Annotated in this window: 41 protein-coding genes (1 of these 41 running past the window's edge); 19 read left to right on the forward strand and 22 right to left on the reverse strand. The window is 67.9% G+C overall.

Annotation, left to right across the window (positions count from 1 at the left end):
• Positions 1–163 precede the first annotated feature (163 nt).
• Positions 164–1,249, reverse strand: coding sequence for a PQQ-dependent sugar dehydrogenase (locus tag ACJMKX_RS17065; protein ID WP_405228081.1), 1,086 nt, complete (start codon positions 1,247–1,249; stop codon positions 164–166).
• Between the two features lie 82 nt (positions 1,250–1,331).
• On the opposite strand from ACJMKX_RS17065, the gene ACJMKX_RS17070 reads away from it, so the two are divergent.
• The 5 genes from ACJMKX_RS17070 (at position 1,332) to ACJMKX_RS17090 (ending at position 22,403) form a co-directional block, all read left to right on the forward strand.
• Positions 1,332–1,760, forward strand: coding sequence for a hypothetical protein (locus ACJMKX_RS17070; protein WP_405228083.1), 429 nt, complete (start codon positions 1,332–1,334; stop codon positions 1,758–1,760).
• Between the two features lie 312 nt (positions 1,761–2,072).
• On the forward strand, positions 2,073–8,729 hold the full coding sequence (locus ACJMKX_RS17075) for a Calx-beta domain-containing protein (protein WP_405228085.1): 6,657 nt from the start codon (positions 2,073–2,075) through the stop codon (positions 8,727–8,729).
• A complete protein-coding gene (locus tag ACJMKX_RS17080) occupies positions 8,729–12,259 on the forward strand; it encodes a hypothetical protein (protein ID WP_405228087.1) in 3,531 nt (1,176 codons plus the stop codon). Before ACJMKX_RS17075 ends, ACJMKX_RS17080 begins: the two co-directional genes overlap by 1 nt.
• Positions 12,259–18,738: a PKD domain-containing protein gene (locus ACJMKX_RS17085; RefSeq protein WP_405228089.1), complete on the forward strand. Its 6,480-nt coding sequence runs from the start codon at positions 12,259–12,261 to the stop codon at positions 18,736–18,738. Before ACJMKX_RS17080 ends, ACJMKX_RS17085 begins: the two co-directional genes overlap by 1 nt.
• Positions 18,738–22,403: a hypothetical protein gene (locus ACJMKX_RS17090; RefSeq protein WP_405228091.1), complete on the forward strand. Its 3,666-nt coding sequence runs from the start codon at positions 18,738–18,740 to the stop codon at positions 22,401–22,403. Before ACJMKX_RS17085 ends, ACJMKX_RS17090 begins: the two co-directional genes overlap by 1 nt.
• A gap of 30 nt (positions 22,404–22,433) precedes the next feature.
• On the opposite strand, the gene ACJMKX_RS17095 is transcribed toward ACJMKX_RS17090, so the two are convergent.
• The 3 genes from ACJMKX_RS17095 to ACJMKX_RS17105 all read right to left on the reverse strand — a co-directional run bounded on the left by ACJMKX_RS17095 (position 22,434) and on the right by ACJMKX_RS17105 (position 24,172).
• Entirely contained in the window at positions 22,434–22,904 is a 471-nt protein-coding gene (locus ACJMKX_RS17095) for an LEA type 2 family protein (RefSeq protein WP_405228093.1), read from the reverse strand.
• 44 nt (positions 22,905–22,948) lie between these two features.
• A complete protein-coding gene (locus tag ACJMKX_RS17100; RefSeq protein ID WP_405228094.1) occupies positions 22,949–23,542 on the reverse strand; it encodes a class I SAM-dependent methyltransferase in 594 nt (197 codons plus the stop codon).
• Positions 23,543–23,674: 132 nt separating this feature from the next.
• On the reverse strand, positions 23,675–24,172 hold the full coding sequence (locus tag ACJMKX_RS17105; RefSeq protein ID WP_405228096.1) for a beta-class carbonic anhydrase: 498 nt from the start codon (positions 24,170–24,172) through the stop codon (positions 23,675–23,677).
• Between the two features lie 211 nt (positions 24,173–24,383).
• Here ACJMKX_RS17105 and ACJMKX_RS17110 point away from each other — a divergent pair, with 211 nt between their 5' ends.
• The gene (locus tag ACJMKX_RS17110) at positions 24,384–25,109 is read left to right on the forward strand and encodes an oxygen-binding di-iron domain-containing protein (protein ID WP_405228098.1); all 726 of its coding nucleotides are present in this window, start codon (positions 24,384–24,386) and stop codon (positions 25,107–25,109) included.
• Between the two features lie 14 nt (positions 25,110–25,123).
• On the opposite strand, the gene ACJMKX_RS17115 is transcribed toward ACJMKX_RS17110, so the two are convergent.
• On the reverse strand, positions 25,124–25,477 hold the full coding sequence (locus ACJMKX_RS17115) for a hypothetical protein (RefSeq protein WP_405228100.1): 354 nt from the start codon (positions 25,475–25,477) through the stop codon (positions 25,124–25,126).
• Positions 25,478–25,730: 253 nt separating this feature from the next.
• Between ACJMKX_RS17115 and ACJMKX_RS17120 the strand changes: the two genes are divergently transcribed.
• Entirely contained in the window at positions 25,731–25,868 is a 138-nt protein-coding gene (locus ACJMKX_RS17120) for a DUF3096 domain-containing protein (RefSeq protein ID WP_405228102.1), read from the forward strand.
• 149 nt (positions 25,869–26,017) lie between these two features.
• On the opposite strand, the gene ACJMKX_RS17125 is transcribed toward ACJMKX_RS17120, so the two are convergent.
• Positions 26,018–26,521 (reverse strand): hypothetical protein, encoded by a 504-nt coding sequence (locus ACJMKX_RS17125; protein WP_405228104.1) that lies wholly within the window; start codon positions 26,519–26,521, stop codon positions 26,018–26,020.
• A 229-nt stretch (positions 26,522–26,750) separates the two neighbouring features.
• Complete coding sequence (locus tag ACJMKX_RS17130; RefSeq protein WP_405228106.1) at positions 26,751–27,233, reverse strand: hypothetical protein; 483 nt, start codon at positions 27,231–27,233, stop codon at positions 26,751–26,753.
• 206 nt (positions 27,234–27,439) lie between these two features.
• Here ACJMKX_RS17130 and ACJMKX_RS17135 point away from each other — a divergent pair, with 206 nt between their 5' ends.
• The 3 genes from ACJMKX_RS17135 to ACJMKX_RS17145 are packed head-to-tail and all read left to right on the forward strand — an operon-like array spanning position 27,440 to position 29,903.
• Entirely contained in the window at positions 27,440–27,898 is a 459-nt protein-coding gene (locus tag ACJMKX_RS17135; protein WP_405228108.1) for a hypothetical protein, read from the forward strand.
• Positions 27,895–29,358, forward strand: coding sequence for a serine hydrolase domain-containing protein (locus tag ACJMKX_RS17140; protein WP_405228110.1), 1,464 nt, complete (start codon positions 27,895–27,897; stop codon positions 29,356–29,358). The genes ACJMKX_RS17135 and ACJMKX_RS17140 overlap by 4 nt, the downstream gene beginning before the upstream one ends.
• Positions 29,355–29,903, forward strand: coding sequence for a GNAT family N-acetyltransferase (locus ACJMKX_RS17145; protein ID WP_405228112.1), 549 nt, complete (start codon positions 29,355–29,357; stop codon positions 29,901–29,903). The genes ACJMKX_RS17140 and ACJMKX_RS17145 overlap by 4 nt, the downstream gene beginning before the upstream one ends.
• 38 nt (positions 29,904–29,941) lie before the next feature.
• On the opposite strand, the gene ACJMKX_RS17150 is transcribed toward ACJMKX_RS17145, so the two are convergent.
• From ACJMKX_RS17150 to ACJMKX_RS17160, 3 genes are read right to left on the reverse strand one after another with little or no spacing between them, the layout of a single operon-like run.
• Positions 29,942–30,325, reverse strand: coding sequence for a thiol-disulfide oxidoreductase DCC family protein (locus ACJMKX_RS17150; protein WP_405228114.1), 384 nt, complete (start codon positions 30,323–30,325; stop codon positions 29,942–29,944).
• Positions 30,326–30,369: 44 nt separating this feature from the next.
• Positions 30,370–31,242, reverse strand: a complete 873-nt coding sequence (locus tag ACJMKX_RS17155) for a class I SAM-dependent methyltransferase (protein ID WP_405228116.1) — start codon at positions 31,240–31,242, stop codon at positions 30,370–30,372.
• Between the two features lie 3 nt (positions 31,243–31,245).
• Positions 31,246–31,734: a DUF2165 family protein gene (locus ACJMKX_RS17160; protein WP_405228118.1), complete on the reverse strand. Its 489-nt coding sequence runs from the start codon at positions 31,732–31,734 to the stop codon at positions 31,246–31,248.
• Between the two features lie 131 nt (positions 31,735–31,865).
• Between ACJMKX_RS17160 and ACJMKX_RS17165 the strand changes: the two genes are divergently transcribed.
• Positions 31,866–33,536 carry a di-heme oxidoredictase family protein gene (locus ACJMKX_RS17165; protein ID WP_405228120.1) on the forward strand — a complete coding sequence of 557 codons (1,671 nt, stop codon included), beginning with the start codon at positions 31,866–31,868 and terminating at the stop codon, positions 33,534–33,536.
• Between the two features lie 63 nt (positions 33,537–33,599).
• Positions 33,600–34,979, forward strand: coding sequence for a GntP family permease (locus tag ACJMKX_RS17170; protein WP_405228122.1), 1,380 nt, complete (start codon positions 33,600–33,602; stop codon positions 34,977–34,979).
• Between the two features lie 82 nt (positions 34,980–35,061).
• Here the strand turns inward: ACJMKX_RS17170 and ACJMKX_RS17175 are convergent, their stop codons facing one another.
• The 3 genes from ACJMKX_RS17175 to ACJMKX_RS17185 all read right to left on the reverse strand — a co-directional run bounded on the left by ACJMKX_RS17175 (position 35,062) and on the right by ACJMKX_RS17185 (position 37,382).
• Positions 35,062–36,165: a phytase gene (locus tag ACJMKX_RS17175; protein WP_405228123.1), complete on the reverse strand. Its 1,104-nt coding sequence runs from the start codon at positions 36,163–36,165 to the stop codon at positions 35,062–35,064.
• A gap of 79 nt (positions 36,166–36,244) precedes the next feature.
• Positions 36,245–36,853 (reverse strand): hypothetical protein, encoded by a 609-nt coding sequence (locus ACJMKX_RS17180; protein ID WP_405228125.1) that lies wholly within the window; start codon positions 36,851–36,853, stop codon positions 36,245–36,247.
• A gap of 1 nt (position 36,854) precedes the next feature.
• Entirely contained in the window at positions 36,855–37,382 is a 528-nt protein-coding gene (locus ACJMKX_RS17185) for a bactofilin family protein (protein ID WP_405228127.1), read from the reverse strand.
• A 184-nt stretch (positions 37,383–37,566) separates the two neighbouring features.
• Here ACJMKX_RS17185 and ACJMKX_RS17190 point away from each other — a divergent pair, with 184 nt between their 5' ends.
• Positions 37,567–39,126 carry an amidase gene (locus tag ACJMKX_RS17190; RefSeq protein WP_405228129.1) on the forward strand — a complete coding sequence of 520 codons (1,560 nt, stop codon included), beginning with the start codon at positions 37,567–37,569 and terminating at the stop codon, positions 39,124–39,126.
• A gap of 31 nt (positions 39,127–39,157) precedes the next feature.
• Here the strand turns inward: ACJMKX_RS17190 and fusA are convergent, their stop codons facing one another.
• Positions 39,158–41,194, reverse strand: a complete 2,037-nt coding sequence (gene fusA / locus ACJMKX_RS17195) for an elongation factor G (RefSeq protein WP_405228131.1) — start codon at positions 41,192–41,194, stop codon at positions 39,158–39,160.
• 211 nt (positions 41,195–41,405) lie between these two features.
• On the opposite strand from fusA, the gene ACJMKX_RS17200 reads away from it, so the two are divergent.
• Positions 41,406–41,678 (forward strand): hypothetical protein, encoded by a 273-nt coding sequence (locus ACJMKX_RS17200; RefSeq protein ID WP_405228132.1) that lies wholly within the window; start codon positions 41,406–41,408, stop codon positions 41,676–41,678.
• Positions 41,679–41,849: 171 nt separating this feature from the next.
• On the forward strand, positions 41,850–42,536 hold the full coding sequence (locus tag ACJMKX_RS17205; RefSeq protein ID WP_405228134.1) for a hypothetical protein: 687 nt from the start codon (positions 41,850–41,852) through the stop codon (positions 42,534–42,536).
• Between the two features lie 27 nt (positions 42,537–42,563).
• Here ACJMKX_RS17205 and ACJMKX_RS17210 read toward each other — a convergent pair whose 3' ends face one another.
• From ACJMKX_RS17210 to ACJMKX_RS17225, 4 genes are all read right to left on the reverse strand, one after another.
• Positions 42,564–42,953 carry a hypothetical protein gene (locus ACJMKX_RS17210; RefSeq protein ID WP_405228136.1) on the reverse strand — a complete coding sequence of 130 codons (390 nt, stop codon included), beginning with the start codon at positions 42,951–42,953 and terminating at the stop codon, positions 42,564–42,566.
• Positions 42,954–43,012: 59 nt separating this feature from the next.
• Positions 43,013–44,191 (reverse strand): saccharopine dehydrogenase family protein, encoded by a 1,179-nt coding sequence (locus ACJMKX_RS17215; protein WP_405228138.1) that lies wholly within the window; start codon positions 44,189–44,191, stop codon positions 43,013–43,015.
• Between the two features lie 160 nt (positions 44,192–44,351).
• Positions 44,352–45,581 (reverse strand): nitrilase-related carbon-nitrogen hydrolase, encoded by a 1,230-nt coding sequence (locus tag ACJMKX_RS17220; protein WP_405228140.1) that lies wholly within the window; start codon positions 45,579–45,581, stop codon positions 44,352–44,354.
• Positions 45,578–47,494, reverse strand: a complete 1,917-nt coding sequence (locus tag ACJMKX_RS17225) for an ATP-binding cassette domain-containing protein (RefSeq protein WP_405228142.1) — start codon at positions 47,492–47,494, stop codon at positions 45,578–45,580. The genes ACJMKX_RS17220 and ACJMKX_RS17225 overlap by 4 nt, the downstream gene beginning before the upstream one ends.
• An 82-nt stretch (positions 47,495–47,576) precedes the next feature.
• Between ACJMKX_RS17225 and ACJMKX_RS17230 the strand changes: the two genes are divergently transcribed.
• Positions 47,577–48,350 carry an alpha/beta fold hydrolase gene (locus tag ACJMKX_RS17230; protein ID WP_405228144.1) on the forward strand — a complete coding sequence of 258 codons (774 nt, stop codon included), beginning with the start codon at positions 47,577–47,579 and terminating at the stop codon, positions 48,348–48,350.
• A gap of 97 nt (positions 48,351–48,447) precedes the next feature.
• Positions 48,448–49,599, forward strand: a complete 1,152-nt coding sequence (locus tag ACJMKX_RS17235; protein WP_405228146.1) for a fatty acid desaturase — start codon at positions 48,448–48,450, stop codon at positions 49,597–49,599.
• 73 nt (positions 49,600–49,672) lie between these two features.
• Here the strand turns inward: ACJMKX_RS17235 and ACJMKX_RS17240 are convergent, their stop codons facing one another.
• The 4 genes from ACJMKX_RS17240 to ACJMKX_RS17255 form a co-directional block, all read right to left on the reverse strand.
• On the reverse strand, positions 49,673–50,446 hold the full coding sequence (locus ACJMKX_RS17240; protein WP_405228148.1) for an alpha/beta fold hydrolase: 774 nt from the start codon (positions 50,444–50,446) through the stop codon (positions 49,673–49,675).
• Entirely contained in the window at positions 50,446–51,636 is a 1,191-nt protein-coding gene (locus tag ACJMKX_RS17245; protein WP_405228150.1) for an endonuclease/exonuclease/phosphatase family protein, read from the reverse strand. The genes ACJMKX_RS17240 and ACJMKX_RS17245 overlap by 1 nt, the downstream gene beginning before the upstream one ends.
• Before the next feature lie 123 nt (positions 51,637–51,759).
• Positions 51,760–52,845: a hypothetical protein gene (locus tag ACJMKX_RS17250; RefSeq protein WP_405228152.1), complete on the reverse strand. Its 1,086-nt coding sequence runs from the start codon at positions 52,843–52,845 to the stop codon at positions 51,760–51,762.
• 92 nt (positions 52,846–52,937) lie between these two features.
• Positions 52,938–55,130 carry a DUF4382 domain-containing protein gene (locus ACJMKX_RS17255; protein WP_405228154.1) on the reverse strand — a complete coding sequence of 731 codons (2,193 nt, stop codon included), beginning with the start codon at positions 55,128–55,130 and terminating at the stop codon, positions 52,938–52,940.
• 305 nt (positions 55,131–55,435) lie between these two features.
• On the opposite strand from ACJMKX_RS17255, the gene ACJMKX_RS17260 reads away from it, so the two are divergent.
• Both ACJMKX_RS17260 and ACJMKX_RS17265 read left to right on the forward strand, forming a co-directional pair.
• Complete coding sequence (locus tag ACJMKX_RS17260) at positions 55,436–56,266, forward strand: DUF6502 family protein (RefSeq protein WP_405228156.1); 831 nt, start codon at positions 55,436–55,438, stop codon at positions 56,264–56,266.
• A 25-nt stretch (positions 56,267–56,291) separates the two neighbouring features.
• Positions 56,292–57,671 carry the 5' portion of a DUF5666 domain-containing protein gene (locus ACJMKX_RS17265; protein ID WP_405228158.1) on the forward strand. It continues 87 nt past the right edge of the window, so the window shows 1,380 of its 1,467 coding nt (coding positions 1–1,380); it begins with the start codon at positions 56,292–56,294; its stop codon lies beyond the right edge, outside the window.

Below are 57,671 nucleotides of genomic sequence, written 5' to 3' on the forward strand. Positions count from 1 at the left end.
TCCAGCAGCGCGTAGCGATCTTCCAAATCGAAAAAACCCGGCTGCATCCCCGTCACCTCGCGCCAAATCTCCTGCGCGCAATTTTGACAGGAATACGCCGGGGTTTTTAGAGGTTCCTTTTAGCCCCGATTCATTGAAAAATCGGGCCTGAAGGCCCTCCTACTCAGCGCGTCACGCGCCAGAGGGTGCCCGGCTCGCCTTCCGCCAGGATGTAGATGGCCCCGTCGGGTCCGGTGGCGACGTCGCGGATGCGCTCGCCGATCTCGCCGAACAGCACTTCTTCGCCGACGATTTCGCCGCCCTCTACGTCCAGGCGGCGCACATTCTTGTCGACCAGCGCGCCCACGAACAGGTCGCCCCGCCATTCGGGGAACAGCGTGCCCTCGTACACCGCCAGCCCGGACGGCGCGATGGAGGGCGTCCAGACGTGCAGCGGCTGGCGCATCCCTTTCATCTCGGTGAACGGCGAGACGTAGGCGCCGTTGTAATCCAGGCCGTAGGTGACCACCGGCCAGCCGTAGTTGACGCCGGGTTCGATGACGTTGATCTCGTCGCCGCCCTTCGGGCCGTGCTCGTGCAGCCAGCCGGTGCCGTCGGCGGCCACCGAGAGGCCCTGGGGATTGCGGTGGCCGTAGCTCCACACGTAAGGGGCCTCGGCGAACGGATTGCCATCGGCCGGCGAGCCGTCGGGATTCATCCGGATCACCTTGCCCATCTGATTGCCGAGGTCCTGCGCTGCCTCCCGATAGTCGAAGCCGTCGCCGGTGGTGAGCAGCAGTGTGCCGTCGGCGTGCCAGGCCAGGCGGCCGCCGTAGTGCACCGGCGTGTCCTTGCGCGGTGCGACGCGGAAGATCACCTCGACGCCGGCGAGCGCGTCACCTTCCAGCCGCGCCCGCGCGACCGCAGTGGCGTTGGAGTCCGGCGGTCCCTCGGCATAGGAGAGATACAGCACGCCGCTGGTTGCGAAGTCCGGCGCGAGCAGCACGTCGAACAGTCCGCCCTGGCTCGCGCGGTAGACTTCCGGCACGCCGCCGATGGGACCGCCCACGGTGCCGTCGGCGCTCACGGGCCGCAGCGTGCCGCCGAGTTCGGTGACCAGGAAGCCGCCCTCAGGCAGGAACGCCACGCACCAGGGCATGTCGAGGCCGCTGGCGACGGTCTCCAGCCGGTAATCGGGCGCGTCGGGCGCGGCCGCGGCAAGCGCCGGCGCGGCCGCGAGCAGTAGCGAGAGGACGAGGCGCTGGCACATGACGGCTCCGATGAACGGGTGATGACTGTGCTAGCCTAGCACCGGTTCCGGCGCTGCTGTAGCGCGGGGGAGGACGCAGGCGATGTGGGCCAGACGGATCGGATCTTTCGCGCTCGCCGTGGCGCTGACTTACCTGCTCGCCGTGATCTCGGCCAGTCAGCACGTGGCCGCGAGCCTGGAGGGCATGGGCGCTGAGGTCGGCTTCGGCACCCGGCTGGAGATGATCGTCCACGATCTCGGCGGCATGGCCACGTCGTTCCTGCCCATGCTGGTCATCGGCTTCCTGATCGCCTTCGGCGTTGCGGCATTGCTGCTGCGCTGGCTGCCGCGTCGGCGCTATCTCCTTTATACGATTGCCGGTGCCGCGGCCGTAGTGACGATCCATCTGGCGCTGAACGCCGCCTTCGACATCACGCCGGTGGCCGTCGCCCGCACCGGTGCCGGCCTGGCGGTGCAGGGGCTGTGCGGCGCGGTGGGCGGTTACCTCTTCAGTCGGCTCACCTCCCGGTAGGAGGGCCTTCAGGCCCGATTCTTTTTTCTCCGGCCGGCCGTGCCGGATCGGGCCTGAAGGCCCTCCTACACTTGATTACGTTAACTGCCTGCGGGAATTCGCGAAAAATAGGTATGCATGCCCAGAAAATTGGGTATCCGGCGCCCACGCAAGTCAGTTCTGTTCTGCTAGCTTCTCCCCCGAAAAGCAAAACGCCCGATCAACGGGCGACATAACGACAACAAAGACAACAACGGGGTGGGCATACGAGTGCTTGACGGAAAGGCACTCCGGCACCGGACGAAAAATCGGGGCAGGGGAGCAACATTCGCATTGGGGCTGGTCGCGAGTCTCGGACTCGCGGGCTGCGGGGGCAGCGGCGGGGACGACTACGAATTCCCGGAGCCGCCGCCGGGTCCGCCGCCGCCCACGACCATCACCATCTCCGGCACGGTCCAGAAGGGGCTGTTCGACGACCTCGACGTCTCGGCGTTCGCGTTCGACGACGGGACCGGCGGCTTCACCGATCCCGTCGATGCCATCGTCACCGACCAGGACTACTCCGTGGAGGTCGAATCCGGGCAGCTCACCCTGCTCGAGGCCACGGGCTCGTTCACCAGCGAATTCACGGGCGAGACCGTCGTCCTCGACGAGCCGCTCATGCTGCTGCTGGACACCGGCACCGAGGACATCGACGCCAACATAAACCTGGCGACCACGCTCTCGGCCGAACTCGCCCTGCAGGAACTGACCACTACCGAGCTGTCGGCCGGCGACCTGATCGAGCAGCAGGATGCGCTGGTCGGCGATGTGCTCGGCTTTGCCGACGGCACCGATCCCTCCCGGCTCGACTTCAACGACATCACCGACGACTCGGACCTCACCGACCCCAATCTGGCGCTGCTCATCTACTCGGGCGGCGTCGTGCAGCAGCTGGAGAGCAACGAGCTGTTTGCCGGGGGATTCGGAGAACTGCTGGACGGCATTCTCGCCGCCGACACGCTGGAGGACGCCCAGGCAGCGCTCAGCCCGCTGTCCGGCCTGTCCGCCGGTCTCGTCTATGATGCCGCCGTCGACAACTCCGGCTACACGCTGCCGCAGGATCTGTTCGGCGGCATCGATACCCAGATATTGACGTGCATCGCCGAAGGCACCTGCGACTGGGAGACCGCACCCGCCGCCTCCGTCTCCGTCAGCGGGGCGAGGGTCTGGGAAGCGAGCGGGCGTGCGCGCATCTCCGTGCGCCTGGGTGAGGCGGCCAGCGAGGCCGTTACCGTGGAGGTTGCCGTCGAGTCCGACACCGCGACCAGCGGCGAGGATTTCATCGGCACCGCCGAGCGCGTGACCATCCCGGCCGGCCAATCCATCGCGAATCTGGAGATCCCGCTGATCATCGACGCCCTCGCCGAGGGCACCGAGACGATTGCGGTGACCATCGCCTCGCAGACCGCTGCCTACCCCGTGTATCAGGGTAGCGCCAGCGTCTCCGTGCGGAACGGCGCGCCGTCCACGCTGGATAACCAGGCCGCCGCGGACATCCAGGTGATGAGTTTCGAACTCGCCCGTATCTGCAATCCGCTGCTCGGACTGAGCGATGCCAGCTGCGCTGAGATCACCGGGCAGGAGTCGGGCCTTGGCTTCGTCGAAGGCCAGGTGTCCGTGGGCGACACGCTCATCGACCTTGCCGCCGATTGCCCGGACCCGACGCTGTGCACGCCGCAGGCGAGCGACTGGCGAGTGGACTTCTTCCTGGTGGCCGAGAGCAGTGTCGGCACCGAGGGCGAAGTACCCCTCGGCCCTTACATCTACCGCCAGGAGTCGCTGCAGCTCGTGAGCGAGGCGGCGATGCCGCGCACGCCGCTCGTCCGCCTCGACGATGCGGCGGTCGCCACCCTGGCGGCCGATGCACAGGCCGGCGGCTGGGACCTGTCACTGGAGGCACGGGTTGGCGCGAATCCGCAGGTGGCGGACGCCATCGCGCTGCCGTCGCTGATCACCGTGCCCGATACCGTGCTGGTGGGCGACACGGAGCTCGGCATCGTGGTCGTGAGCGAAGTCAGTGCGGGCGCGGATGCGGGCTGTGCCGAGAGCCAGTACGCCATCGACGCCAACTACGCGCAGGCGGAGTCGCCGTTGCCGTTCACGAGCGGTCAGCTGTGCGTGGATTTCGACGCGGCGGCGCCCGACCCCGGGCCGGCCGTCCTGGTGGAGGGACAACTCGATGCCTTCGGCGGCACGGCGCCGCCGGACAGTTCGGTGTTCTTCCTGCTGCCCGACGGCGTGTACTCGGTGCTGACGGCGGACAATGACAATGAGGCGCTCAGGGACGAGTCCACCACCGTCGGCGGCCTGTTCCTCCTCCCGGCGATCATCCCCGGCGGCACGTTCATCAACGAACTCCACGCCGAGGGGTGGCCGTTCACCTTCCGCATCTCCCGTTTCTCGTTGACGCCGGCCGGCCTCGAGATCGGTTACAGCGATATGCGCTATATCATGGATCCCGGCTACTCCAGCCAGGATCCGCGCTCCCGGGGCGGCCCGTCCTCCAACGACGTCTGGTACCGCGCGGTGGCGGGCAGCACCGGCTCGCTGATCCTGGGGCCGGACGGCATCGACGGCGACGTCACGGTGCCCGGCGGCGGGGCGAATGCCGGTCGCACGGCCTTCCCGAAAGCCCGCACCGAGTGGCAGACCTTCACCCAGACCATCGACGGCAACGCGCTGCAGCCGACGACCGTCGGACTGACGTCTTTCGCCCTCGAGCAACGCACCTCCTGTACCGGTCCGGACTGCGTGAGCGGGGAGGCGGACGAGTTCACCGTCACCGGCTCCTCGGTGCTGCTGGACGGCGACGGCTACCTGGTGGGCGATGTCACCAACAGCGGCAGCCACGCCGAGCCCCGGTTCGGGGCGCGTGCGGACGGCACCTACGCGTGGGCGCGTCCGGACGACCTGACGCTGCAGCAGACGCTGAAGCTGGCTCTCGCCGGTTACGTGATCCCCGACGACGGCGTGCCGCTGAGCGGCCACCTTCTGGCCCACCTGAATGAGCCGGCGGCGCCGGGCAACGTCGAGAAATACCCGGCCGGCAGCGACGCGTTCGTCGACGGCAACTATCACCCCGCCGGTCTCTCTATCGGACCCGAGATCTATCGGGACGGCGTGGGCATCCCGCAGACCGGTGACGGCCAGGATGTTGGACTGCTCGGCACCGCGCTGCGGCTGGATAACGGCGTCGACTCGGCCTTCAGCCTGGATTCCGCGCCGGCGGTGAAATACGTCATCCGCAATGCGGGTATCACCGGCGTGTTCAACGTCCGTTCGGCGGGTCTCGGCGGTTCCGCGCCGCAGTTCTACGGCTACGACCTGGACCTGACGCGCTTCGCCGTGCGCGCCGTGGACAACGTGCTGGACGACTACACCTGGATCGACGGCCGACTGGCGCTGCAGGGCGACGCCGGCGGTCCGGACGGACTCGACATCCACTTCACCAACCTCGAGATCGACTGCAGCGCCCGTCTCGGCAACGTGGACCTCGTATACGAGCGCTGCGAAGACGGCGTCGATAACAACTCCAACGGCTTCACCGACGAGAACTGCAGCCCGGTGCTCTACAGCTGGAAGGCGCCCACGGATATCTTCGCCGCCGGCTTCGACGGTGGCGACCTGCGCCAGGCCTGCGCTGTCGGAGAGCAGGACTTCTTCCTGCAGCACCAGATGAACTTCGCTGCACTGGACAAGCCGGTGGCATTCGACACTTTTTGGGATCCCGCGGGCACCCTGAGCAACCAGCGCAGCGGCGAGCTGGCCACCTATCGGTTCGACCGCAGCGAGGAAGGACAGGGCTTCCCCGTGCGTACGGACGGCGCCGAGCTCGGGGCAGCGAGCGTCGACGGAGAGGGCTATGGCTGGCTGACGCTGGGCAACACCCAGGTGGGCGTGCCGTTCTGGAATTCGCTGGAGGCAGATCTGCGCGTCGCCAACCAGCGGCGCTTCTCGGATATCGCGCCCGAGCCCACGGTGGTGCTGCCTAAGGACAAGCTCGCGTCGCGCACTCAGTCGCAGCGCAACCGCGCGCTCCTGGAGGAGGCGATACAGGACGGGGAGAAGGATGACTCGCTGAACCTCACCGCCCGGTACGAATGGGGCCGCACCGGGTTCGGTTTCCAGCTGCCGGTCTTCTACCAGCCCTGGCAGCTCGACTCCGGCAACAGCGACGAGGATGCGCGCGGCCGCCAGTCCCGTTTCCTCGGCCGCGACCTCCCCTGGGACCTGTTCGTGCTGGAGGCGCACGCCGGCATCAATTTCATCGAGCCCGATCGCACCAAGCTCAGCTTCGGCGCCAGTGCCGACTTCACGCGGCTCGAAGGGCTGAGCATCCAGGTGGATATCACCGACCCGGACAGCGCGGCTGCGGTGGACCGCACGCTGGAGGACCTCGGCATCATCGACGGCCCGCTGCTGGAGCCCGCGCTCACCGACTTCCTGGATACGGTGAACGTGGTGAACCGCTATGCCAGCCGGGGCATGGACGAGTTGCTGCAGACGGGTCTCGAGACGGGGCTGGAGAAGGTCGGGGAGGCGACGGCCCCGCTGACGCCCAACGGTCAGGACCCGTTCGTCACCGCCAGCGAGCTGCTGGCCCAGGTGCAGGGCGTGCCGCAGCAGGCGATCGGCCTCATCCGCAGCGAACTCCAGCAACCGCTGGCCTCGGAGCTGTTCGGGCTCGAGCAGCAGCTGCGAACGCGCCTCGCGGAGACGGAGTCGACGGTCGAGAACCTGCCGGACAACCTGACGGCGCAGCAGCTCGAGAGTGCCCTCGCGCCCCTGGCCGAACTCGAGAATGTGGTCGATGCCATCGCAGGCGCTGCCGGCGAGGCCGATGACCGGATCACCGACGTGGTCGGGCAGATACGCACCCTGCGCGATACGGCCAGGGATCAGCTCGCCGCCCTGCGTCAGGCCACCTTCGACGTGGACCTCACCGTCTCCCAGGCCGTGAGCTTCGTCGACTCGGCCTGCGCCAACGGGCTGGTGCCCGACGCCGAGGGCAACGGTTACCTGAACGACGTGGCCGTCCGGTTCGCGGCTGTGCGCCGTGTCGCCACGATCATCCGCAACACCAACCAGCTGTTCGATGCGGCCGAATCGCTCACGAGGAACGACGACGTACGCCGGCGACTCGTGACCGCGCGGCAGCGTATCCGCAACGCCACGGAAGAACTGCTGGAGTTTGTCAAGGCCGCGGACGAGGCGGTGCAGGACGTCATCTGCAATCAGGGTGACGTGCAGCTGGTCACCGCGCGGGTGTTCGATCTCACCAAGGAGATTCGCGACCGCTCCTTCGACCTGCAGGTGGTCCTGGCCGGCGCCGAGGAGCCGATCGAGCGCATCGAGGAGGCTCAGCGCGTGTTACGCGATCATGTGCTTGCGCCGCTGAACGCACTCCGGGCAGGGCTCGATACCGTGCGCGACGAGGCGGAGAACTTTACCGGGCCTCAGCTGAGGAGTCTGGTGGAGTGCGTGCTCTATAACGCGACCCACAGTCAGGCGACCTGCAGCAGCCTGACCGGCGCGCCGGCGGCGGAGGCGCCCTGGGGCATCAATGCCATCGCGGCAGACGACGGCAATGCCGATCAGCGCGACCTCGCGGACCTGGTGTTCGGCAACGCCAATAATGCGATGGGCGATGCGTTCGACGAGGCGGAGCGCATCCTGGTGTCCTGGACCGATGACCGGCTGCCCGGCGCGTACATGAGTCCCGAGGAACTGCGCCGGATGCTGGCCACGGAGATTCTGCGCACCGCGCCGGTGCGCGAGCTGCGCCTCGGGATGGACCGGCACTTCGGCGAGATCGGTACCTCCATGAATGGCATCGTGCTGCAGTTCACCGACCAGCTGAACGAGGTCATCCGCGAGGCGCTCGCGAGCGTCGCGGGTCCGGTGAACGACGCCCTGGCCGAGGCGACGGCGGTGGTGCGCGCCATTCCGCTGCAGGCCGCCGAGGTGAACGGCTTCGCCACCATTGCCGGCAACGAGCTCGAGCGGGCCCACATCAGCGCCGGCTGGACGATGAGAGGCTCGGGCGACGGCGACAGCACGAGGTTCGGCGCCGCGCTCGATGCGGAGAGCTGGTCGGCGCGGCACATCGATCCGGATCTGAACACGCCGACGGCCTGCGCGGTGGGTGAGAGCGAAAGCCTGCTCGACGTGAAGATCTCCGCCTACGGCCTGCCGATCAACGTGCTGGCCGCCGATATCACCATCGAGAAGCTCTATCTCGGCTTCACGCTGCAGGGCAACGAGGACGGCCCCGGGCCCGCACTGCTACCCATCGGCGTGTTCGGCGGCATCAACACCATCGGCGAGATCGGTTTCAGCGACGCCATCATCTTCGATCCGGGCTTCGCAGCGGGACTCGGCGAGTTGCAGACCTACGTCGGCGCCACGGCCGGTGCCTCGTTCAGCGGTCTCACCGCCGACGTGGCCTTCCTAGTCGGGCGCGTCTGCCCGGGCAACACGGTGCTGACGGATCTCGACCCGCAGGTGGAGAAGTACCTGCCCTCGCTCCCGGCCAGCGGCTTCATCGGCGCTTACATGCGCGGCGGCGCCACGATCCCGATCATCCCGGGCGGCTGCGCGCTGAACGTCGGCGTGTCAGCCGATTTCGGGCAGTGGATCTTCGTGGGTCAGCCGACGGTGCTCGGCGGACTCGTGGGCGGCGGGGCCGTCGGCCAGGTGGGCTGTATCGCCTCCATCAAGGGCAAGGTCACCGTCGGCGGCAGCGTCAGCACCGACGGCGACCTGAAACTCACCGGTGAGGCGTGGGGCGTGGCAGGCGTCGGCTTCGACTGCGACCCGGGAACGTGGACCAGCGTGCCGCGCAGCCGGAACGACTCCTGGTGCGGCACGGGCGACGTGCAGTTCCGCGCCACCTTCGATAACGGCAACTGGCTGTTCGATCCGCCGTCGCCGCAGGCGATCTTCTGATGGGTAGCAGAATGCTCGATATCCGCACCACATTTGCCGCTGCCACCGCCGTCCTGCTGACGGCCGCGGCCGTGTTCTCCACGACGACGGCGCAGGCGGCCGAGAGCCAGTTCTACTTCCTCGGCCGGGTCGTGGTGAACAACGCCGTGCAGCCGGCCCGCACCGAGGTCTACCTGCGTTGGAACGTGCTGGAAGGGCAGCTCCCGCCCGACGTGACAGCCTTCCGGGTAGTGCGTAACGGCGTGGCCATCGAGCCGGACTTCCCTGCGCTGACCGTGAAATCGGCGCCGGAGATCGCCGGCCTCTACCAGGAGCCGGGTCAGTCGCGGCGCCGGCTGGAGACCATCACCCGCCTCGCGGAACTCGCCAGCGACGCCGGCAGGCCGTTCTCCGCCAACCAGTTCGCCGGCGAGCTGCATGCGCTGATCGACCCTGCCTCCGAGACCTTCAATCCGCTCTGGTCCATGCTCGGTTCGCGCACGGATTTCAATGTGGCTCGTGCCCGCAACCGTGCCTGGATCGACACCGCGCCGGCCGGGGCCGGCGGCGGCAACCTCGCCGGCTACGAGCTGCTGGCGGTGAACGCGGCCGGCGCCACCGTGAAGGTGGGTGAACTCGAGATCGACCTGACCCAGGTACAGCAGCCGCTCGGCGCCACCGAGTTCCGCCAGATCCGCGTGACGGATTACCGCTGCGATCTGCCGGAGTCGGGCAAGGACCATTTCACGGTGATGCTCGACTGGGCCTCGCCCGGCGCCGCCGTCGTCACCGACCGCGTGGCCGCGCAGGCCTACATCGCCGGTTTCGACGTCTACCGCACGACGGACAACCTGGATCCCTCCGTGATGGACCCGCCGGCCCGCGATATCGCCGCGCTCGCGGCTGGCGCCGGCGTGGACAGCCGCGGCCGGCCGCAGATTCCGGGCCTGGAGAAGGTCAACGTCTCGCTGATCGTCGATCCCGGCAAGCGTGTGGCCGATGCGGACTGGGTGGCAGCCCGCGATCGTCTGCGCGAGGCCGGTGTCGCCCTGCCGGACGTGCCCGCGGAAGACGTGCCGGTCGAACCGAAGTGGCTGGAAGCCCGGGACACGCTGGCGCGAGCGGGGGTGCGGCCGGGCGATCGGCGTGCCTACTATCTGGTGCCCAGGGATTTCACCGGCAATTACGGCCCCACGGCCGCGACGATCGTGGAGGTGCCCTACCTGACCCGGCCGCCGGCGCCCTGGAACGTGCGCACCTTCCCGGATCGCACCAGCCCCGATCTGACCGGCGGCCCGGAGACCCTCGCGCTGACCTGGGACGAGGTGAACGTCGACACTTACGCGGCGGCCTATACCGGCACGCGGCTGTTTTGCAACGTGGTCGAGGCGACCACCACCGGCCTGCTGGAGTACGCGCCGCTCGGCGGCAACTGTGGGGCTGGCCGCAATAACAGCGTCCGGCTGGACGTGAATCGCTATCGGGTCTACCGGTTCACCGACTTTGACGTGGCCGGCCGCTTCCGCGACAGCGACGGCGACGGCGTCGAGGACAAGGCGGAGATCCCGGATCTCGATGGCAACAAGCGCTACGACCTGTTCGAGCGCAGCCTCGGTACCCAGTGCGACGGCGGCCAGTGGCCGGAAGATGCGCCTAACTACCTGGTCTGGCCGGCCAACAACAGCGGCGCGGAGCTCTCGATTCCGCGTCAGTTGAATTCGAACGCCCGACCGGTGGTGCGGTTGCGCGACCGCGTGCCCGCCTTCGTCGAGCGGGACTCCCAGGGCAACATCATCACGGACAACCGGGATGCCGTGTACTGGTACCGCATCGCTTCGGAGGCGACGACGCCGGCCGTGCCGGTTGGACGCCTGAGTCATCTGAGCTCGCCCCAGCGCGGCATCTTCCCGGACCGGGATCCGCCGCCTCCGCCCGTCGTGGATGTCACCAAGCCCGGGGAAGTGCCGAATGGCTGCCGCGCAGAGACCGAGGCGAACGTTCCCTGGAGCTTCGAGGAAGACATCAATTCGGAGCAGACGAACGAGAAAGACGTCCAGTTCACGGTGAGCTGCGCGGACGGCTCCTATTCGGAGGCGTTCGTCGACGAGTTCGACGACACTGCCTGTGAAGGCATCCGCAACGTCTGCGGCAAGGCCACCGACGTGTCAGTCACCTTCAACGGCCTGACCGGCACTACCGGCGGCGTCCAGTGTTCGGTGACGCTGCCGGACGAGATCCGTTTCTGCCAGTCGGGCAGCGTGCGCATCGTGCCCGACTTGGTCGACGGCCAGGTTGCCGCCGAGCCCGGCGACCTGGTGCCCGGCGGCGTGACGGTCACGGTGAATCACCCCGACGACCCGACCAGCCGCACCTGCATCGCGCTGTTCGAGAATATGGACGGCACGGCCACCCGCGTCGGCAGCACCTGCGATCCGGACGGCCTCATCAACTACCGCCCCCGGGGCGGCCAGTTCTGCGGCTATGCCATCGTGAGCGACGAGAACAACAACCTCTCCGCGGTGGTGCACATCCCCTGCACGCTGTCGCCGTCGAATCCGAAGCCGCCGGCGCCGCCGCAGATATTGAGCTTCGACGTAGACGACGAGCTGGCCCGGTTCACCTTCCGCCTGCCGGCCGAGCAGGTGGCCACCGCGCTGGCCCGACTGGTCTACGAACCCGCCGGCGGTGAGAGTTCGCGCTCCGTGGAGAGTATCCCGGTGATCGGCGAGGAGCCGGGGACGAGCGTCAGCTTCAACGTGGCCGTGGACCCGCGCCAGGGCACGAAGGACCGCTACTGCCTCAGCATGCTGTCAGTCGGCCGGGAGGACGGCAATGGCCGTGCGCGGACTTCGGACTGGAGCGCCGAGCGCTGTTTCACGCGGACGGCGAGCGGTGAGGATCTGCCGGAATATCTGCCCTGGCCGTTGGTGGCCGGCGTGCCTCAGGGTGAGCCGCTGGCAGCGGCACTCGTCACCGGCTTCCGCCAGCTGCAGCCTTTCCTGGCGCTGGAGCTCGCCCAGAGTCCGGCCCTGCTTCCGGCGCCGAACGGCATCCAGGACTTCCCGGACTGCCAGATGCTCCGGCCGGGGCAGGCCAACGTCACCGACCCGGTCGTGCCCGAGATCGCCGAACGTAACTTCGATACCTACCAGTGCCTGTCGGGCGGTCTCGCGCGCAGTCGGCAGGCCATCAGGGAGTCCCTGAAATTCATCCTGTACCGCCAGAGCCGGGTGGCCGGCGGCGTGCCGTCGGACTGGATCCAGGTCTCGCCGCTGATCGACTACGTGCATTTCGACCGTGAGGTGATCGAGGTCTCGGATCGGAATATATCCATCTGGACACTCAACGACCCCTACGTCGAACTGGTGGATGAAAGCGATTTCACGGGTGCCGGTGTCGCCGTCTGGTTCGTCGACCGCTACCCGTTCCGACTGTCGCGGGATAACGCCGGCGCCGAACCCTACGAGTGGCGTTATCAGGCCGTCTATTTCGACGAGAACCAGGCGCCGGTCGAGTGGCGGGTCAGCGACTGGGTGGGAGGGGCCAACTGATGCTCGGGTCAAGGACCATCGCGCAGGCTTCGGCCGCTGTCGCGCTCCTGTTCGCCGGCCTGGCCGGGCCGGCCGTGGCCCAGGAGGCGCCGAGTCCGCTGTTCAGCGGCGATACCGCGAATCTGTGGCTAGTGGACCCGGAGACAGGTCAGGTGACCGGCTACAGCGACGGCGCCTGGCTGAACCAGGTCACGAAGGACTACGCGAGTCTGCTCGGGATAGGCGTCGCGGACCCGGTGCTGATCAACGCTCTGCCGTCGAGTACCGTACCCATGACGCCCGGCCAGCCGGCTGTCTCGTTCATCGGCATCGGCGACGCCGCCCTTGCACTCGGTGCGGGCGATGCCGGCGGTCACCGCGACCTCGTGATCGACCCGGACGGCGGCGACTTCACCGGCACCGTCGCCGTAACCATTGGTGTGAGCGCCGAGCGCCTGGCCGCCGCCGATCACGCTCTCAGCTGGAGCATCACCGATACGGCGACAACCGCCGTCGTCCGGAGCGATACCGTGACGCTGGCCCGCAGCGCCGACGTGGACGGCGAGAACGGCTACTACCAGGAAGTGCTCTACCTGGTGGACAACGGCAGCTACTCGGTGTCCGCCCGGCTGAGCTCCGGCGGCAGCGTGGTCGCTACGGACCAGGCGAACTTTACGCTGGTCATCGATCCTTCGCAGCAGCGCCGCGACACCGACGGCGACGGCATACCCGACGCGGTCGAGATCGACATGGGTCTCAATCCCCTGGAGGACGACTGGACCGCCGATACGGACAGCGACGGCTGGAGCGAGTTCGACGAGTGGCTGCGCCGTTACTGCCTCGACCCGGCCACGGGCGCGCCGGTCGCCGGCGACACGAACTGCCTCGACGCGGCGGGCCTGCCGCTCGACTCCGACGCCGACAACTGGTCCGACTTCGACGAGATCCTGCGCGGCACCAACCACCTCGACCCGGAGCCGCAGCTGGGCGAGCCGGTGACCGGTATCGATCTCGGCGACGGCTCCAGTGGCAACGGCGGCGGCTCGACAGGCACCGATTACCCGCTGCTCGATCCGGGCAGCCCTACGACGGTCCAGGATGCACAGTTCTGCACCGACGGCGACATCTTCTACTTCGATCTGCGCTTCTTCGCCGAGGCCGATGACGTGGAGGGCTACGACATCATCGTCGGGGTCGGCGCAGACGGCTTCCCTTTCCGCTCCGGCGAGGAGGCCATCCGGGCGAATTTCGGTGAGCAGACCCAGATCACCCGCCAGGAACCCATCGTCCGCAGCTCGGCGAAGGACACCGGCGAGTTCCCGCCCGACCGCTGGCTGGACGGCCCCATCGCCGATTTCAATATCGAGCCGATCTCGGGGTCGAACTGGCGGGTCCACGGTAGCGTTCCGGTGGGCACCGAGCCGTTCGCGCCGGGCGATACGGTGTCCACGTTCGCACTGCGTGCCTTCGTCAGCGGCAGTGCGAGCGGAGGCAACTATGTCGTCTCGGCCGATCCGGCGGACTGCACCGGTCAGGTCACGTCTCCCGAGCCGGACGGCAGCCTCGCGACCGAATTCGATGAGCAGCAGCGTCTGCGCTTCAAGGACTACCCGGCGGCCAGCCGACTGTACGAAGTGGAACGCACGGTGGCACCGGGCGCCGGCAGCCTGGTGACACCGCCGCCGGCCGCCGTCACCGCCGGCCAGCAGAGCACCGGTGCGGCGGCCGGCGATCCGTATCCCGGCATCGTCGTGCAGAGTTTCACGGCGGCCGCCGACAATCTGGCCGGCGTGGATGTCGTCGTGACCGCCCTGGCAGGAGAGACTCGCACGCGGGACGACATCACGCTGAACGTCTGGCAGGGCTCGCTGCGCGATGGCGAGCTGCTGGTATCGCACACGCTGAAGAACGTGCCGATCGAACCTGGCACGGCGTTGCCCGTGGGCTTCCGTTTCGAGCCGGTGGCCCTGCAGCCCGGACAGCCGGTCTACCTGGAGTTCCGCAAGGCGGCGGCCGCGCTGCAGACGACGGGCACCGACACGTTGACCGGCGGCGGCGTCACGGAGATCGACGGCACGCCGGCGGCCGGCGACACCGACCTGGTACTAACCCTGTTCAACGACACGGCATTCGCCGACGGCATCGGCGGCACCCGCCAGGGCATGCGCTGGTGGAACGTGGCGGCCGCGGACCTGACCGGCAGGGTAGCCTTCGACGCCGCCACCCTGCTGCGCGATGACGAGATCGTTGCGGCCGGACTGACGCCCGACCAGATTGCACCGCGCCGCCGCATGAGCGGCGTGGGCGCGGCCCTGGCAGCCGACGATCTGCCGGAGATGCGGCTGCCCGCCGGCGACAGCCTGGTCCTGGGCGCGGTGCACCGCTACATGGGACCGACCGATACGGCGTGGGAGCCGCCGCTCGGCTACAGCCGCGTCTACAAGCTGTGGCTGCCGCGGGAGTCGGACGTCACGCCGGTGGACATGCTCACGGATCGGGGCGAGGGTACCTGGACCACCCCGGACGAGTGGCGGGCGGCATTCGTGGACTTCCTCGCCAGCCGGCTGGTGCTGCCTGCGACGCCGACGCTGGACGAAGCCGGCACCCTGCAAGTGGCCGTGATCGAGTCCGCGCTCAGCGAAGAGGCCCGGCTCGACGGTGAAGAGGATCTGCAGATTCTCACGCGTGTATTCCAGCCGGGGCTGCCGGTCTACGAATGGCTGCCCGCGGAGCCGGTATTCGGCGGCCTGTCCGGGGAGCCTTCACCCTACGTGAGCGAATGGGAGGATGCCCTCCGCGCACTCGGTGCCGACGACTTCACCCTCGACGACAGCCATGCGGAAGTGGTGGCCGCGCTGACCGCGGGCAATCCACTCGCAGCTCTGGGCGACTGGCTGAGAACGCGTTTCTATGCCGGAGTTCCGGGGAGCCGATCGGACGAATACATGGCCGGCCAACTGCGGCGCAGTTTCGACGGTTCATGTTTCCAGCGCAGTGATCTCCTGCCCGTGCTGCAGGCCGAGACCGGGGAATGGAACGCCTTCCTCGACCGCTGCCCGGAGTGGTTCGACGAGGCCGGGCTCGATGCGCGGCTGGAGGCCGACCGGGAGCGCCGCTATCAGGTGCGCCTGAATCTCCTGCCGGGCGCGGCGCCGGAGATCGTGGCCGATGCGACGCTGCTCGACCGCAATGCGGATTCCGATGCGGACGGCTACCTGAACATGAGCGAGGTCGGCGTGCCCGTGGGGCGGCTCACGCTGCCCTGGGTGACCGACAGCGACGGCGACGGCATTGCCGACGGCGATGACCAGTGCCCCAACGATGCCTTCAACGAGTGCAGCAGTAACCCGGTTCTGCCGACCGTTACCGTCGAAGCCGACTTCGTCGTCTTCGAGCCGGCCGGAGCCTCGGGTAGCGCGCTGGTCGCCGTACAGTTGAACCGTATGTACGACGAAGCGGTCACCGTTTGCTACGAAGCCTTCGTCGACGCGGCGGATACGGCCACGGCCGGCGAGGACTTCCAGGCCGTCACCGGCTGCTTCACCATCGAGCCCGGCCAGATGAGCGCGCTCATCGAGGTGCCGATCTTTGCCGACGGCGCGGCCGAGGGCGCGGAGTCGTTCTCGGTACGCATCACCAGCGCGGATAATGCCACCGTGGCGGACGACGGGATCGTGCTCGTAACCCTGAACGACACGGAGGCCTCTGCGCTGCCGCCCGATGTGCTGCTGGCGAGCAATGCCATCGTCGCCGCCGAGCGCGATCCGGTCACCCTGGATGCCTCCGGCAGTACCGACCCGAACGGCGAGACGCTCAGCTACTCCTGGGTGCAGATCGATACCGGCGCGCCCACCGTCGCCCTGCAGGGGAGCGACACGAGCCAGGCGACCTTCACGGCGCCCGTCACCCTGCAGTCGCTGGATCTCGAGTTCGAGGTGGCGGTCACCAACCAGTCCGGCCTCGCCGACCTGGGTCAGGTCACCGTGACGGTGAATCCGGTCAACGATCCGCCGTTCGTCGCGGCCGTGCCCTTCGCCCAGGTGGCGAGCGGCGACACCTTCGAATGGACTTATGAGCAGCTGCTGGCGTTCGTCGAGGACCCGGACGAAGACATCCTGACGACGGGTGCGATCCTGCGCCAGCCATCCATCGGTCGCGTAGAGGATACCGGCACGAGCTTCCTCTATTCGTCGTCGACCGAGCCCGTGCTGGCGCTCGATCAGGTGAACGACCCCGGCGTGAGCGGGGGCATCGGGACGCCGGTCGTGCAGACCTTCGTGCCGCAGCAGACCAATCTCGCCGGCGTGGACGCCTACCTCAACGGGACGTCCCAGCTGACGGCGGACGTCACGGTCAACGTCTGGTTCGCGGGTGCCGTCGGCGTCGGCGAGCCGCTGGCGACCGCGACCATCACGGATCATCCGCGCCTGACCGAGATCCCGTTCCGTTTCGATCCGATACCGGTCGTGCCGGGTCAGCCCTATGCGCTGGAGTTCCGGTTCTCCACGCTGCTGATCGGTACCACCGGCGACAGCTACCCGGATGGTGAGGTCGTGGGCCGCACCGGTTCGGACGTGTTCTTCCGCACCTATTACGACGAGGCCTTCGTGCCGTCCGTGCCGCTCGCGGACCAGGTGAGCGGAGGCACCATTAGCGGCGGCCTGGGCGACCCGGTCGTGCAGACCTTCGTGCCGCAGCAGACGTCGCTGACGGGCATCGACGCGTTCCTGAGCGGCACGGGCGCGTTCTCCTCCGACGTCACCGTCAACGTCTGGCCGCGGGCTGCGCTGCGCGTCGGCGAGCCGATCGTCACCGCCACCCTGCCGGACGTTCCGCGCAGCACACTGATGCAGTTCCGTTTCGACGCGGTGCCCGTCGTCCCGGGCACCGAGTACGCCATGGAGTTCATCATCGCCGACGCGCTGGTGATGGGCGCCGTCGTGCCTGGACAGTATCCCGATGGCGCGGTCATCGAGGGCGGCGGTAACCTCTTCAATGGCGGCGTGGACCTGCTGTTCACCACCTATTACGACGCCGCTTTCACGCCTGCCAACCTGCTGGCCGGCCGTCTGTCCGATCCGCAGATCGTGAGCTGGGAGGTGTTCGCCGACGGCGACCGGGTGATCCTGTCTGAGACCGGCGCGGCCGAGGACTTCGCCGGCACCGATCGGGTTGTGGCATACGATCTCGCGACCCGCACGCGCAGCCTGGTACTCGATGCCGCGGCGGATGGCTTCAGCACGACCCGCGGGGCGCCGGCCGCCTGGTTCCTTGCCGGCGGCGAGCTGTTCCGCTATGACCCGGCGGCGGCCGAGACGCTGATTTCCGTGGCGTCGCCGGAAACCCTGACGGGCGTGCTGGCCGACGATACGGCCGTCGACCCGCGTACCGGCGACCTGCATTATTGCGGCCCGGATCCGGCTGCCGGGGAGAACCGTTGGTACCGCGTGGACGCGGCCGACGGCACGGTGTCCTCGCCGTACGGCAGTTGCGGCGGCAGTGCGCCGATGAAGAGCGTCGTGGTCGACCAGCGCTATTGCGCGCTGCTGGGCGAGTCCGGGCTCTCGTGCACCGAGCCGGGCGGCGACCAGTTCACCGCCGCGTTCACGACCACCGATTTCGGCGCCTCCGTCACGGACGACACCCTGCTCGGCATCGAGCAGACGGGCGCTACCGCGCTGCTGTTCGCGAGCCTCGAGGAGGCGGGCGGTGAGCCGATCGGCTTCGCCACCTTCCTCATCGCGCCGGGAGCGTTCGTGGTGGACGATTCCACTGGCGAGCCTCTGCTGGAGCCGGCCGCACTGATCGAGACGCTGGCACCCATCGACGTGGCGCCCGAGACGGCAGTCATGCCGGACGGCCGGGTGGTCATGATCGTCTCGCCGTCCGCACGGAAGGGGAACAACGGCGATCCGCTGTCCATGCTGACCTGGTCGGGCGATCCGGCAGACGGCACGGTGGCCGAGCTGAACATCGGCGTGTTCCCGGCCTTGAGCAACCACACGGGTGCGCTGCGAGTGATCGGCGGCCAGCTGTACTGGCAGGTACAGGACCACGACACGAATGCGGAGCGTTTCGTCTACCGGGTGAAACCGGCCGCCGGCGTGGACCCGGCGCTGGAGCTCTATGCCACTGTGCCGGGCAGTTTCGACCGCCGCTGGCCCGTCGAGACTTCGGAGAGCGCCCCCTACGACTTGCTGGTGGCGGCGCCCGACACTTTCGGCGCCTTCGTGAGTACGGCGACGCCGGGAGTGTGCGACGTGTTGCTGGTGCCCTCGCTCGACGTGGCACAGGAGGGCGTCGGCTGCCGGCCGTTCGCCAGCGTGGAGGCCGGCGCGCTCTATGAGGCCGAGGACGGCGACGGCGACCCGGCTCCGGACAGCCTGTATCTGTTCGGCACAGGTAATGCGACGACAGGCGAGACCTCGTTCGGCATCGAGGTGACAGACGGCGAGTTCGTGATCGAACTGCCGGTGGAGATCGAAGTGGTGGCACCGTGATGAGTATCGAGAATCGCACAACCCGGCTGTTTGCACTCTGTCTGGCGGCGCTGCTCTGCACGGGGCTCACCGCTTGCGGGGGTGGAGGCGGCGGTGGCACGACTGCCGATCCGTCTCCGCCGCCGGTTGCCGACGGTGGCGGTGACGGTCAGCCGGACGAGGGTGGCGGAGACGAAGGCGGCCAGTCGGACGACGAGGACACCGACGCCGGTACGGACGAGGACGGCGACGGTGGTGGCGACGACACCGGAACCGGTGGGCTGGATTTCGAGAAGATCAGCTCCGCCCTCAGCTATGAATTCTGGGCGAACGAGGGCCTCCGGTTCCGGGATGCAGACCGTGACGGCATCCGCGACGCCTCCGACCCCTGGCCCGACCAGCCGCCTGCCCTTGCCGATTCCGCGGCGGACGGCTCACTGGCCGTGACCCGCGCGTGGACCTCCCTGGACGGCCGCGAACTGGATGACGTGGCCCTGGAAGGGCATCCCCTCCATCTCGAAGTCGCGGGGCTACCCGCTGCGGGAGCCACCCGGGTCTGGGTGTCGTTCGAAACCGCGGCGGGATTCCGTGCGGTCATCGCGCGCCTATCCGGCGACGGTCAGCTCGAGGTGATGCCGGAAGCGGGTGCGACGGATATCCACGTCATCGCCGGAGAAATGCGCGGTGCTTCTCATGCCACCGAGACGTTACGCCTGGACCAGCCGATGCTGATTGCTCCCGGCGGGCCGCTGATCGCGGGCACGGCCGTGATGCTGACGGGTCGCAATCTCGACCGGGTAAGCAGTGTGCTGCTCGCCGGCGAGCCTCTCACTATTGCCGACCGTGACGCGGACTCGGTCACGGTCCAGCTGCCGTCATCGGGCGGCGGGAATCGGCTCGTTGCACGGACGGCCACAGAGCGGTCGAATACGCTGGCGGTCGACCTGCGTCAGGAGGTCACACTGCGAGTCGCGCCGGACCTGCCGCTGGCCCAGGGGGAGAGCCTCCTTTTCCGGCTGGAGGGAACCGAACACAGGCTGCGCCCCGGAGAGTCCGTGGCGGTACAACTCCCGGCTTGGAAACCGACCGTGCTGGCCGTGGATATCGCTGCCGGCGACGAGATCCGCTCCTATGGTCCGCTGCGCGGCGTGGTCTGGCCGGGCGTCAGTGAGGCCGAGCTATCCGCCGCGAGTACGCTGACCGGCCGGCTCGCCTCCCTGCGGCGCTATCTGCCCGGTGCCGACGGCACGGACTGGATCCGGGCGAGGACGGCCCTGGAAGACGTACTCGCTACGAGCGCGGCGCAGGACTACCTGATGTCGGTGAACGAGCATGTGGCGGGACGCGCCGGCCGGCCCGACGATGAGTTGCTGAATGCGGTGGTCGAGCAATGGAGCGCTCCGGCCGCGACAACAGAGGTGAGCGCGAAGGCGAATCCCTCCGGCGAGCCGCCCGCCCTCGCCAAACCGACGACACCATGGGGCGACCTGGACGGTATCGTGACCTCGACGCTGGTGTCTCTCGGACAGGCGCCGGAAGACAAGAACGCCGAGGGTACCGAGGCGGGCGAGCGCTATCCGCCGAAGGACGAGACAATCGGCAATGCCTATTCTCAGATCATCATCCTGCGGCACGAAGATACCAGCACCGAACGGCTCAGCTGGACCGGCTTCCAGGGTTGTGAATACTCGCCGGATGAAAACGGTTGGTTCGCCATACGTCAGGACCTCGACGACGAGTATGCGAACGTCTGGAAGTCCGATCTGTGCATCCAGATCGACGGCCTCGTGATCGTCAGCGCCTCCGTGGTCAAGCCCGGGCTCCGTAATCCGGCGCCCATCTTCGATGCCATCGACAGGGCCACGCGGCCGGCGGAGATGCCACGCGAGCGGGTCCGGCGCCATGCGGAGGTGGATTACAAGGACAGCGACTATCAGCTGACACCGGGCGGCTACTACCTCAAGGATGACGGGAATGCACCGCTCTGCCACATGGAGCAGTGCTATATCGAGGTGATCACCAGCGGCTACGGCGCCTACTATTACGTCGAGCTGACGGAGAAGCAGAAAGACCTGGTCGCGTTCCTGCGCCAGCGCATGTGGACCGAGACGCTGATTCCCTGGATGCTGGGACTGGCGGGCATCGGCGACGACGAGAACGTCATCAACTGCCTCCGGGACGACCTCATGCAGGACGCCGATCTGAAGGCGGCACTGGCCAGTCTCGCCAGACGGATCAAGGTGGAGGAGGATGCGATCGAGGCGGACCCCAAAGGGGGCCTGGGCTCTGCCATCGATGCGGAGCTGGCGACCTGGGCGCGGGGCTACGTCCAAGGCCGATTCGGGCCGAAATTTCTCGAATGTGCTGCCAAGATCGGCGATCCGGTGGGCATCATCGAAAGTCGAGTCAAGGATGCGATCCTCGAGAAGAGCGGCCTCTCCACCTTCACGGCGATCTTCTCCTTTGTGAGTAACCTGGGCAGCGCCGTTCTCACACCGGAGAAGTTCGTGTTCCGGGTGCGGCCCCGCGCCGAGGTGAAGAGCGTCTTCCCTGTCGAGATCGATCTCTATGACACGGACGCCACGCTCTTCATCGGCGGCGACTGGCTGGCCCGGCTTGACCCGAACGCGACCACCCCCTGTGGCGGCGATGGCTGGTGTCCGGAACTCGTCGTCAGGGATCAGTTCGGCCAGACCGCCGTCGTCCCGCTGGACGAGAGCCACGTGAATGCGGGTTCCTCCGCCTGCCTGCCGGCGTGTGTCGAACTCGCGATCCCCTACACGGATTTCGCCGATGAGCTGCAGGAGCTGGTCAGCGGACCGGTGCAGATGGAGCTCGCCATTGCCGACGGCTCGTACGGCAGCTACCCGCTGCGCAAGCTGCGCATTCCGGTACCGGACGCCGAACTCGAGCTGACCACGCGGGCGAAGCTGATAGCCACGAATCCGCCGCTCGCGGTAGCGGGTGAAGACATCACCGTGATCGGCAGCAACCTCGCGGTCTATGGTGAGTCTGCGAAATGGCGTCTGGAGGAGAGGGGCGGCAACTGGCCCAATACGCCTCTGCCGGTCAAGGACCAGTCGTCCGGCACCGAAGTCACGCTGACGGTACCTGGCAACACGCTGGAAGGTGTCTACGACATCGTCGTCGAGCCGGGCACCGACGCCTCCGTGCCCGGGCTGCAGCCGCTCAAGACCGAGACGGCGCTGCTGGTGGTCGGAAGAGTATTGCCCCTAGTCGTCTCGGCGGACCAGGGACTGGTCAAGGATGACCGAATGCGTTTCGAGCTGCGGAACACCAACGACTCGGTCGTCTTCCTGCAGAACGTCACCAGCCCGCGGCCGCTCGCATGGGATCTGCCGACCAACGAGACGAACCCGCGGGCCGACCCGGGAAGCTATGTGTACGGCGAGGTCTGGGACGATACGCTGGACCCGGCCACGGACGAGCCCGTGGGCGTGGATGCGGAAGTTCGAAAAGTGTACGTGCGTTGCGACGTCCCGAGTTCCGAGGGCGCCTGCACCTACGGTCTGCGCTCGCTGCGCGACGGGTTCTGCCTGACCGAGAACAGTGAGCCGGTATACACGATCACGGGCAAGCTCGATAGCGGGGAGGACAAGACCTACCGGCTCGCCCTGCTGACCGAATTTGGCCAGGAGACCTGCGAGGAGGCATTCCTCTTTTGAGCGCGGCCGGGTGCTGCGATGATTGCCGTGTTACCGTAGCGCGATCTCGCCCTCGTCCCTTACCCGTATCGCCGGCGCGAACCGGCCGACATCGAGCTTTGCCTCCAGCGCGTAGGAGAAGCGGTCGCGCGGGCTCGCCATCAGGTCTGTGACCAGACGGATGCCGCCGAGGAGGTTCGGGGCGGCCACCAGCGTCACGTCCCCCTCGCCGTAGCCCTCGATCACGGGCAGGTCGTTGTCCACGCCCTTCACCAGTTCCCTGCCTTCCAGGCTGACGGTATAGGCGAGGCCTTCCAGCTTCAGTGCCTCCCGGTTGGGATTCACGATGTGCAGTCCGATCTCGAAGCGGGGCACGGCGCCATCGCCGGGCAGCGGCCGGAAGGAACTCACCGTGACCGTGGGCGTCTCGAAACCCGGCCGCAGACCCGTGCAGGCGCCCAGGCCGAGCGCCAGGGTTGTCACGGTCACGATGGCGATGACGGAGAAGGATAGTCGCTTCACGGTGGGCACTCCGGGCACGCGCGGATACCCGCGCCTCGCCCAGACTACGCCGCGTTGGCGGCAGCGTCGAGGCTGACCTGCTTCTTCTCCCACGTGTACACGCGCATGGGCGGAACGTTCAGTATTTCGCGCTGGATCGTCGGCCGGCCCATCACCGGTCGGGTGTAGTCGGCCACGCGGCCGCTGAACTGATAGGCGACGAAGTGCCCGCCCGGGTTGAGGGCGTCGTGCACAGCCGTGATGATCTCCGCCGAGAGTGTCTCCGGCATGGTGGAGAAGGGAATGCCGGAGACGACGACATCTGCGCCGGCGTGGCCTCGCTCCGCCAGGACTTTGCCGATGGCGCTCGCGCAGCCATGCACGACTTCGAAGCGCTCGTCCTCGATGGCCTCCAGCCCGGGTACGAAGTCGGCGGTGCGCTCGATGGCGATCAGCCGGCCACGGCTGCCCATGGCCTCGAGCAATGCCCGGGTGGTGCCGCCGGTGCCGGCACCGAGTTCCACGACGACGTCGGCGTTCGCCAGATCGGCCGCCTCGACGATGCGGCGTTTCAGGAAAGCGGAACTCGGTACGACCGAGGCCACGACCATCGGGGACTTCATGAAGGCCTGGAAGAACCTCCAAGTCTCGTTGGGCATGCAGGCTCCGTTCCGGCGGTGCACGCCGGGTTAGATCACCCCTTCAGGCTTGCATCCCCGCCGCCCCGGGTCAAGCAGCCGACCGGCAGGAGGGCCTTCAGGCCCGATTCTCAAAGCCCTTCAGCCCGAGCCTCAGGCCGCCTCCACCTCGTTCAGCCGCCCGGTCTTCACGTCGTAGACGAATCCGCGCACGTTTCCCTTGTGCGGCACGAAGGGGCTGTTACGGATGCGACGGATGGACTGCACGACGTCCTCGGCCGGGTCCGGGAACGCCTCCAGGGCGAAGTGCGGCCGCACGCCGGTCTCCTCCTCGATCTCCGCTTTCACGGCATCGTCCGTGAAGGTGAGCATGCCGCAGTCGGTGTGGTGGATCAGCACGATCTCCCGGGTGCCGAGCAGACGCTGGGAGATGGCCAGGGAGCGGATCACGTCGTCCGTGACCACGCCCCCGGCGTTGCGGATCACGTGGGCATCGCCTTCTTCCAGGCCGAGCAGGCGCCCGGTCTCCAGCCGCGCATCCATGCACGCGACCACGGCCACCTTCTTGCCCGGCGGCATGGGCTTGTCGCCCTTGTCGAAGGTCTCCGCGTAGCGTTCGTTCGCGGCAAGGAATTCTTCGGTTGCAGACATGATCTCTCTCCCGGCTGGTGGGTACAGGGCTCCGAAGGCTACCGGCCGGGGCGTCCGGCGTGAAATAGAGCTTTGTTACTGCGGTATTCCATACTGTTATATGGGCACGGATACGGCCCGGATACGGCCCGGATATGGCCCGGTAGTGGCCGGTGCTGCCGCGTCGCAAACGGCGTATGCTCCGGACTGGCCGTCAGATCAGGGGAGCGGTATGACCACCATCACCGAAATCGCCGCGGATGTGTTCCGCATCTCCACCTTCGTGCCCGAGGCTGGCATCCAGTTCAACCAGTTCCTCGTCCGCGACGAGGAACCCCTGCTGTACCACACGGGCATGCAGTCGATCTTCCCGGCGGTCTACGAGGCAGTCGGCAAGGTGATCGACCCGGGGAGCCTGCGCTGGATCGGCTTCAGCCACTTCGAGCCCGACGAGTGCGGATCGCTGAACCGCTGGTTAGAGGCGGCGCCGGCCGCGGCCGCCGTGAGCAGCCACGTGGGCGCGATGGTCTTCCTGGGCGACTATGCGGAGCGAGCGCCGCGCATACTGGAAGACGGCGAGACCTTCGCAACCGGCGCGCGCCGGTTCCATTTCTGCGCGACGCCTCATCTGCCGCATGGCTGGGACGCCGCCATGCTGTTCGAGGAGACCGAACGGGTGTTGTTCTGCTCGGATCTGCTGCACCAGCTCGGCGACGTGGAGGCGGCTACCGGCAACAGCGTCACGGAGCGCTTCCGCGAGACGCTGACCACCTACCAGCAGGGCCCGATGACCGGTTACATGCCCTGGACGCCGGATACCGGCACGCACCTGGCAAGGCTCGCCGCGTTGCGCCCACGGGTCTGCGCTACGATGCATGGCGCGGCCTACGAGGGCGACGGTGCGCAGGCGATGACCGAGGTGGGGGAGGTGATGCGGGAGGTCTACGCGCCGGTCTGACCGGTCCGTCCGGGTCAGGACCGGAGTCTGTCCGGCCGTGCGGCCGGCTCCGGCGCATCATTGAGGTGATAGGCGTCGGCCACGTAGCCCGGGCCCTTCATCACGAAGATGATGAAGCACGCGATGGAGACGGTGAGCGCTGCCGTCCAGAAGGTCACCACCAGCGCGATCGCGAATATGTCCACGCTGGCGATGCCCTTCGCCACGTCGAATCCGGGGTCGCCGGCGAGCCAGAGCCGGATCAGGCCGGAGAGGACGAACGGGGCGGCGGTGCCGAGCAGGAATATCCGCGGCATGCGCCGCAGGATGTCCAGCTCGATGCCGGGCGGCTCCCTCCGATCGTGCAGTCTGTTGAACAGCCCGTCCATGCGAACAGATTAGCACCGGGCCCGTACGGGCTGCAGCAGGCTTCAGCTCCTGTCGAGGTTCGTCCGCGTAGCGGCCGGGCCGGTCGGAAGGTGCAATTTCTGCAAGGTTCTGCGCAGGCCTTGCCACCCACAGCCCGGCGCGGCGTGTCCGCGGGCCTCCGACCCGGCAGTTTGCGGCTGGCATGTTCCCTGCATCTTCTCGCGGGACGAAGCTGAAGAGAGTCGCCGGCCCGGCGCGGCCGGCGGGACAGATATGACCATACACCTCGCTTTCCAGCCCCTGATCGCGCTCCTCGCGGGCATCCTGATCCTGGTGGTGCCCCGGCTGTTGAACTACGTCGTCGCCGGCTACCTCATCCTGGTGGGCGTCGCCGGTCTGATGGGCGTATAGACCCGGACGTAAATGCCATGTCGGGGGGCTCCGGCTTCCCATCCCTCCGATGGAGGTGGCCTGGGACCGGGAGCGCGAGAGCCGCGTCAGCGGCACCGCCACCGCCGCGAGCATCTGGAATACGGGCCTGATCGGGAGGGCCGTCGCATTCAGCCGCCCTCGTTGGCGTAGGCGTCCCAGTCCTCGCCGAAGGCCGCGTAGTCGCGATAGCCGGTCACCCATTTGAAGTCGTAGTCGGCATCCACCGGCGCGCCGTAGGCGGGGACGAAGACCCAGTGCGGCGGCTCGCCGCCGGCCTCTCTCATCGGCATGACGGCGTAGTTCATGTGCGCCGCGCAGGTGACCACGTCGGCGAACGCGCGCTGCAGCTCGCCGCCTTTCGTGTGCCAGATATCCAGGCTCTTGCCCATGTCCGCGCCGCTCGGCCGTCCGCCGAGCCAGCCGATGTCCCAGCCGGCATGATCGCCGCTGACGAAATCCGGCATGAGCAGCCAGGCCTGATAACCGGTGTCGGCGTCATTGTCGTCCGTGAAAGCGTTCCAGCGGGCGATGACCTTCTCCAGGTCGCCCATGTCCTTGCCCTCGTTGAAGGTGCAGGGAAAGAACTCGGCGGGCCGTATCTGCGGTGAGGCGTCCTGCGCCGAGCCGGCCACGAACAGCGTCGTGAGTTGTGACTTAATGATGTATCCCCCTGGTTATCTTTTTATATTTGGTCGATTGTCGTTATTGATGTCGTTCCTGGTGCGGATGCGATCCTTGCATCTGAAACCCGACTAACCCGGAATTGGACCGGCTGTTCAGGAAAAGGCCGGCGGATCCTTCCTTGGATCCGCCGGCAAGCATGCGCCCCGGGGGCGGGGCGCCTGAGGTGCCGGGTTGGCGTCAGCGACCGCGGCCGCCGGCGCGGTTCGCGGCGCGCGCGTTGCCTCTCAGCCCGTCGCGCGAGCGGGTCTCGATGCGCCGCTCGGCACGGACGCGCTCCATGCTGCGCGCCTCGGGCCCGGTCGGCCCGGCTTCGGCCGCCCGGTGCTCCTGTTTCTGCGCCCGGGTATTCGCGCGCACGCCATCGCCGCCATCGCCGGCTTCGGCGGCCTTGCGGTCGGCACCCTTCGCGCGGGCGCCCGCGGCCGGCTGCGTCTCGTCCTCTTCCGAGGCATAGCGGTTGATCGAGTCGGCGCCGTTACCCTTCTGCACGAACTCGCGGAACGTCTCGTTGTCGCCCTTCGTCTCGATGCGGGTGTTATGGATGTCGTTCGGCATGTTGGCCGTGCCTTCGCCCCATTTGCTGTTGTGGTCCGCCAGCGCCGGTCCCGAAAGGGAGACGAGGGCGCCCAGAACCGTAATCCCCAACCATTCCTGTCGCATGATGCTGCTCCTGCAGATGCTGTTGACGTAATCCATCAACGCGCGGGCAACGCTTCGGTTGACCGGTAGGAGGGCCTTCAGGCCCGATCCGAATTGCCGCCCGGGGTCGGGACCGGGGCCCCGGGCGGGATCGGGCCCGGCCGGGATCGGGGCTGAAGCCCCTCCTGCATGTAGAATCTGGCGGCGTGCCATCCGGGAGTTCATCCATGATTCGATCGCTGCTGATACTGGCCTCGGTGCTCGCCATTGCCGCCTGCGGCAACGAGCCGGAAACCGATACCGATACCGATACCGATATCGATACCAATACCGATGCCGTCGTCGACGCCGGGCCCGGCGATGCCGTGGCGGCCTATGAGCAGGCCATGGAGGCCGAGCGCGAGCTGGTTACCGAGATCACCGGTGTGCTGGAAGGCGTCACCGATGAGGAGTCGGCTGCCGCCGCGGCCCCCAGGATCGAGGAGCTGAGCGGCGAGCTGCAGCGTCTGGCAGCCCGTATCAATGCGATGCCCCAGCTGCCCTATGCCGAACAGAAGCGCATCACGGAGGAGCGGACCGGTAGTGCCGCTGCGCGGCGCGCCGCCGGCAAGCAGATGCTGAAGATCGAGCAGTACCCGGTGCTGAAGGAAGCGTGGTCCCGCGGTATGAGAGGAGCCGGGGATTGAGTCGCCGGAGCTCGAAGAGGGCCGCCTCGGCGCTCGCGATGGCGGCAGCAATGCTGTCCGCCGGGCCGGCTGCCGCTGGGCAGGACTACGACTACTTCCAGGCCAACCGGGAGATGATCCGCAACGGCGTGCAGGCCGTGTTGACGTGCAATGGGCTGTTCACGTCCGGCCGCAGCCTGGAGCAGGTGTTCGGGCAGGAACTCGCCTATCTGCCGGACCGGATCGGCAGCGCCGAAGGTGGCGAGTACCTGGTTGACCGGGAGCGTCGTGCGGTCGCGGTGGGTGGTCCGTCTTCGGGCCCGGTCATACGGGCGGCGTTCCGGGAGGGGATCGGCTGCGTCGTCATGGCCCCGAACCAGGACTTCGGTGACATCGATCGCCTGCCGGTGCTGGATACACCGTCGCCCCCCGGCGATCCGGACGAGATACCGTGGCCCGACGGCGACCGGGTCGAGCCTGCCCCGCTACCCGACCGGGTGGATGCGGCGGCGCTGCAGGCGGCCTCGGACTGGGCTTTCGACCGCCCCACACCGGAGCAGGACACGCTCAGCCTGCTCGTCGTGCACGACGGTCGCATCATCCACGAGCGCTATGCCGAGGGGGTGGATCGCGATACCCGCACTCGTACCTGGTCCACAGCCAAGAGCATTGCGGCCACACTGATCGGCATGCTGGTCGACGAGGGCCGACTGGACCTCGACGAGCCCCTCGGCCTCGACTGGCTGCCCGAGGTGGAAGGCGCAGAACACGATCCCCGCGACGCCATCACGCTGCGCCACGTGCTGCACATGTCCAGCGGGCTGTATCCGGTGGACAGCTTCGGCATGGAGTACGCGACGGGATCCGGCCTCGCGTACTGGGCGGGGGCGAGCTCCGTGGACGGAGCGCGTCGGCGGGGCCTTATCCGGGACCCCGGCACATTCTGGGACTACGAAAACTACGACACCCTGTTGGCCGTGTACGCCATGAAAAGAGCCCTCGGAGAGGACGCTTACCTGCGCTATCCGCGGCAGGCGCTGCTCGACCGCATCGGTATGCGCAATACGCTGCTGAGCACGGACCGCTACGGCGACTTCATCCTCTCCAGTCAGGTTTACACCAATGCACGGGATCTGGGGCGCTTCGGCCTGCTGTACCTGCAGGACGGCATTTGGAACGGCGAGCGGCTGCTCTCCGAGGACTGGATCGAGTTCGTGCGCACGCCGGCGCCGGCCACCCGCCAGCGGGGCAGCTTCTACGGCGGGCAGTTCTGGCTGGTGCCCGACGATCGCATCCCTGGCGATGACGTGCCGCCCGATGCGTATGCCACCGCCGGCAATCGCGGGCAGTTCGTGATCATCGTGCCCTCGCACGACGTGGTCATCGTCAGGCGCGGCCTCGATTACGGCGGTCAGGGCTTTGACCGCTGGGCTCTCACACGCGAAGTACTGAAGGCGATACCCCCGCGGGCAGCACGGTGAACAGCCCCGGGGCCGACGACGGCCGGCCGGTTGCGCAGACCCCGCGGCTTTTGCTGCGCCGCCTGCGGGAGGACGACGCCGGATTTCTGCTCCGTCTGGTGAACGAAGAGGCGTTCCGAACCCACATCGGCGACAAGAATCTGACCACGGCAGAGGAGGCCCGCCGCTTCATCCGCGAAGGCGCATGGACCTGCCAGCCGAAGCCGGGCTACGGCCAGTTCTTCGTGGGCAGTCGGGAGAGCGGCGAGGCGCTGGGCGTCTGCGGGCTCCTGTACCGGGAGGAGCTCGACGTCACCGACGTCGGCTTCGCATTCCTGCCCGAGGCGCGGGGGCGCGGTTATGCGGTGGAGGCGGCGCAGGTCGTGCTGGAGTACGGACGCGGCCTCGGCATCGCCGACATCGTGGCGCTGGTCTCGCCGCATAACGTGGCGTCCATCCGGGTGCTGGAGAAGATGGGATTCGGCCTGCGTCAGAGGCTGCGGCTGGGCGGGCGGGAGACGCTGCTTTGGGGGGTGCTATCGGATGGGGACGCGGGTCGGGCCTGAAGGCCCTCCTACGGCAGGCGTCCCGCGTAGGAGGGCCTTCAGGCCCGATCCCTGCTCCTGAAACGCCGCTGCAACCACGGCCGGATGCGCAGGAATCCCCGGTAGAGCCGTTCGAGCACCCACAGCACCGGCCGGAATCGCGCCAGCAGGCCGACGGGGCGAAGCAGCGGGATGGCCCGCCACATGGCCGCGAAGGCCGCGGCGCCGGAGACGATGGGCCGGCCGTCCTCCTGTGCGTGGAAGCGCTCGAGGAGGGTGGGCCGGTCGAGCGGGCAGTCGCCGCCGTCCTGGACGGCGACGAAGCGGATGGCGCCGCGCCGGTCGAGCCGCCGCATGAGCGCGATCTCGCGCAGGCACAGCGGACACTCGCTGTCGTACCAGACGGTGACGTCGGCGTTGGCGGTGGTTGTGGCGGCGCTCATGACCGGAGATTCGTACCGGCGGCCGCAGCCGATGCAGCTCGGCTTCAGCCCCCGGCCGCGTTCGTGAGCTGCAGCAGATGGGCGAAGGAGGGAACGACGAGTCCGTCGTGGCGCCCGGCGAGGTAACGTTCGTTCTGCGCCGCGGGCGTCAGGTGCTCCGTCACGCTCCAGCCGGCATCCTCCGCCAGGTGCTCGATCTTGTCGGGGTCGAAGAAGCTCAGCATGGGTTCCTGCTGCAGGGCGACGGCCAGCCGCGTGCCCCACAGCAGCAGGTTGCCGGCGGCGGTGGGCGGATGCGCGCTCCAGTAGTCGAAGACGATGCGGGAGCCGGGCGCGGTGCAGGCGGCGAGCGTCGCCAGTGTGTTCCGTATCGCGTCGCGGCTGAGGTAGTAGGTGGCGCCGAGCCAGGAGACGAAGTCGGGCGCCGGGCGGACGGGCCAGACGTCGCCCAGGCCCACGGTCTCGAAATCGACCGGCAGGAAGGCGAGTTGCGACGGCAGATCCATGCCCCGGTCCTCGAGCAGGTCCTGCTTCCAGCGCTGGGTGGCGGGATGGTCGATCTCCAGCACCTCGATCGGCGGCGGCGACTGTCGCAAGGCGAAGGTATCGAGGCCCGCGGCGAGTATGACGTAGCGCCCGGCCCCGTCGGCGCGCGCCTCGGCGAGGGCGTCTTCGGCGTAGCGGCAGCGCACGACGACCTGTGAGCGCAACGCCGTGAAGGCATCGGCCTGGCCCACGTAGTAGCGGCGCCAGAATCGGGACAGCCGGCCGAGGCGGCGGATGTAGCGCTGCTGATAGGCAGGCAGCAGGCGTTCTGCGACGGCGTCGTCGAGGACGGCGGGCGCATCGTCGATGCGCCCGTGCACCGCGCGGGCGAATGCAGTGCCGAAGGCGGTGCGGCTCGGTGCGTCGTCCAAGTGTCAGGCGTCGTCCATGTTGACGATGACGAAGACGATGGCGCAGCAGAGGAAGTACTGCAGCGCGCCGTCCAGGGATTGCGCGCCGAGCTGGGTCTGCCACATCTGGAACCATGACCCGCCGACGGACAGGAAGAAGCCGAACCACACGATCATGCCGATGCCGGCGCCCATCAGCGCCCAGGTCTTCGCGCCGTTGAACGCGGCCGCCGGGGCCCTGCGGTTCGCCCACAGGTCCCATGCGCCCTTCAGCGCCACCACACCCGCTGCGAGTTCGCCGGCGATGATGACGGCCAGCGCCAGGCCCGAGAGGAGCGGGCTCGTCACCGGCGGACCCAGCGACGACGCGTAGTACTCGTGATCGGCCATGGCGAGGACGGCGGCGACCACCTGGTGCGCGGCCTTCAGGTTGACGATGTTCTGCAGGCCATAGAAAAGGGCCATCAGGCCCAGAAACACGACCAGGATGATCTTCAGATAACGGATCGGCATGGCGGTGCTCCCCCAAGAGACACGGCGCCAGTCTACCGAATCCCGCCCGCAGCCGCAGTTATCCGGGTGGCCCGCGCCGCCGCCCGGGCCCAGTGTCGGCGCCCTTCGCAACCGAACCGGGGAGGTGGGTCATGGACACGAGCCAGGAAGGGAAGGGCGTCGGCGCCGGGCCGGTCGCAGGGGCTCTCGTCGTCGCGCTGCTGATGAGTGTAGACGTGGCGGCGGGGCCCGCCGCGGAACCGGTCGCCGGACCACTGGCCGAACGAATCGCTGCAGTTTCTGCCGAGCGGATCGGCGCAGAGCACTCGGGCTACCGGCGGCTCGAGGACGGCGAGGAGCATCGGCTGCCGCTGCACGAGCTGCTGCGCCGCGGCGAGGCCGCGTTCACGGCCCGCTGGACACCCGCGGACGGCGCCGGGCGGCCGCTCAGCGACGGCACCGGCGGCCCGCTCGCCGATGCCACGGCACCGCTGGTCTTTCCCCGCAGCTTCAACCGGGTGTCGGGGCGGGACGCCAACAGCTGCGCCGGCTGCCACAATGTGCCGGCGGGCCGACCCGGTGGCGGCGGCGACTTCGTCACCGGCGTGTTCGTCGCCGCCCAGCGTTTCGACTTCGCCAGCTTCGACGTGGACGACACCGTGCCGCTCAAGGGCTCGCGGGACGAGGCGGGCGGCTTCATCACGCTGCAGAGCATCGGCAATTTCCGCGCGACGCCCGGCATGTACGGCTCCGGGTACATCGAGATGCTGGCCCGCCGGATGACTGCCGAGCTGCAGACCATCCGGGATGCCACGCCGCCCGGCGGCGCTCTCGCGCTGGAGACCAAGGGGGTATCCTTCGGAGTGATCCGCCGCGATGCCGACGGCGCCTGGGACGTCTCCGCGGTGGAAGGTCTGCCGCCCCAGAGCGTGGCGAGCGCGGGCGCCGAAGACCCGCCGAGCCTGGTCATCCATCCGTTCCACCAGTCGGGCAGCGCAGTGTCCATCCGTCAGTTCACCAGCAATGCGTTCAATCACCATCACGGCATGCAGGCGGCGGAGCGTTTCGGCGACGGCGTCGATGCCGACGGTGACGGCATCGCCGACGAGCTGACCCGCGCGGACATCACCGCGGCGACCCTGTTCCAGGCGACGCTGCCGCCGCCGCGCCAGGTACTGCCCCGCGACCGGGAGGCCCGGCGGGCCGCGCGCCGTGGCGGGCAGTTGTTCCGGCGCATCGGCTGCGCCGACTGCCACGTGCCGGCCCTGCCGCTGGTGGACGAGGGTTGGGTGTTCACGGAGCCGAATCCCTACAATCCGCCCGGCAATCTCCAGCCCGGCGATGCGCGCCCGGTGCGCGTGGATCTCACCCGGAGCGACCTGCCCGGCCGCAGGCTCCAGCCCCGCGACGGCGTGGTGTGGGTGCCCGCGTTCACCGACCTGAAGCTGCACGACATCACGGCGGGCCCGGACGCCCCCGGCGGCGAAGCCATCGACATCAATCAGCCGGCGGGTTCGGCGGCGTTCTTCGCCGGCAACCGCCGGTTCCTGACGAAGCGGCTGTGGGGCGCGGCCAGCGAGCCGCCGTACTTCCACCACGGCCGCTACACCACGCTGCGCGAGGCGACGCTGGCCCACGACGGCGAGGCACGCGCGTCGCGGCAGGCCTACGAGGCGCTGCCGGAGCGCGGGCAGGATGCGGTGATCGAGTTCCTGAAGTCGCTGCAGGTCGTGGCGGCTGACGAGCGCGAGTACCGCGATCGCCATCGCCGGAGCCATCGCCGGAGCCATCACCGGAGCCATCACCGGGCGTCCAGGCACTGACGTCGCCGGCGCTGCCGATGAGTGCGTATACTGCCCCGGGCCGGAAACCGCTTCGGGGGGAGCATGGAATACATCGGTCTCATCGGCAGCGTCGCGCTGCTCATCTGGCTGGCGCTCAGGGGCATCAACATCGTCTTCGCGGCGTTGCTGTGCTCGGTGGTGGTCATCGCCACCAACCAGCTGCCGGTCGCCGCTGGCCTCACCGAGTACTTCTCGTTCGGACCGCTGGGCGCGTTCACCTTCGCGGGACGGTTCTTCCTGCTGTTCGCCGCCGGCGCCATGTTCGGGCGGGTCATGGGCGAGAGCCACGCGGCCGCCAGCATCGCGCTGGCGCTGGTGGAGCGGCTGGGCGCCCACCGGGCGCTGTGGATCACGGTACTGGCCTGCGCCCTCCTGACCTACGGCGGCGTGGTCGTCTTCGTCGTGATCTTCGCGATGTATCCGCTCGGGCTGAAGCTGCTGCAGCAGGCGGACATTCCGAAGCGGCTGTTCTGCGGCGCGCTGGCGCTGGGGGCCGGTACCTTCACGCTGACCGCGATGCCGGGCACGCCGTCCATCCACAACGTGATCTCGGCGGCGGCCCTGGATACGACGCTGTTCGCCGGCGGCTGGTACGGCGTCGGAGGCGGGGCGCTGATGTTCGCCGGCGGCATGTGGTATCTCGAGCGCCAGCGCAGGATCGCGGCCGCCAACGGCGAGCACTTCCAGCCGGCCCCGAACGACCCGGTCTCGACGGTCGAGGCCGGCGATCCGGGCTATCCCCACTGGCTGCCGGCGGCGCTGCCGCTGGCGCTGGTGCTGGGCACGATCGTGGCTCCGAGGCTCATCATCATGTCACTGGACCAGGCCACGCTGGCGCAGCCGGGATGGTATTTCGAGCTACTGCGTTTCGCCGACGGCCAGCCCGTGGTCTGGCCCAGCATCGCGCTGCTCGCCGGCACCCTGCTGGCGGTGCTGATGTTTCCGCTGGTGCGCGGTCGGGCGCTCGAGGTGGTGGGCCACGGCACACAGGACTCGATAATGCCGCTGATAAACACCGCTGCGGTCATCGGCTTCGGCGGCGTCGTGACGCAGACGGCGGGCTTCGAGCATTTCACCCGCCTGATGCTGGAGTCGGGCCTGCCGCCGCTCGTCTCCATGTTCGGGTCAGTCAGCCTGGTGGCCGGAATCACGGGGTCGGCCTCCGGCGGCCTGCAGATCTTCATGCAGACCATGGCGCCGGCCTATCTGGAGATGGGCGTCGAGCCCGGCACGCTGCATCGCCTGGCCACCATGGCCAGCGGCGGTTTCGACTCGCTGCCCCACTGCGGCGCGGTGGTCGCCATGCTCACCATCACCGGCCTGACCCACAAGCAGGCGTACCGCGACGTGGGCATCATCACGGTGGTCATCCCGGTGCTGGCGACGCTGGTGATGATCGGCGTCGCCGCCCTGACGATGTAGGAGGGGCTTCAGCCCGGCTCAGGCCGGATCGCGCAAGGAAACGCATGCCGGGTCGGGCCTGAAGGCCCTCCGGCATGTTCCGCTAGCGGCAGCTGTCCTTCGGGATCACGCGTTCTATCCGCCGCCAGTCCACGATCTTGAAGTTCTGGCTGTCGGCGCCTTCGTTGCGCCCGTCCTGGGCGACGAAGATGCCGCGGGGGAAGCGGGGACCCAGGTCGGCGGCGGTCACGTCGATGCCGTCGGTCTCCTCGGTGCCGTCGATGCCGGCGTCCTCGTTGTCGGCCACGCGGAAGGAGACCAGGTAGCGGACTTCTTCGCCGAGGCAGTAGACGGCGTAGCTGTTGTCGCCCTGGCTGGAGGCGAGCAGATAGCGCGGGCCCGCGGCGGGCGAGTAGATGGTGAGTCCCTCCACGTCGGCCACCAGGGCCGGGCCGTCGACGCTGTCGACGAGTTCCGGCGCCCAGGCGGCCGCCGGGTCGAGCGCGCCGCGCCAGATGCCGCGGGGCTCCTCGCCCACGTAGACATGCCCGGCGGCCTCGTCGACCACACAGCCCTCGGGCTGACCTGCCAGGCGGAATTCCCGGGCGAGCCGGGCCGAGAAGGCCGCCGGACCGGTGCGCGAGAGCATCCACTGCTGATAGCGGCCGTCCTTGTCGTTCACGAATACGTGGAAGCCGTCGCCGCCCGCCGAGCCGAGGCAGATGCCGTAGATCTCGTCGAGCCCGGTGGCGACGGCCGAGCCGGGCAGGGAGCGTGCCCTGCCCGTCGCGGCGTCGAGCAGAAAGACGTCGATGCTGCCGCTAGTCCGGTTGGAGGCGACGGCCACGGCGTCGCCGCCCGGCAGCGGGCGCAGATCCACGTTATTGAGGCGTCCGGACTCGATGGACTGGATTTCCCGGCCATCGAGTCCGTAAAGATGGATTGCCCGGAGCTTGTTGCTGCCGAGTACCAGTGCCCCGCCGTCCTGCGCGGGGCGCGGCCAGACGGCCGGGTCGTCGGCGGCGTCTCCTTCGTCCGGCACCGGATCGGTCTCCACGTCAGCGAAGACGACGGGGTACTCCGCAGGCTGCGGGCCGGCGGCGCAGCCGCTCAGTGCGAGCGCGGCGAAGAGGATCGTGAACAGGGTCGCGAAGACGTCCGCCGGGAGGATGGCGGGCCGCGGAAGACGGGGAACGGTTGCAGTCATGGCAGAGCCTGTCAGTGGGATCACGGGGACAGTCAACAAAATTCCGGATCGAGTCAACTGCCGTTGTGTCCGGCAGGCTTCAGAGGCGGAACAGAAACTCCTGCATGCCGTTGCCGAGCAGGATAGCGCGCTCGATGGAGAACTCCCGGAAGGCCTTGCCGAGCTCCTCCGGCGAGTAGCGGGGGGCCGGGCGCTCGTCCGGGGCGCCATTGCGCCGCACCAAGTGCTCGCCGTCCACCGGAAAGAAGCCGCCCGGCAGCGCCGGCATCAGCGGGTCCCGGTAGGCAACCAGGGCATGCACCAGCGTGCCGGGCAGCCCCCGCGCGGCCAGCCGGGAGGACAGCGCAGGCAGCGCGGCCGGCTGCAGGTAATTGAGCAGGTCCCAGCAGAGGACGACGTCCACCGGCTCCGGGTTGCGCGGCGGCAGCGCGTTTTCCATGCGCTCGCGCAGCAGCTCCTCGCCCGCCTCGTCGGGCGGCACGAGCGCGTCGAGATCGTCCGCGAGGTCGGCGATCTCGAGGCGGCAGCGGAAGCGGCCGAACAGATCGATGCTCTCGGGGCGGGCCGGTCCGAGATCCAGTATCACCCAGCGACCGCCGTCCTCCATCCGCTCCACCAGGGAGCGGAACAGCGGGGCCCGTACCGGCCCCGTTGCCCCCGGCAGCGCCTGCGCGGCTGCGCCGGCCATGTCAGGCTGCCGATTCCTCTTTCTTCGCGGTCGAAGCCGTGGAGGCTACCGACGCCGGTTTGCGTGTCCCGCCCTGCTTGCCCAGCGCGGTCTCGACGGCCTCGGAGTCCATCTCGATGGAACCCTTGAAATGAGCGCCGTCCTCGAGGCTTACCCGGGGGGCGGTGATATTGCCCTTCACCCTGGCGTTGCGGCGGATGGCCACCTGCTCGGCGCCGAACAGATCGCCCTCCATGACACCGTCCACGGTGATGGCCTTGGCGTAGACGTCGGCATGGATCTCGCCTTCCTTGCCGATGGTCAGGCTGTTGTTGACGAGCTTGACCGTACCGGTCACTCGCCCCTCGATGCGCAGATCCTCCTCCCCCTGGAGGTCGCCGTCGATGCGGATGGAGCGTCCGATCACCGCCATCTCGCCGCTGCCGCTGCCCGCGGTATGGGCCGGCTTCGCTGCGGGTGTGCCGGTGCTGCGGCTCTCGCCGGTATTGGGAGCGGTCTCGCCGCCGTCTTTCCTGCCACGTTCAAACATTACTGTCCCCTCGTCGTGTCGATTTCGTTGATCCGGTCGATGCGGTTGCCGGTCGAGCGGTTCTAGCACGCGCCTGCTCGGGCGAACAACTGTCGCTATGCGGCGACATGGGGTGAATTGTCGTTCGCCTGGTCCGCTACACTGTGTCGCCGGGAAGTCCGATAATTTGAGGAGAGACGTCATCATGACGACCGGCAGGGCGGGATTGACGAGACGCCAGGTGCTGACGCTCATCGGCGGGGCGGGCGTGGCCGTGGCCGCGGGCGGCTGTGGCAATGGCGGCAGCGGTGGCAATGGCGGCGGCCCCGGATCTGCGGTCACTCCGGCCGGCCGAGCGACGGCGCCGTTGCATTACGAGAGTCTGCTGTCGCTCGCCGCGCGCATCCAGGCGCAGGAGATTTCGCCCGTTGCGCTGACCGAGGCGATGCTCGGCCGCATCGAAGACCTGGAGCCCTCGCTCAGGGCCTACGCCACGGTCATGAGCGTCGCGGCGCTCGAGGCGGCCGAGCGGGCCGAGGTCGAGATCGCCGCCGGCAACCATCGCGGCCCGCTGCATGGCGTCCCCGTGGCGGTGAAGGACCTCTGCTACACGAAGGCGGTGCCCACCATGGGTGGCATGGCGGTCTACCGCGATTTCGTGCCGGATCACGATGCCACCGTGGTCGCGCGGCTGAAGGCAGCCGGCGCCGTCCTGCTCGGCAAGCTCAATCTCACCGAGGGTGCGATGGCCGGCTACCACCCGTCCTTCGAGGTGCCGAAGAATCCCTGGGATCCGGACCTCTGGCCGGGTGTTTCCTCCAGTGGTTCGGGTGTGGCGACGGCGGCGGGCCTGTGCTTCGGCTCGCTCGGCAGCGACACCGGCGGCTCCATCCGCTTTCCGTCCCAGGCCAACGGCATCGTGGGCCTGAAGCCGACTTACGGCCGGGTCAGCCGATACGGCGTCATCCCGCTGGCGGAATCGCTGGACCACGTCGGCCCCATGACAAGGCGGGTGGCCGATGCGGCGGCCATGCTGCAGGTGATCGGCGGCCCCGACCCGAATGATCCCACCACGCTGGGGGAGCCGGTGCCGGACCTCTTCGCCGATATCGACGCCGGCGTGAAGGGGCTGCGCATCGGCTACGACGAGGCCTTCGCCACCGAGGGCGTCGACCCGCGCCTGGCGAGCGCCATCCAGGATGCGCTGGGCCAGCTGGCGGCGATGGGCGCCGAGATCGTGGACGTGACCATGCCCGCCGGTAGCACCGGCCTCGCCGATCCCTGGTCCGCCATCGCCGCGGCCGAGGCCCTGGAGGCGCACGGCGAGTTCTACCCGGAGCGGGCCGACGAGTTCGGGCCCTTCTTCCGCGAGTTCCTGCAGGCCGGGGCCGCGCTGACGGACGAGCAGCTGGCCGCGGCGCGGGCCTTCCGGGCCGATTACGCGGCGAGGATGAACGAGCTGCTGGGCAAAGTGGATGCCATCGCCATGCCGGCCGGCAATCCGACTATCCCCGTCACCGAGGAAATCCAGCGCGGCGGCATGGAGGGTATCGAGCCCCTGGCCGGGCACCTGCACCAGTATTTCGCGGTGCCCGCCAACTTCTCGGGCGCGCCGGCGCTGACGCTGCCCTGCGGTTTCACGGAGGACGGCGTCCCGCTGGGGATGCAATACATGGCGGCGCCGGGCGGCGAGGCCATGCTGTGCCGCATCGGCCACGCCTACGAAGGCGCGACCGCCTGGCACAACCGTCACCCCGGGATCTAGCCGTCCTCGCCGGCCATTCCGGCAATCCCGGCTAGTCGTCCTTGTGCGCGGCGACCAGCCGCTCCTGGATGTTGTGCGGCACCCGGGCGTAGTGGCTGAACTCCATCGCCAGGCGGCCCGCGCCGCCCGAGATGGACTTCAGCCGCGAGTGGTAGCCCTGAATCTCCTCCAGCGGGGCCTGGCCGGAGATCTCCATGCGGTTCTCGCCCAGCACGGCGGTGCCGCTGACGATGCCGCGCATGCCGGAGAGGTCGCCGGTCACCGCGCCGACGCAGTCGGCCGGCACCCGGAACACCACGTCGACGATGGGCTCCATGATCACCGGCGAGGCCTTGTCCACGGCATCCATGAAGGCTTTCTTGCCGGCCTGGACGAAAGCGATCTCCTTCGAGTCCACCGTGTGGTACTTGCCATCGTAGACGACCACCCGGACGTCCTGCATCGGGAAGCCGGCGACCGCGCCGGACTCCATCACCTGCCGCACGCCGGTCTCCACCGCCGGGATGAGCCCGGACGGGATGGCGCCGCCGACGACCTCGCTCCTGAACTCGAAGCCCTCGCCGGGTTCGAGCGGCTCGATGCGCAGATACACCTCGCCGAACTGACCCGCACCGCCGGTCTGTTTCTTGTGCCGGTGATGACCCTCCGCCGGGGCGGTGACGGTCTCCCGGTAGGCGATGGAGGGCGGTGCCGTCTCCACTTCGATGCCGTAACGGTCACTGATCTCCTCGAGCACGGTCCTGAGATGCAGGTCGCCGAGACCGTTCAGCACGATCTCGTTCAGCGCCGGGACGTGCTCGAGATGCAGCGACGGGTCCTCGGCCTCCACCGAGTGCAGGGCGTCGGAGATTTTCTGCACGTCCGCGTCGTCGGAGAGCTTGATGGCCAGTCCGTACATCGGCCTGGCGTTGCGCAGGGACTTCAGGTGGTAGTGATCCTCGTCGTGGGAGTCGTGCAGCACCGCGTCGTAGTGGGCCTCCTCCAGCCGCGGGATGGCGCAGATGTCGCCGGGGATTCCACGCTCGGCCTTCACGTGCTCGGCGCCGTTCAGTTTCAGCAGCTGGCTGACCTTCACGGGCTTGCGGGCGTCGCCCACGAACAGCTGCATGCCCGGGCGGATGGTGCCCTGGTGGATACGGAACACGGCGAGGCGGCCCTTGAACGGGTCGATGTTCACCATGAACACGTGGGCGACCACGTGGGCGTCTGCGTCCGGCGTCGCGACGACCTCTTCGGCGCTGTCACCCTCGCCCCGGAAGTAGACCGCGGGATTACCCTCCGTGGGGTTCGGCATCAGACGCTCGAAGATGCGCAGCAGCTGGCGCACGCCGGCGCCGCTCTTCGCCGAGACGAAGCAGACGGGAACGAGATGACCCTCCCGGAGCGCCTCCTCGAAGGGGTCGTGCAGCTGCTCGGGCGCGAGTTCCTGGCCCTGCTCCAGGTAGACCTCCATCAGTTCCTCGTCCAGTTCGACGACCTGGTCGATGATCTTCTCGTGGGCAGTGGCCACGTCGCTGAAGGCCGTCTCATCGCCCTCCAGCTGGAAGAAGCAGTCGACGACGGCCTCGCCGGAGGCGGACGGCAGGTTGATGGGCAGGCACTGGGCGCCGAACGCGGTCTGGATTTCCTCCATGATGCGGGCGTGGTCCACGCCGTCGGCGTCGATCTTGTTGACGATGATCATCCGGCACAGGCGCTGTTTCGCCGCGGCTTCCATCATGCGTCGGGCCGTCAGGTCGACGCCGTTCTGCGCATCCACCACGATGGCGGCGGTCTCTACCGCGGGGAGGACGGCCAGCGCGCGGCCGTAGAAGTCCGGGTATCCCGGCGTATCCACCACGTTGACGTGGATGCCTTCGTGGTCGAGATGGCACACCGCCGGATGCAGCGAATGGCCGAATTCGCGTTCCCGGGGATGGAAATCCGAGACAGTGTTACCGCGCTCCACTTCACCGCAGCTCTGGATGGAGCCGCCTGCCTTCAGCAGGGCCTCCACGAGCGTCGTTTTACCCGCGTTACTGGGCCCCGCCAGGCACACGTTACGGATGTCAGCCGTCTGATACGCCATGGATTCCTCCCTTATCGAGGTGTCTTTATATTTCGAGGGGATGTCTGGGAGCCTAGCTTACCCCCTGCGTGAGTCCGCCCTGTATCCGGGCAATTACGACCCCCGCCGCCGCCCCGTCAGCAGCCCTATCCTCTTGATTTTACCCCCGGAATCGGGCAGGCGGGGACTCGGCCGGGTTGCGCCGTCCGCCCGATCCGGTAAGGTGGGCGGGATGAGCAACACTAAACGCGAGAGCGCGGCCCCGGCGCAGGATTATCAGCAGCCCTTCGAGTTCGTGGAACTGGAGCAGGTGGAGGCGCCGGACGGCAGCGACGACGGCCGCTGGTACCGCTACGTGATCAGCCAGGGCGGCCAGTCCATCGTGGGTCACCGCCGCGGGACGAAGAAGAAGGTGCGGGAAGCCGTGAAGGACATCGTGCAGCGCATGAACGAGCGCCGCATGGGCCGTTCCGGCCGGGTCCATCTCTCCATGTCGAAGAAATAGGTGCCGGCTGATGTAGGAGGGCCTTCAGGCCCGATGGTTTAATGAATCGGGGCTAAAGCCCCTCCTACAAGCCCCTCCTACAAGCCCTCCTACATGATGAGGCGCACCCTCGTCCTCCAATCCCACCGAGACCCCCTGCCGGCCCCATGGCTGACCCGCTGCCTGGCTTCCGTGCAGTCCTGGGCCGGCGCGGCCGGCTACGTTTACCGCTACATCGGCGACGAACTCTTCGACCCCGTCCCCGACCACCTGCGTGAGCGTCTCCGCGGCCAGCCGGTGGTGGCCAGCGATCTCGCCCGGCTGATCGCCCTGCGTGCCGCTCTCGACGAGGGTTTCGAGGCGGTCGTCTGGTGCGATGCCGATTTTCTCGTGTTCGATCCGGAGCGCCTGGCGCTGCCGGCCGAGTCGTATGCCGTCGGCCGGGAAGTCTGGATAGAGGAGCGCGGCGCCGGGCGCACGCCCCGCGCCCGGGTGAAGGTGCACAATGCTTTCCTGCTCTTCCGCCGCGGCAATCCGTTTCTGGATTTCGTTATCGACGCCGTCCTGCGCCTGCTGGCCGCCCACCCGAGCCCTTACCCGCCCCAGTTCGCCGGCCCGAAGCTGCTGACTGCACTGCAGAACATCGTCGGTTTCCCTGTGGCCGAGCGCGCCGGCATGCTGAGCCCGCCGGTGATCCGGGACCTTGCTGCGGGCGGCGGGCCGTGCCTCGAGCTGTTCCGCGCGCGCAGCCCCGAGCCGGTGGCGGGGGCGAACCTGTGCGCCTCGCTGGCCGGCGGCCGGGAGATGGCGGATAGCGAGGTGGACGAGGCCATAGCGCGCCTGATGCGCGTAGGAGGGGCTTTAGCCCCGACCCATTAAAGAATCGGGCCTGAAGGCCCTCCTACATCAGGTGATCCAGCCCTTCTTCTTTGCGGTTACCGAGGCCCACATGAGGTAGGCGGCGATGACGAGGATCAGGACGGGCAGCACCAGGTCGGCGGCGGTGCCCTCGAAGGCCGTGAAGGCGTAGCCCGCCCAGCCGAATACGGCGATGAGCGACACCGCGAACGTCGGTACGGCCCAGGCCTTGCGCAGGAGCAGTCCTACGGCGCCGAAGGTGCCGCCGAATACCGCCAGTGCGTAGGCCCCGGTGACCCACGCGGGCACCGGCGGTGCGGCGCCGGCCTCGCTCATCACGTGGCCGAGATAGGTGGCCACGCCGATCAGATTCCAGAGCAGCGCTACCCAGGCAACGGTCCAGTACAGGCCGGGCGGTTTGTTGTCCAGCTCGGTCATGATCTCCCCCTTTTGTCTGTTCTTATGAGGCGAAAGTGTGCGCCGCAGCCCGGTGCCGATCAAGTCTCCACGGTGAAGTGCAGGCCGGCGTTGTCGACCAGGCGGCGGATGAGCTTCTCGCCCATGGCCGGCGCCGTCGTCCAGATGCCGCCGGGCATGTCGGTGGCATCGCGCAGCAGGCAGACAGCGCTCTCGGCAATCATGCGCGAGGTGGAGCCGTAACCGGGATCGAGATCGCCGCCGACGCTGGCCCGGATCTCGCGGCCGTCCGGCATCTCGCCGATGAACAGCACATCGTAGGAGCCGGCTTCGCGTTCCTCCTTGCTGGGCCCTTCGCCGGGCTGCGGGGCGTTGTCGCCGCCGAGGGAATCCGCCTTGGCGATTGCCTTCGCCTTCGCCTCGCCTTCCTCGCCGGGGCCGACCACCAGCATCTCGTCGTAGACGAACTCCTCGCCGTAGGCATGCCCCAGCAGTGCGTTCGAGCGGTGCACGTTGCGCGTATTGATGGGCGCCATGATGAAGGGGGCGCACCACACGTCCATGGACTCGTCGTATGCCGGCTTCGTGCCCCGTGGCTGTTCCGGACCGCTGAAACCGGGTGTGAGCGCAAAAGGATCGCGCAGCAGGGCCAGCACGCTCGGATTGTTCTGCGCGGCGGCCAGCGTGGCCTTCAGGCTTGCCGCCGTGCCGCCGGAGAAGCCGCCCTTCATCTTGCGGACCCGGCCTTTTACGCGTGGTGCCGTCGCGCCGAACTCCTTCTTTGCCGCCTGTTGCAGGAAGTACACGCCCAGGTCGAAGGGGATGGAATCGAAGCCGCAGGAGAAGACGATGCGGGCGCCGCTCTCGGTGGCCTGCTCCTCGTGCTGGTCGATCATGTGGCGCATCCAGGCGGGCTCGCCGCAGAGATCCACGTAGTCGGTGCCGGTCTTCGCGCACACGGCGACCAGGTCGGAGCCGTAAAGCTGGTAGGGGCCGACGGTAGTCAGCACGAGACGGGTGCGTTCCGCCATCGCCTGCAACGAGGCCGGATCGCTCGCATCGGCGACGAGTAACGGGGTGTCCTTTGGCGCGCCGATCTCGTCACGTACGGCGGCGAGCTTGTCCTCGCTGCGGCCCGCCATGGCCCACGCGAGATCCGGGTCGTCGCCATACTGCTGGACGAGATATTCGGCGACCAGCCGTCCGGTGAAACCGGTGGCGCCGTACAGGACCAGGTCGAATTCTTTCTTGTCGCTCATGCGTTGACTCTCTCTCTCCGTGTAACGGTCTTGTCTGATGGGAATGTTGTGGACCCTAGCTTACTCCGGGTATTCGGGAAACTCCGGCAACGCCGCCGCGGTGCACGACCATGCGCTGCGCGAGCCGGTGAAGATCCGCGCCCGGGGCGAAATGTCCGTCTCAGCGCAGCACGCCGTCCTCGCGCAGACGTTCGATGATTGCACGCTGGCGCTCGATCACGGCGTGCTGCGACAGCATGCGGCCTTGCGCCATGGCGCCGTGCGGCGCCCAGTCGGTATCCGCGTAGGCGGATTCGTAGGCGCCGAAGGGCTGGCGCGAGAGGAGGTTCGCCATGCCGGTGCGCCGGCGGGCCGCGCGCAGGGCCGGCAGATCGAGGATGGCATTGGCGTTCACGCTCTCGCCGCTCTCGGCCTCGCCCAGTATCCTGCCCTCCCAGTCCACCACTTTGGACATCGCGTCGGCGGAGGCGGAGGGCAGGGGCGTGCCGGCGATGCCGGCCGTGTTCGCCGAGACCACGTAGGCCATGTTCTCGATGGCGCGGGCACGCTTCATGACGTCCTTCTTCGTCTGCAGCGGCGAGCCGACCTCGGAGGTGTGATGCAGCAGGATCTCCGCGCCCTTCATCGCGGTCATGCGGGCGATCTCCGGGTACAGGATCTCCTCGGAGGCGATGGTGCCCAGCGTGCCGATCCCGGTGCGGGCCACGGGGAAGACGGCGTCCGCGCCGTAGCGAGCCAGATAGTCGTCCCACACGTCCCAGGGCGTCGGCGTGTACAGAGATATCATGCGCCGGTAGCGCAGGATGGTGTCGCCGTTCGGCGCGATCACGGTGTTGGTCTGGAAATAGAGCTCCGGGAAGGCGGGGTCGTTCTCGTAGAGGTTGCCCGCGAGATACACGCCGAAGCGCTCCGCGATGCCCGCCAGCGCCTCGTACTCCGGCCCGCCGATGTCGACGGCGGCCTTGGCCTTCCATTCCTCCCGGCTCTCGCGCAGGGGGAAGCCGGTGAGGTAGTACTCGGGTAGCACCACCAGGCGCAGCTCGCTGCCGTTGAAGGTCTTCAGGAACCGCTTGGCGGATGCGACCTGGCCGGCGATGCGGCGGATGGAGGCCATCATGCGGGCGCGAGCCGCCTCCGGGGTGGCGTCCTGGTTGACCGCGTCGCACAGGGTCTGCAGCGCGAGGGCGGAGTAGCGGGGAGCGTCGTCGTCGGCGCGTGCACGGTGGGTGAGAGGCAGGAGGGCGAGGGAGCCGAGGCCGGCGAGGACGTCGCGGCGGCTAATGGCCGCCGGCAGGAGGGCCTTCAGGCCCGATTCCGTCGCCGACTGTGTGGCCGATTCTCTGGACGATTCGCAATCGGGCCTGAAGGCCCTCCTACGTGGGGGTTTCATGCCTCGGGCTCCTTCAGCGATTCCATTTCGTGTGCGGCTGCAAGCCATTCCGCCTCGGCGGCCGCCAGTTCGCGTTCCAGGTCCGCCTGATCGGCCAGCAGAGCTTTCAGGCGGTCCCGGTTCGCCTCATCGTACAGGTTCTCGTCGGCCAGCTCCGACTGCAGCTTGCCGCGGCGAGCCTCCAGCGCCGCCAGCGATTCCTCCGCGCGGGCCAGCCGTTTCTTCACGGGTGTCAGCTGCCGGCGCCGCTCGGCTTCCCGGCGTTTGCGCTCGCGCCGCGCCGCGGCCGTGTTGGTCGTATCTTCGTTGCCGCTGACCTCTTCGTCCGTGCGCCGGTCGCCCCGGTTGTGCTCGGCGAGCCAGCGGGGGTAGTCGTCCAGGCTGCCGGCAAACTCGTCCACGGTGCCGCTGTGCACCAGCAGCAGGGTGTCGCAGGTGACGCGCAGCAGATGCCGGTCGTGGGAGACGATCAGCATGGCGCCCTCGAAATCCTGCAGCGCGACGGCCAGGGCCTGGCGCATCTCGATGTCCAGGTGGTTGGTCGGCTCGTCCAGCAGCAGCAGGTTGGGGCGGCGGTAGACCAGCAGCGCGAGTGCCAGCCGGGATTTTTCGCCGCCGGAGAACGGGCCGGTGGGCATGAACACCGTGTCTCCGGAGAAGCCGAAGCCGCCGAGGAAGTTCCTGAGCGCCTCCTCGCGGGCGTCCGGGTCGACGTCTGCCAGATGCTCGATGGCCGAGCGCGCGGGGTCGAGCTGCTCCACCTGGTGCTGGGCGAAGTAGCCGACAGCGAGGTCCTTTGCCGGCAGCCGTTCCCCGTCACGGGGCTCCAGCATGCCGGCGGCGAGTTTGATCAGCGTGGACTTGCCGGCGCCGTTCGGCCCCAGCAGCCCGATGCGGTCGCCGGGGGCGAAGGCGAGCTGCACGCCGGAGAAGACGGTGACGTTGCCGTAGCCGGCCGACACCCGCTCCAGCGTGAGAAGAGGGCGCGGCGTCTTCACCGGCGGGAGCAGCGAGAAGCGGAACGGGGAGTCGACGTGCGCCGGCGCGATGGTCTCCATACGCTCGAGCGCCTTCAGCCGGCTCTGGGCCTGCCGGGCCTTCGTTGCCTTGTAGCGGAAGCGCTCCACGAAGGAGCGCATGTGGGCGATCTCGCGCTGCTGTTTCTCGTACTGGGCCTGCTGGTGGGCGAGACGCGCCGCGCGCACGGTCTCGAAGGTGGTGTAGTTGCCGGTGTACAGGGTGAGCTGCCCGCGCTCGATATTCAGGATGTACTCCGCCACGCCGTCCAGAAAGTCGCGATCGTGGGAGATCAGCAGCAGAGTGCCCGGGTACTCCCGCAGCCAGCCCTCCAGCCAGATGACCGCATCCAGATCCAGGTGATTCGTGGGCTCGTCCAGCAGCAGGAGGTCCGAGCGGCACATCAGCGCACGGGCCAGGTTCAGGCGCATGCGCCAGCCGCCGGAGAAGGTGTCGACGGGACGCTCCTCCTGGCCGGGCAGGAAGCCGAGGCCGTGCAGCAGGCGTGATGCACGGCTGCGGGCGGTATAGCCGTCTGCGGATTCGATGCGGGCATGAGCTTTCGCAATGGCCGTGCCGTCGCCGGCCGCCTCGGCGTCCGCCAGGTCGGCCTCGATCGCACGGAGGTCGGCATCACCGTCCAGGACGTATTCGATGGCGGGCCTGGTATCGGAGGGCGTGGCCTGGTCGACGTGGGCGATGACCCAGTCCGGCGGCAGCCGGCACTCGCCGGCATCGGGAGCCAGTTCGCCGAGGATCATCCGCAGCAGGCTGGTCTTGCCCGTGCCGTTGGCGCCGGTCACGCCCACCTTCTGCCCGGGGTGGATCTGGGCGCCGGCGTGTTCGAACAGGAGCCTCGGCCCGCGGCGGAGCGCGACGTCAGAGAGCTGGAGCATCGACACATTGTAATGGAGCTTTCGCCGAGCCCCACGGGGTGTCTTACACTGGGTTCACCGCAGAGTCAGGGAACGCAGCTCCATGAGACGACACCTCTTCGACAGCCCCCTGGGCCAGGTCCACTTCGTGGACAGCGGCGACCCGGCGGCCCGGCCCCTGCTGCTGATGCACCAGGTGCCCCGGTCGGTGGACGAGTTCGCCGAGGTCATCCCGCTGCTGGACGAGCACCTGCGCGTGATCGCCATGGACCTGCCCGGCTACGGCTGCTCCGATCGTCCGCCGTCGCAGCCGGATATTGCGCAGTACGCCGAGGTGGCGGTCGCGCTGCTCGATCACCTGGGTCTCCCGCGCGCCGCGCTCGGCGGCCACCATACCGGCGCCATCGTCTCCATCGAGGCGGCCGCCGCGTGGCCGGAGCGGGTATCGCACCTGGTCCTGTCGGGTCCGGTCTACATGGACGAGGCGGCGCGACGGGAGCTCGGCGCCGTGTTCGAGCAGTGGCACGTGCAGCCGGACGGGTCTCATCTGGCGGAGAAATGGCACCGGATGGCCGGCTGGATCGACGATCCGGCGCTTACCCAGCGCTGCGTGCTGGACCTGTTCCGGGCCGGCGAGACCAGCGAATGGGGCCATTTCGCGGTGGCGGAATACCCGATGGAGGAGCGCCTGCCGCGGGTGAAAGCGCCGGCGCTGGTGCTCTCGGGCGTTGACGATCCCTTCAGTCAACCCCATAAGAATCAGGTATTTGCAGAAGTTCTCCCCGATTGCCGCCTGGCGACCATCGGCAGCGGCATATTCATGTTGAACGAGCGGCCGCGGGAGTGGTCTGAATCTGTCCTGGCGTTTCTTGGCTGAAGATCGGCTGAAATTTGCGGCATTCCACAGTGTGCGCCGCGGTCCGATCCGTATAATTAGCGCCGAAACTCCATCAAGACCAGGTATATCATCCGCTATGACGACCGAATCCAGATCGACCCCGGGGCTCCAGTGGGTCAACATCATCTTCTTCGCCGTGACGACGCTCGGCGGCGTCGTCGGCGCGCCGCTCTATATCTATTACAACGGCATCGCCGCGGCGGAAATCTGGCTGGCGCTGGCGTTCTTCGTGCTGAGCGGCCTCGGCATTACCGTCGGCTATCATCGGTTATTCGCCCACGCCACGTTCAAGACCAACCGCGTGGTGAGGTTCCTGATGCTGTTCTTCGGCGCGGCGGCCTTCGAGCAGTCGGCCCTCGAGTGGTCATCGCAGCACCGGGATCATCACAAGTACGTGGATACGGACAAGGACCCCTACAGTATCAAGAAGGGCTTCTTCTACGCCCATATCGGCTGGCTGATCTTCTGGAAGCGTGAGAACGACTTCAGCAACGTGAAGAACCTCTCGAACGATCCGATGATCATGCACCAGCACCGCTACTACGTTCTGTGGGCGACGGTGGCAGGCATCCTGACCCCGGCGGCCATCGGCTGGATGACAGGACACCTGCTGGGCGCGCTGCTGATCGCCGTCTGCCTGCGCCTGACGCTGGTCTATCATGCCACGTTCTTCATCAATTCCGTCTGCCACACCTTCGGCAAAGCCACCTACGACGTGGATGCCACAGCGAAGGACAACTGGCTGGTGGCGTTCCTGACCTTCGGCGAGGGCTATCACAACTTTCACCACCGTTTCGGCGGCGACTACCGCAACGGCGTGCGCTGGTATCAGTTCGACCCGAGCAAGTGGACCATCGCCCTGCTCGAGAAGCTGGGTCTCGCGTGGGACCTCAAGCGGGTGTCCGACTTCCGCATCATGGCCGCCCGGCTGGACGGCGAGAAGACACGGCTGGACAGCTGGCTGGAGGAGACTGCGGATGCGTCGCATCGCCTGCGTGCCAACTTCGGTGAGCAGGCCGCAAGGCGCTACGAGCGGCTGCGCAAGCGCCTGGTCGACTGGGAGGCTGCGGCGAAGGAGCACAGCAAGGTGCTGCAAGGCCAGGTGTCGAACTATTCTGACGACATCCGCGAGTCCACCCGCCGCCGGGTTGCTGAGGCCAAGGCCCGCTTCCAGGAGGCGCGTGCCGACTGGAACTCGCTGCTGAGGGAGTGCGCGGTAGCCGCCTGACCGGCAGCCGCCCAATCATCCTCTAGACAACCTCGAACCAGGGGAGCCGTGCTGAGTCAGCCGGCTCCCTTTTTCATTCCCGCTCCCAGCGAAAGCCGAGGAAGCCGAGTACCGCCCCGCGGAAAAAGGAATCCGTGACGCAGGACAGGTGCGACTTGCCGGGCACGATGACGGCCTTGCCGCCCGGGATCGCCTCCGCCAACGGGATCGGGCTGCCGGCCACGGTGTCCCGGGACCCGGCGATGACCAGCGCCGGGGTCTCCACTTCCTCGAACGCGGTCTCGCGCAGACCGGCGAACGAACCGAGCAGGCATGCGGACAGCGCGCCCGGCCGTCCGCCGATCTTCGTCATCTTCTCGTACAGCGGCACCATCGCCGGGATGGCCAGCGAATCGGTCTTCTTGTTGTCTGCCGTCAGCTTGAAGCCGCGGGAAGTCCAGTATTCGGGATCCTCCAGCTCCAGCAGATTAATGCCGGTGCCGCCGATCACGACGGAGTGGAAGCGCTCGCCATGGTGGGCGAGCAGCCAGCCGGCATTTCGCCCGCCCATCGAGTAGCCGAACAGGTCCGCCTGGTCGATTTCCAGGTGATCCATCAGGCGGATCACGTCGCCTGCGATGCCCTCCGGCGCGTAGTCCTCCGGCTCGGAGGGCTTGTCGCTGCGGCCGTGGCCGCGGGCATCCGGGGCGATGACCCGGAAGCCCGCGTCGCGCAGCACCCGGTACCAGCCGGTGGCCTTCCAGTTGGTGATGCGGTCGGCCGCGAAGCCGTGCAGCAGAATGACGGGGTCGCCCTCACCGACGTCGTCATAGGCGATGCTGAAGCCCTGGGAGTCGAAGCGTTCCATCAACGGCGCTCGCGGGGGACGCGCAGTGTCATGCCGGCCGAGACGCCGGCGTGGTCCGAGGGCCAGAGGCCTGAGATCGTCTTGTCTTCGGGCTCCTCGCCGATAACGTCGGCACGCACGCCACGCACGATGGGGCCGCCGTAATGGTCAGGCGCCTGGCGCACCCAGATGAGGTCGATCCGTTCCTCGAGCTGCGAGACCGGGTTGTCGAGCAGGGTGTCCTGGCAGCAGGTGTAGCCGGGGCTCCAGCGTCCGCCGCGTTCGTTCCAGACATCGATGTAGGTGGCGTGGGTCATGACGGAATAGGGCGTCGGACAGGACGTGGGGATGAACCCGCCGCCGCCGTCCGGCACGAGACAGTCTACGTGCGGACCGTCATCCGGACTGGAGTTGAAGTCGCCGACCACGACCTGGACGTGGTCGTCCGCGTACAGGAACTGGACGAGTTCGGTTGTCTGTGCCGCCTGGATGGCGCGGAAGAAGGGTCCCAGCTCACCGCCGCCACTGACCTCCAGGTGGGTGTTCACGAAGCGGTAGTCGCGACCGCGTACCGTCGCTTCGACCGCGGTATAGCCGCGCAGCACCTTGTCGAAGCCTGGCAGCAGCGGATTGTCCACCGGAAGTCCTGCGTCGAAGTTCTTCGCCACCGGATTGCGGGTCTCGACATCCTTGCGCGCGATCGTGACGTCCCGGTCGGTCAGAACGACGTAGACCGGAGTCCCGTCCGGCAGGCTGGCCGGCAGTCCGGCCAGATCGATATTCGTGACCGACGCGGCTTCCCGGTAAAGCGTGCCTCTGGCGTTCAGGTTGGCCAGCAGGATGTCGAGGTAGTCGAGATCGACGGGACACTGCGTGAGTGCCGCGTCCAGGCACAGCCGGATCACGTAGACCTCCTGCAGACCGACGAGGTGCGGGCGTTCCTCCCGGATCAGCTCGGCCAGCTTCATCGCGCGCTGGGGGTAGTCCGTGGCGAGGATCTGGCGCACGACCAGCGCTGCCGCCTCCGCGAAGTCCTCGGGTGGCACCGACAGCGGCAGCAGTATGTCGCCGCCCACGTAGAGGTTCTGTGTCATGACCGTGAGCTGGCCGGCCCGGAACTTACGGAAGTCCCCGGCATCGACGCTGCCGACGCCGGCCAGGAACAGAAGCGCCGCTGTGAACAGCAGTAAGAACCATTTCGGGAATTTCATGTCGCTTTCCTCCGCTTGCGACGGCGATGCGACTCATCCCTGTACGCATCCGCGGCCGCGGCATGCTTGTTCGTGCAGATTCCTTCGGGCGGCGGACTCGCCGCAATAGGGACTTGTCACCGCTCAGCGATTGCCCTGAACGAGTACGCCGATATCGTCACCCCGGATCTCCCGCGGCGCCGAGTCTCGCCGGCGGTTGGGCCCGAAGGAGTAGACGAAGCTCACCTCCTCGTCGCCGGCGCATTCGTGGCGCACCCAGTAGGGCAGGCCCCAGGGGTCCAGGAAGTAGCGCGCCCGGGTGGCATCCAGCCCGTCCGTCGTGAGGTTCGCGAACCGGCCCTCGCTGAGGTAGCTCTGGCCCCACTCCACGCGGAAGGTATACACGCGCTTGTGCACGCCGCAGCGGGTGCGCACGCGCTCGTGGGTGAAGTCGGCGGCGAGCGCCCGGAGCTCCGTCTCGGCGGCGCGCCGGAGTTTGCCCGGGTCGCCGTGCAGCAGGGTCGTAGCCCGCAGCGTGCCGAAACCCAGAGCGGCCGTGAGCACGGCCCCACCGAGCGCGATCGCGGCGCCGGCATTCCCTGCGCCGCCGCCGAGTTCCTGCGCGTTGGCGGCGATCGCCGTCAACATTCCCAGGCCCAGCATGAGCTCGGCCCATTCGCCGGCATACTCGAGGGGATAGGCGGCGTAGAAGGCGGCAGTGGCGGCGAAGGCGGGCATCAGGGCGGGGTGCGGCGCGACGATGGCCAGCTTCGACAGCAGGCGGCCGGTGGCCGGTATGGCGGCGGCGAGCGGCAGCGCCACGCCGTAGCCGAGCACGATGAGCTGGAAGGCGAGCTGGCGCAGGTCGCTGGCCACCACGTTGTGGAGGTTCAGCTCCTGCTGGAAGTTGTCGGTGAGGAAGTACTCGGGCGGCGTGAAGCCGAGCAGCCGCTGGCCCCAGGAGATTTCCTCGCCGGCGACGAAGACGCAGAACAGTCCGAGGCCGAGCACGAACCAGGGCACCCGGCGATGGCGCCACCACTGGTGATGCGCAGCCCAGGCGGCCGCGGCGGCGGCCAGCAGGAAGGCCCACACGGTGGCCCATTCGAGCCAGTGGTCCTCCTGGACGATGCGGTAGTAGAGCTCGGCATGACGCGCGTCCAGATACCAGGCCAGAGCAGCCGGAGAAGCAACGATCAGGTTGGCGATGAGCCAGCGCGCCGGACGCATGGGTCTCTCCAGAAAAACGAAGGGCAGGTCCCGGAGGAGCCTGCCCTTCGATGATACCGGCATTCCGCCGGCTTCCGGTTCGTCGTTAGCGCTCAGAGCACGGAGGCGATCGCCTCGATCTCTTCGCGGGTCAGGGCCTGCAGGGCCTCGGTGCCCATGCCGCCGCGGTTGCCGTCGATGGCTGCCTCGATCTCGTCTGCCGTGGCGCCGCCGACGTCAGTCTCCGCAAGCGCGCCATGGCAAGCTTCAGCGCAGTTGGCAGCATACAGCGCCTCACCGTCGGGCGCCTCGGAGCCCCCGCCGGTCGAACCATCCGTTGCCGTGATGGTGACGCTGTCTGGAGCACTGTCCTCGGTGCCGTCGTTGACGACCAGCTCGGCGATGTAGTCGCCGGCCACGTCGGGCGTGAACGACGGATCCGCCAGCGTCGCGTCGTCGAGTGACGCCGCGCTGCCTTCCGGCACCTGCAGGCTCCAACTGTAGGTGAGCATGTCGCCGTCCGGGTCGGAACTGCCCGTTCCGTCCAGCATGTAGGCGACGCCAACCGCTACGGAGTCATCCGGGCCTGCGTCGGCGATCGGCGGCGTGTTGGTGCTGGGCGTGCGCTGGTCGTCCTCGGCGCGCACCGTCTCGGCTTCGAAGCAGCCGTCGGTGCCCTCTGCACCGAACACTTCCGCGTCCAGACCGGCTTCGAGATCGCCGAGCCCGGCTTCGGCCGACTCGCTGCCCTCGTCCGTGAGCGTGACCAGGGTGATGGTCGTGTCGTCGTCGACGCACACCTGGCGGTCGCCGGTTTCGGCCGTGGTCAGGATGAACTGATCGGCCTCGGTGTCCACGCTCTGGATGATGCCGGTGATGGTCTCGCCGACCGCGGCGTCCGGATCCAGCACGATGAACGAGGTGCGCAGCGCATCCGGCTCGTCATTGGAGAGCGCGATCACGCCCTCGAAGTGGCCGATCTGGCCGCGCAGGAGGTCTTCCCGCGTGAGTCGCTCGCCGGCCTTCGTGAACACGCCGGTGCCGTCCTGGTAGAGACCGGTGAGGACGGTATCGTCGCCGAAGCCCTGTCCCGGCGCGATGGCCAGCCCGAACTCGTCGTCGACGTTGATGTCTTCGGTGATCTCGCCGTTCAGGCGCTCGAAGGTGCCCATGTCGCCGAGCTCGATGACGTAGGCCTCGAGAATCAGATCGTCGTCGTCGAAGGAAGAGTCGCTGTCGCTGTCCGTGTCGGAATCGGAGTCGGCCGAGTCTTCGGAGCCGTCGGTGTCGCTGTCGCTGTCACCATTGTCGTCGCCCCCGTTGCCGGAGCCGTTGTCCGTATCGCTGTCCGTATCGGTGTCCGAATCGCCGTCGGTGTCGCCGTCGTCGGCCGGCGTCTCGTCGCTGGCCCGCAGCCGGCCGATCGCGGTCAGCGGCTCGCCGACGACGATGTCGCCGAACAGGGCCGGCGTACCGTCGGTGCCGAAGATGCCGGTCTCGCCGCTAGCGAGGACGGTGACACACTTGTTGTTGTCGCTGTCATCACCGCCACGATCGGAGTCGCTGTCGTCGTCGCTGTCGTCAGAGGCCCGACCCTGCTGACACAGGACGAAGCTGTCCTCGGTATCGCTGACGGAGTCTACGGAACCGAAGATGCGCGTGAGTTTCGTGCCCGGTTCCATCGAACCCTCGTCGCTGATCTTCACGAAGACCACAGGCCGGAACTGGAATTTCTCGCCGTTGCCGGTCTCGACCACCTTCAGCGATTTCTTCGCATCCACGTCGATCTCGACCAGCAGTGTCGAGCCCGGCGTAACGAAGAAGGTGCCGCGGGGATTCAGGTCGACCTTGCCGTTGCCCGGCAGCTTGACCGAGTACTCCTCCACCGGGTCCGTGTCGAGATCCACGATGGTCAGGTCGTCGAGGATCAGGCGGATCTTGTCGTAGTCGCCGGCGGGGACGTCCTCGGCAACGGTGAACAACTCGTTGAAGCTGCCCAGTTGCAGGAAGTCGACCACCTCGGCGGGTTCGCCGTCGGGTATCGAGAAGATGGTCACGTCGCCGCTGTCGCCGAGCAGGCGGATCTCTCGGATCTCGGCCAGGAACTTGTCGAAGCGATCCGTGGGACCGTCGGTGAACATGATGCCGACGGTGCCGGTCTTCGCCGACGAACTCGGCGGCGGCGTCGGATCCGGGTCGGGCTCGGTTCCCGCGGGGCTGCCTCCGCCTCCGCCACCGCAACCGGCGAGGAGGAAGAGTACGGAAAGCGCGGCGATGCCGCGCCGCCAGTCAGTCGTGTTCATCATGATTCGCTCTCGTTCGGTTATCGAGTGAATGTATTGGGCATTTTCGTCCTATATGCGCAGGAATCAACCTGTCGCAAACCGGCGACAGGTCCAGGCGGCTCCCGGGACCCTCGAATCATGCAGTTAGCCGGGCTCGCGGCCTCTTATGTCAATTCTGCAGCCCTGTTCGCGGCGGCCTCCGCGTCGCGGTGCGCGAAAAATCCCGCTGCTCCGGGTTGCGAGGCACGGCGGCCCGGCCCCGGACTTGCAGCCGATATCCCGGGTTGGGGTTGCATGGGCCTCTAATGTGTGCGTAAACTGCACACATGAGTTCCCAGCTGAGCGAAATCACCCGAAGTGCCTGCCGCCGCCTCCTGCGGCCGGTGATCCGGATGCTGCTCAGACTCGGCATCAGCTGGAAAGAGTTTGCGGAGATAGCGAAATTGGTATTCGTCGAGATCGCCAGAGAGGACTACGGCGTACACGGCAGGCCCACCAACGCTTCCCGCGTCGCTCTCATGACGGGGCTCAGCCGCCGCGAGGTCGGCGAGATCCGCAAGCGTCTCGACAGCGAGACCCCGCTGGCGATCGAACCGAAGAGCCGCATCTCGCGGGTGCTGACAGGGTGGTACAAGGACCCCGAGTTCTCCGCAGGCGGGCGGCCCAGGGAACTCGACGAGGCCGAGTTCCACCGGCTGACGCACCGCTATGCCGGGGACATCCCGGACCGGGCCATCACCAAGGAGATGCTGGCCCTCGGGCTGATGGAAGCCGCGGCGGCGGGCCGCTACCGGGTGGTGCGGCGCGACTACCTGCGTGACGCAGCAGACGCCGACATCGTCCGCCACATGGGCCAGGCGCTGCATGACCACGGGGTCTCACTCGCGCACAACCTGAACCCCGAGCGCAGCGAAGGCTGGTTCGAGGGCTTCGCCTCCAACGATCACATGCCCCGAGGCGCCGCCGAGAAGCTCAATGCTCTCCTGCAGCAGGACGGTCAGGCCTTCCTCGAGCGGGTCGATGCCTGGCTGAGCGAGCACGAGCTCGACGCGCCGCACGGCACGGGCAACGGCAACAGCAACAGGAACGGAACAGAACCCGTCAGCCGCATCGGCGTCGGCGTCTACCTTTTCGAACATCCGCAAGACACTCACTGAAGCATTCAACGCAAGGAAGATTCCCATGGCATCCCCCTCCCCGAAACTGCTCGCTACACTCCTCGCAGCGCTCGCTCTTGCCGCCTGCGGCGGCGGTGGCGGCGACTCCGGCAGCATCGCCCCGCCACCGCCGCCGGACGACGGCGGCGACACCGGGGGCATCGACCGCAGCGGCATCTTCGTGCTCGGCTCCATCAGCGGGTTCGGCAGCGTCATCGTGGACGGCGTGAGCTTCGATACGTCCGCTGCCACGATCGAGGTGGATGACGAGCCGGCCACGGAAGCTGATCTGAAGACCGGCGAGATCGTATTCGTCGCCGGCGAGATCGACGATGACGGCAATGCCACGGCGGCTACCGTGGCTACCGACGATCTGTTGCGTGGGCCGATCGGGAGCATCGACCTCGTCGCCGGCACGTTCGTGGTGCTGGGTCAGACCGTGAAGGTGGAGGTCGACACGGCGTTCGACGATTCGGTGCCCAACAACGCCATCGATGGCCTGAGCGTAGATCAGGCGGTGCGCGTGGACGGCTTCCTCTCCCCCGACGGACGCATCATCGCCACCCGCGTGGAACGCGACGACGGCGACGACCTGCAGGTGGTCGGTGTCGTCGGCAATCTCGACGACTCGGCGCTGACGTTCACCATCGGCGCCCTGCTCATCGATTATTCGGCGGCGACGTTCGAGGACTTCGACGGCGCCGATCTGGCTGACGGTCAGGTGGTGGAGGTCGAGGGCAATGCGCTGAACGCCGGTGGCGAGCTGCCGGCGACGAAGGTCGAGCGGATCACCGACGACCTCGGCGCCGACGACGACGACCTGGCCGAAATCGAGGGCATCGTCACCGCGGTCATTTCCGGCGACGAGTTCGAGGTGAACGGCATCGCCGTCGGCACCGATGGCGCCACCGTGTACGAGGGTGGCGGCCCCGCCGACATCGTCGAAGGCGCGCGCGTTGAGGTGGATGCCGTGGCACAGGCCGGTGGCACCCTGCTTGCCACGAAGGTGGAATTCGAACCCGAGAAGGTCGTGGAGATCGAGGCTACCGTGGAGGCGGTGAATGCCGCCGCAGGCACGCTGCAGACCCTCGGCATCACCGTAGCCATCGAGGACGGCACCCGGTTGGAGGACGACAGCGACCTCGACCTGCGCCGCTTCTCGCTCGCCGACATCAGCGTGGGTGACTTCGTGGAGATCGGCGGCAGCGAATCCGGCACCTCCGAGGCGACAGCGGTGCTGCTGAAGCGCGACGACGACGGCGACGACGGCGTCAAGCTGCAGGCCCGGGTGCAATCGGTCGGCGAGCCCGACTTTACGCTGCTCGGCGTTACCGTGCGCACGAACGGCGAGACAGAGTTCGAAGACGGTGACACGGAGATCACGGCGGCGGAGTTCTTCGCCAAT

The sequence above is a fragment of the Lentisalinibacter sediminis genome, from assembly GCF_040706615.1.
Classification (GTDB): domain Bacteria; phylum Pseudomonadota; class Gammaproteobacteria; order Steroidobacterales; family Woeseiaceae; genus Lentisalinibacter; species Lentisalinibacter sediminis.

Coding starts and splice junctions, on each gene's coding strand:
- ACJMKX_RS17185 (WP_405228127.1), bottom strand. CDS start 37,382: ATGTTTGAACGTGGCAGGAAAGACGGCGGCGAGACCGCTCCCAATACC.
- ACJMKX_RS17225 (WP_405228142.1), bottom strand. CDS start 47,494: ATGCTCCAGCTCTCTGACGTCGCGCTCCGCCGCGGGCCGAGGCTCCTG.
- ACJMKX_RS17110 (WP_405228098.1), top strand. CDS start 24,384: ATGACCACCATCACCGAAATCGCCGCGGATGTGTTCCGCATCTCCACC.
- ACJMKX_RS17210 (WP_405228136.1), bottom strand. CDS start 42,953: ATGACCGAGCTGGACAACAAACCGCCCGGCCTGTACTGGACCGTTGCC.
- ACJMKX_RS17100 (WP_405228094.1), bottom strand. CDS start 23,542: ATGCCCAACGAGACTTGGAGGTTCTTCCAGGCCTTCATGAAGTCCCCG.
- fusA (WP_405228131.1), bottom strand. CDS start 41,194: ATGGCGTATCAGACGGCTGACATCCGTAACGTGTGCCTGGCGGGGCCC.
- ACJMKX_RS17175 (WP_405228123.1), bottom strand. CDS start 36,165: ATGACTGCAACCGTTCCCCGTCTTCCGCGGCCCGCCATCCTCCCGGCG.
- ACJMKX_RS17070 (WP_405228083.1), top strand. CDS start 1,332: ATGTGGGCCAGACGGATCGGATCTTTCGCGCTCGCCGTGGCGCTGACT.
- ACJMKX_RS17215 (WP_405228138.1), bottom strand. CDS start 44,191: ATGAGCGACAAGAAAGAATTCGACCTGGTCCTGTACGGCGCCACCGGT.
- ACJMKX_RS17220 (WP_405228140.1), bottom strand. CDS start 45,581: ATGAAACCCCCACGTAGGAGGGCCTTCAGGCCCGATTGCGAATCGTCC.
- ACJMKX_RS17160 (WP_405228118.1), bottom strand. CDS start 31,734: ATGCCGATCCGTTATCTGAAGATCATCCTGGTCGTGTTTCTGGGCCTG.
- ACJMKX_RS17080 (WP_405228087.1), top strand. CDS start 8,729: ATGGGTAGCAGAATGCTCGATATCCGCACCACATTTGCCGCTGCCACC.
- ACJMKX_RS17260 (WP_405228156.1), top strand. CDS start 55,436: ATGAGTTCCCAGCTGAGCGAAATCACCCGAAGTGCCTGCCGCCGCCTC.
- ACJMKX_RS17105 (WP_405228096.1), bottom strand. CDS start 24,172: ATGTCTGCAACCGAAGAATTCCTTGCCGCGAACGAACGCTACGCGGAG.
- ACJMKX_RS17245 (WP_405228150.1), bottom strand. CDS start 51,636: ATGAAATTCCCGAAATGGTTCTTACTGCTGTTCACAGCGGCGCTTCTG.
- ACJMKX_RS17170 (WP_405228122.1), top strand. CDS start 33,600: ATGGAATACATCGGTCTCATCGGCAGCGTCGCGCTGCTCATCTGGCTG.
- ACJMKX_RS17200 (WP_405228132.1), top strand. CDS start 41,406: ATGAGCAACACTAAACGCGAGAGCGCGGCCCCGGCGCAGGATTATCAG.
- ACJMKX_RS17240 (WP_405228148.1), bottom strand. CDS start 50,446: ATGGAACGCTTCGACTCCCAGGGCTTCAGCATCGCCTATGACGACGTC.
- ACJMKX_RS17235 (WP_405228146.1), top strand. CDS start 48,448: ATGACGACCGAATCCAGATCGACCCCGGGGCTCCAGTGGGTCAACATC.
- ACJMKX_RS17120 (WP_405228102.1), top strand. CDS start 25,731: ATGACCATACACCTCGCTTTCCAGCCCCTGATCGCGCTCCTCGCGGGC.
- ACJMKX_RS17150 (WP_405228114.1), bottom strand. CDS start 30,325: ATGAGCGCCGCCACAACCACCGCCAACGCCGACGTCACCGTCTGGTAC.
- ACJMKX_RS17190 (WP_405228129.1), top strand. CDS start 37,567: ATGACGACCGGCAGGGCGGGATTGACGAGACGCCAGGTGCTGACGCTC.
- ACJMKX_RS17085 (WP_405228089.1), top strand. CDS start 12,259: ATGCTCGGGTCAAGGACCATCGCGCAGGCTTCGGCCGCTGTCGCGCTC.
- ACJMKX_RS17230 (WP_405228144.1), top strand. CDS start 47,577: ATGAGACGACACCTCTTCGACAGCCCCCTGGGCCAGGTCCACTTCGTG.
- ACJMKX_RS17165 (WP_405228120.1), top strand. CDS start 31,866: ATGGACACGAGCCAGGAAGGGAAGGGCGTCGGCGCCGGGCCGGTCGCA.
- ACJMKX_RS17180 (WP_405228125.1), bottom strand. CDS start 36,853: ATGGCCGGCGCAGCCGCGCAGGCGCTGCCGGGGGCAACGGGGCCGGTA.
- ACJMKX_RS17115 (WP_405228100.1), bottom strand. CDS start 25,477: ATGGACGGGCTGTTCAACAGACTGCACGATCGGAGGGAGCCGCCCGGC.
- ACJMKX_RS17090 (WP_405228091.1), top strand. CDS start 18,738: ATGAGTATCGAGAATCGCACAACCCGGCTGTTTGCACTCTGTCTGGCG.
- ACJMKX_RS17130 (WP_405228106.1), bottom strand. CDS start 27,233: ATGCGACAGGAATGGTTGGGGATTACGGTTCTGGGCGCCCTCGTCTCC.
- ACJMKX_RS17255 (WP_405228154.1), bottom strand. CDS start 55,130: ATGATGAACACGACTGACTGGCGGCGCGGCATCGCCGCGCTTTCCGTA.
- ACJMKX_RS17065 (WP_405228081.1), bottom strand. CDS start 1,249: ATGTGCCAGCGCCTCGTCCTCTCGCTACTGCTCGCGGCCGCGCCGGCG.
- ACJMKX_RS17250 (WP_405228152.1), bottom strand. CDS start 52,845: ATGCGTCCGGCGCGCTGGCTCATCGCCAACCTGATCGTTGCTTCTCCG.
- ACJMKX_RS17135 (WP_405228108.1), top strand. CDS start 27,440: ATGATTCGATCGCTGCTGATACTGGCCTCGGTGCTCGCCATTGCCGCC.